The 56,558-nt window shown below is 72.6% G+C and carries 51 protein-coding genes and 1 pseudogene (2 of these 52 cut by a window edge); 30 read left to right on the top strand and 22 right to left on the bottom strand.

Translation table 11 applies throughout. From position 1 onward, the window contains the following. Positions 1-1,138, top strand: partial view of a ribonuclease Y gene (gene rny / locus ACQP2H_RS07860; protein ID WP_357537795.1) — the 3' portion only. The gene continues 629 nt to the left of window position 1, outside the view; only the last 1,138 of its 1,767 coding nucleotides appear in the window; the start codon falls outside the window, past its left edge; it ends in the stop codon at positions 1,136-1,138. A gap of 130 nt (positions 1,139-1,268) precedes the next feature. Here the strand turns inward: rny and ACQP2H_RS07865 are convergent, their stop codons facing one another. The 4 genes from ACQP2H_RS07865 to ACQP2H_RS07880 are packed head-to-tail and all read right to left on the bottom strand — an operon-like array spanning position 1,269 to position 4,672. Beyond that, positions 1,269-2,237, bottom strand: a complete 969-nt coding sequence (locus ACQP2H_RS07865) for an amino acid ABC transporter permease (RefSeq protein ID WP_357537793.1) — start codon at positions 2,235-2,237, stop codon at positions 1,269-1,271. Continuing rightward, positions 2,234-2,941: an amino acid ABC transporter permease gene (locus tag ACQP2H_RS07870; RefSeq protein ID WP_363823455.1), complete on the bottom strand. Its 708-nt coding sequence runs from the start codon at positions 2,939-2,941 to the stop codon at positions 2,234-2,236. The genes ACQP2H_RS07865 and ACQP2H_RS07870 overlap by 4 nt, the downstream gene beginning before the upstream one ends. Positions 2,942-2,980: 39 nt before the next feature. After that, on the bottom strand, positions 2,981-3,859 hold the full coding sequence (locus ACQP2H_RS07875) for a glutamate ABC transporter substrate-binding protein (protein WP_357537789.1): 879 nt from the start codon (positions 3,857-3,859) through the stop codon (positions 2,981-2,983). 57 nt (positions 3,860-3,916) lie between these two features. Then, a complete protein-coding gene (locus tag ACQP2H_RS07880) occupies positions 3,917-4,672 on the bottom strand; it encodes an amino acid ABC transporter ATP-binding protein (RefSeq protein ID WP_357537787.1) in 756 nt (251 codons plus the stop codon). A 197-nt stretch (positions 4,673-4,869) separates the two neighbouring features. Between ACQP2H_RS07880 and selD the strand changes: the two genes are divergently transcribed. Next, positions 4,870-5,859 carry a selenide, water dikinase SelD gene (selD, locus tag ACQP2H_RS07885; protein WP_219468607.1) on the top strand — a complete coding sequence of 330 codons (990 nt, stop codon included), beginning with the start codon at positions 4,870-4,872 and terminating at the stop codon, positions 5,857-5,859. Between the two features lie 324 nt (positions 5,860-6,183). Next, positions 6,184-6,663 carry a hypothetical protein gene (locus ACQP2H_RS07890; protein WP_219468610.1) on the top strand — a complete coding sequence of 160 codons (480 nt, stop codon included), beginning with the start codon at positions 6,184-6,186 and terminating at the stop codon, positions 6,661-6,663. A 164-nt stretch (positions 6,664-6,827) separates the two neighbouring features. Here ACQP2H_RS07890 and ACQP2H_RS07895 read toward each other — a convergent pair whose 3' ends face one another. Then, entirely contained in the window at positions 6,828-7,055 is a 228-nt protein-coding gene (locus tag ACQP2H_RS07895) for a DUF2277 family protein (RefSeq protein WP_433231858.1), read from the bottom strand. A 66-nt stretch (positions 7,056-7,121) separates the two neighbouring features. Between ACQP2H_RS07895 and miaB the strand changes: the two genes are divergently transcribed. After that, positions 7,122-8,636 (top strand): tRNA (N6-isopentenyl adenosine(37)-C2)-methylthiotransferase MiaB, encoded by a 1,515-nt coding sequence (gene miaB, locus ACQP2H_RS07900; protein WP_208569571.1) that lies wholly within the window; start codon positions 7,122-7,124, stop codon positions 8,634-8,636. A gap of 46 nt (positions 8,637-8,682) precedes the next feature. On the opposite strand, the gene ACQP2H_RS07905 is transcribed toward miaB, so the two are convergent. The 3 genes from ACQP2H_RS07905 to ACQP2H_RS07915 all read right to left on the bottom strand — a co-directional run bounded on the left by ACQP2H_RS07905 (position 8,683) and on the right by ACQP2H_RS07915 (position 13,601). Next, positions 8,683-10,044, bottom strand: coding sequence for a cellulose binding domain-containing protein (locus ACQP2H_RS07905; protein ID WP_357537782.1), 1,362 nt, complete (start codon positions 10,042-10,044; stop codon positions 8,683-8,685). A gap of 293 nt (positions 10,045-10,337) precedes the next feature. Then, positions 10,338-11,987, bottom strand: a complete 1,650-nt coding sequence (locus ACQP2H_RS07910) for a cellulase family glycosylhydrolase (protein WP_219468613.1) — start codon at positions 11,985-11,987, stop codon at positions 10,338-10,340. Positions 11,988-12,392: 405 nt separating this feature from the next. Continuing rightward, on the bottom strand, positions 12,393-13,601 hold the full coding sequence (locus ACQP2H_RS07915; RefSeq protein ID WP_219468615.1) for a DUF349 domain-containing protein: 1,209 nt from the start codon (positions 13,599-13,601) through the stop codon (positions 12,393-12,395). 253 nt (positions 13,602-13,854) lie between these two features. Here ACQP2H_RS07915 and ACQP2H_RS07920 point away from each other — a divergent pair, with 253 nt between their 5' ends. The 4 genes from ACQP2H_RS07920 to dapF all read left to right on the top strand — a co-directional run bounded on the left by ACQP2H_RS07920 (position 13,855) and on the right by dapF (position 17,005). After that, on the top strand, positions 13,855-14,304 hold the full coding sequence (locus tag ACQP2H_RS07920) for a hypothetical protein (RefSeq protein ID WP_219468618.1): 450 nt from the start codon (positions 13,855-13,857) through the stop codon (positions 14,302-14,304). Positions 14,305-14,482: 178 nt separating this feature from the next. After that, positions 14,483-15,256 carry a class III extradiol dioxygenase subunit B-like domain-containing protein gene (locus tag ACQP2H_RS07925; RefSeq protein WP_433231864.1) on the top strand — a complete coding sequence of 258 codons (774 nt, stop codon included), beginning with the start codon at positions 14,483-14,485 and terminating at the stop codon, positions 15,254-15,256. After that, a complete protein-coding gene (gene miaA / locus ACQP2H_RS07930) occupies positions 15,202-16,164 on the top strand; it encodes a tRNA (adenosine(37)-N6)-dimethylallyltransferase MiaA (protein WP_357537827.1) in 963 nt (320 codons plus the stop codon). The genes ACQP2H_RS07925 and miaA overlap by 55 nt, the downstream gene beginning before the upstream one ends. 7 nt (positions 16,165-16,171) lie before the next feature. After that, complete coding sequence (gene dapF / locus ACQP2H_RS07935; RefSeq protein ID WP_433231867.1) at positions 16,172-17,005, top strand: diaminopimelate epimerase; 834 nt, start codon at positions 16,172-16,174, stop codon at positions 17,003-17,005. A gap of 400 nt (positions 17,006-17,405) precedes the next feature. Here the strand turns inward: dapF and ACQP2H_RS07940 are convergent, their stop codons facing one another. Continuing rightward, entirely contained in the window at positions 17,406-18,878 is a 1,473-nt protein-coding gene (locus tag ACQP2H_RS07940) for an NAD-dependent malic enzyme (RefSeq protein ID WP_208569565.1), read from the bottom strand. A gap of 148 nt (positions 18,879-19,026) precedes the next feature. Between ACQP2H_RS07940 and hflX the strand changes: the two genes are divergently transcribed. Both hflX and ACQP2H_RS07950 read left to right on the top strand, forming a co-directional pair. Then, the gene (hflX, locus tag ACQP2H_RS07945; RefSeq protein ID WP_433231869.1) at positions 19,027-20,505 is read left to right on the top strand and encodes a GTPase HflX; all 1,479 of its coding nucleotides are present in this window, start codon (positions 19,027-19,029) and stop codon (positions 20,503-20,505) included. Positions 20,506-20,553: 48 nt separating this feature from the next. After that, positions 20,554-22,338, top strand: a pseudogene (locus ACQP2H_RS07950) (hypothetical protein); the annotation flags it as partial. A gap of 573 nt (positions 22,339-22,911) precedes the next feature. Here the strand turns inward: ACQP2H_RS07950 and lexA are convergent. Beyond that, positions 22,912-23,694 carry a transcriptional repressor LexA gene (lexA, locus tag ACQP2H_RS07955; RefSeq protein WP_208569562.1) on the bottom strand — a complete coding sequence of 261 codons (783 nt, stop codon included), beginning with the start codon at positions 23,692-23,694 and terminating at the stop codon, positions 22,912-22,914. Positions 23,695-24,319: 625 nt separating this feature from the next. Here lexA and nrdR point away from each other — a divergent pair. The 5 genes from nrdR to ACQP2H_RS07980 all read left to right on the top strand — a co-directional run bounded on the left by nrdR (position 24,320) and on the right by ACQP2H_RS07980 (position 30,057). After that, positions 24,320-24,808 carry a transcriptional regulator NrdR gene (gene nrdR, locus ACQP2H_RS07960; protein ID WP_208569561.1) on the top strand — a complete coding sequence of 163 codons (489 nt, stop codon included), beginning with the start codon at positions 24,320-24,322 and terminating at the stop codon, positions 24,806-24,808. A gap of 79 nt (positions 24,809-24,887) precedes the next feature. After that, the gene (locus ACQP2H_RS07965; protein ID WP_357537773.1) at positions 24,888-27,773 is read left to right on the top strand and encodes a vitamin B12-dependent ribonucleotide reductase; all 2,886 of its coding nucleotides are present in this window, start codon (positions 24,888-24,890) and stop codon (positions 27,771-27,773) included. Positions 27,774-27,960: 187 nt separating this feature from the next. Then, positions 27,961-28,908, top strand: coding sequence for a DUF2332 domain-containing protein (locus ACQP2H_RS07970; RefSeq protein ID WP_357537771.1), 948 nt, complete (start codon positions 27,961-27,963; stop codon positions 28,906-28,908). Between the two features lie 126 nt (positions 28,909-29,034). After that, positions 29,035-29,277, top strand: coding sequence for a DUF5522 domain-containing protein (locus tag ACQP2H_RS07975; protein ID WP_208569556.1), 243 nt, complete (start codon positions 29,035-29,037; stop codon positions 29,275-29,277). A gap of 228 nt (positions 29,278-29,505) precedes the next feature. Then, positions 29,506-30,057 carry a hypothetical protein gene (locus tag ACQP2H_RS07980; RefSeq protein ID WP_219468640.1) on the top strand — a complete coding sequence of 184 codons (552 nt, stop codon included), beginning with the start codon at positions 29,506-29,508 and terminating at the stop codon, positions 30,055-30,057. Positions 30,058-30,160: 103 nt separating this feature from the next. Here ACQP2H_RS07980 and ACQP2H_RS07985 read toward each other — a convergent pair whose 3' ends face one another. Further along, positions 30,161-30,817 (bottom strand): metal-dependent transcriptional regulator, encoded by a 657-nt coding sequence (locus ACQP2H_RS07985; protein ID WP_244253149.1) that lies wholly within the window; start codon positions 30,815-30,817, stop codon positions 30,161-30,163. A 201-nt stretch (positions 30,818-31,018) separates the two neighbouring features. Between ACQP2H_RS07985 and ACQP2H_RS07990 the strand changes: the two genes are divergently transcribed. Genes ACQP2H_RS07990 through ACQP2H_RS08000 form a run of 3 tightly spaced genes read left to right on the top strand, consistent with a single transcriptional unit; the run spans position 31,019 to position 35,691 of the window. Further along, positions 31,019-31,876, top strand: coding sequence for a sulfurtransferase (locus tag ACQP2H_RS07990; protein WP_433231875.1), 858 nt, complete (start codon positions 31,019-31,021; stop codon positions 31,874-31,876). 48 nt (positions 31,877-31,924) lie between these two features. Beyond that, positions 31,925-33,106 carry an acetoin utilization protein AcuC gene (locus ACQP2H_RS07995; RefSeq protein WP_208569552.1) on the top strand — a complete coding sequence of 394 codons (1,182 nt, stop codon included), beginning with the start codon at positions 31,925-31,927 and terminating at the stop codon, positions 33,104-33,106. After that, positions 33,103-35,691, top strand: a complete 2,589-nt coding sequence (locus tag ACQP2H_RS08000) for a GNAT family N-acetyltransferase (protein ID WP_433233484.1) — start codon at positions 33,103-33,105, stop codon at positions 35,689-35,691. The genes ACQP2H_RS07995 and ACQP2H_RS08000 overlap by 4 nt, the downstream gene beginning before the upstream one ends. 171 nt (positions 35,692-35,862) lie before the next feature. Here the strand turns inward: ACQP2H_RS08000 and sigB are convergent, their stop codons facing one another. Next, positions 35,863-36,879: an RNA polymerase sigma factor SigB gene (sigB, locus tag ACQP2H_RS08005; protein ID WP_374197553.1), complete on the bottom strand. Its 1,017-nt coding sequence runs from the start codon at positions 36,877-36,879 to the stop codon at positions 35,863-35,865. Between the two features lie 222 nt (positions 36,880-37,101). Here sigB and ACQP2H_RS08010 point away from each other — a divergent pair, with 222 nt between their 5' ends. Continuing rightward, positions 37,102-37,890 carry a sporulation protein gene (locus ACQP2H_RS08010; RefSeq protein WP_219470793.1) on the top strand — a complete coding sequence of 263 codons (789 nt, stop codon included), beginning with the start codon at positions 37,102-37,104 and terminating at the stop codon, positions 37,888-37,890. Between the two features lie 247 nt (positions 37,891-38,137). On the opposite strand, the gene dtd is transcribed toward ACQP2H_RS08010, so the two are convergent. Continuing rightward, a complete protein-coding gene (gene dtd / locus ACQP2H_RS08015; protein WP_357537766.1) occupies positions 38,138-38,560 on the bottom strand; it encodes a D-aminoacyl-tRNA deacylase in 423 nt (140 codons plus the stop codon). A 141-nt stretch (positions 38,561-38,701) separates the two neighbouring features. Next, positions 38,702-40,186 (bottom strand): DUF7059 domain-containing protein, encoded by a 1,485-nt coding sequence (locus tag ACQP2H_RS08020; protein ID WP_219468649.1) that lies wholly within the window; start codon positions 40,184-40,186, stop codon positions 38,702-38,704. A 190-nt stretch (positions 40,187-40,376) separates the two neighbouring features. Between ACQP2H_RS08020 and ACQP2H_RS08025 the strand changes: the two genes are divergently transcribed. The 3 genes from ACQP2H_RS08025 to ACQP2H_RS08035 all read left to right on the top strand — a co-directional run bounded on the left by ACQP2H_RS08025 (position 40,377) and on the right by ACQP2H_RS08035 (position 43,562). Beyond that, the gene (locus ACQP2H_RS08025) at positions 40,377-41,600 is read left to right on the top strand and encodes a S8 family peptidase (RefSeq protein WP_208569548.1); all 1,224 of its coding nucleotides are present in this window, start codon (positions 40,377-40,379) and stop codon (positions 41,598-41,600) included. Positions 41,601-41,730: 130 nt separating this feature from the next. Next, the gene (locus ACQP2H_RS08030; protein WP_219468652.1) at positions 41,731-42,306 is read left to right on the top strand and encodes an HhH-GPD-type base excision DNA repair protein; all 576 of its coding nucleotides are present in this window, start codon (positions 41,731-41,733) and stop codon (positions 42,304-42,306) included. A gap of 56 nt (positions 42,307-42,362) precedes the next feature. Next, complete coding sequence (locus ACQP2H_RS08035) at positions 42,363-43,562, top strand: low temperature requirement protein A (protein WP_219468655.1); 1,200 nt, start codon at positions 42,363-42,365, stop codon at positions 43,560-43,562. A 60-nt stretch (positions 43,563-43,622) separates the two neighbouring features. Here the strand turns inward: ACQP2H_RS08035 and ACQP2H_RS08040 are convergent, their stop codons facing one another. After that, on the bottom strand, positions 43,623-43,931 hold the full coding sequence (locus ACQP2H_RS08040; protein ID WP_208569545.1) for a hypothetical protein: 309 nt from the start codon (positions 43,929-43,931) through the stop codon (positions 43,623-43,625). 13 nt (positions 43,932-43,944) lie between these two features. Then, positions 43,945-44,232: a hypothetical protein gene (locus tag ACQP2H_RS08045; protein WP_308291061.1), complete on the bottom strand. Its 288-nt coding sequence runs from the start codon at positions 44,230-44,232 to the stop codon at positions 43,945-43,947. Between the two features lie 102 nt (positions 44,233-44,334). Between ACQP2H_RS08045 and ACQP2H_RS08050 the strand changes: the two genes are divergently transcribed. Next, positions 44,335-44,694 carry a DUF3099 domain-containing protein gene (locus ACQP2H_RS08050; RefSeq protein WP_204923972.1) on the top strand — a complete coding sequence of 120 codons (360 nt, stop codon included), beginning with the start codon at positions 44,335-44,337 and terminating at the stop codon, positions 44,692-44,694. A gap of 61 nt (positions 44,695-44,755) precedes the next feature. On the opposite strand, the gene ACQP2H_RS08055 is transcribed toward ACQP2H_RS08050, so the two are convergent. Further along, positions 44,756-45,664 (bottom strand): carbohydrate kinase family protein, encoded by a 909-nt coding sequence (locus ACQP2H_RS08055; RefSeq protein WP_208569543.1) that lies wholly within the window; start codon positions 45,662-45,664, stop codon positions 44,756-44,758. Next, positions 45,661-46,587, bottom strand: a complete 927-nt coding sequence (locus tag ACQP2H_RS08060) for a pseudouridine-5'-phosphate glycosidase (protein ID WP_219468661.1) — start codon at positions 46,585-46,587, stop codon at positions 45,661-45,663. The genes ACQP2H_RS08055 and ACQP2H_RS08060 overlap by 4 nt, the downstream gene beginning before the upstream one ends. Positions 46,588-46,671: 84 nt before the next feature. On the opposite strand from ACQP2H_RS08060, the gene ACQP2H_RS08065 reads away from it, so the two are divergent. The 3 genes from ACQP2H_RS08065 (at position 46,672) to ACQP2H_RS08075 (ending at position 49,520) form a co-directional block, all read left to right on the top strand. After that, a complete protein-coding gene (locus tag ACQP2H_RS08065; protein ID WP_176739083.1) occupies positions 46,672-46,896 on the top strand; it encodes a DUF3039 domain-containing protein in 225 nt (74 codons plus the stop codon). Between the two features lie 42 nt (positions 46,897-46,938). Continuing rightward, complete coding sequence (locus ACQP2H_RS08070) at positions 46,939-47,589, top strand: trimeric intracellular cation channel family protein (RefSeq protein ID WP_208569541.1); 651 nt, start codon at positions 46,939-46,941, stop codon at positions 47,587-47,589. Positions 47,590-47,786: 197 nt separating this feature from the next. Beyond that, on the top strand, positions 47,787-49,520 hold the full coding sequence (locus ACQP2H_RS08075; RefSeq protein ID WP_433231885.1) for a DEAD/DEAH box helicase: 1,734 nt from the start codon (positions 47,787-47,789) through the stop codon (positions 49,518-49,520). Positions 49,521-49,819: 299 nt separating this feature from the next. On the opposite strand, the gene ACQP2H_RS08080 is transcribed toward ACQP2H_RS08075, so the two are convergent. After that, complete coding sequence (locus ACQP2H_RS08080; protein ID WP_088646450.1) at positions 49,820-50,053, bottom strand: DUF7455 domain-containing protein; 234 nt, start codon at positions 50,051-50,053, stop codon at positions 49,820-49,822. 248 nt (positions 50,054-50,301) lie between these two features. Beyond that, the gene (locus tag ACQP2H_RS08085; protein ID WP_219468671.1) at positions 50,302-51,903 is read right to left on the bottom strand and encodes an RNA polymerase sigma factor; all 1,602 of its coding nucleotides are present in this window, start codon (positions 51,901-51,903) and stop codon (positions 50,302-50,304) included. Positions 51,904-52,367: 464 nt separating this feature from the next. Between ACQP2H_RS08085 and ACQP2H_RS08090 the strand changes: the two genes are divergently transcribed. Continuing rightward, positions 52,368-53,189, top strand: coding sequence for an inositol monophosphatase family protein (locus ACQP2H_RS08090; protein WP_357537760.1), 822 nt, complete (start codon positions 52,368-52,370; stop codon positions 53,187-53,189). A gap of 142 nt (positions 53,190-53,331) precedes the next feature. On the opposite strand, the gene ACQP2H_RS08095 is transcribed toward ACQP2H_RS08090, so the two are convergent. Beyond that, a complete protein-coding gene (locus ACQP2H_RS08095) occupies positions 53,332-53,847 on the bottom strand; it encodes a LytR C-terminal domain-containing protein (RefSeq protein WP_208569585.1) in 516 nt (171 codons plus the stop codon). A gap of 436 nt (positions 53,848-54,283) precedes the next feature. On the opposite strand from ACQP2H_RS08095, the gene ACQP2H_RS08100 reads away from it, so the two are divergent. Both ACQP2H_RS08100 and ACQP2H_RS08105 read left to right on the top strand, forming a co-directional pair. After that, the gene (locus tag ACQP2H_RS08100; RefSeq protein WP_067315205.1) at positions 54,284-54,580 is read left to right on the top strand and encodes a DUF4193 domain-containing protein; all 297 of its coding nucleotides are present in this window, start codon (positions 54,284-54,286) and stop codon (positions 54,578-54,580) included. Between the two features lie 131 nt (positions 54,581-54,711). Then, positions 54,712-55,581 (top strand): hypothetical protein, encoded by an 870-nt coding sequence (locus tag ACQP2H_RS08105; RefSeq protein WP_357537758.1) that lies wholly within the window; start codon positions 54,712-54,714, stop codon positions 55,579-55,581. 151 nt (positions 55,582-55,732) lie between these two features. Here the strand turns inward: ACQP2H_RS08105 and ACQP2H_RS08110 are convergent, their stop codons facing one another. Next, the gene (locus ACQP2H_RS08110) at positions 55,733-56,227 is read right to left on the bottom strand and encodes a DUF3093 domain-containing protein (protein ID WP_357537824.1); all 495 of its coding nucleotides are present in this window, start codon (positions 56,225-56,227) and stop codon (positions 55,733-55,735) included. A gap of 48 nt (positions 56,228-56,275) precedes the next feature. Here ACQP2H_RS08110 and dut point away from each other — a divergent pair, with 48 nt between their 5' ends. Next, positions 56,276-56,558, top strand: the 5' end (the start) of a protein-coding gene (gene dut, locus ACQP2H_RS08115) for a dUTP diphosphatase (protein ID WP_255599141.1). 290 nt of this gene lie beyond the right edge of the window; only the first 283 of its 573 coding nucleotides appear in the window; the start codon lies at positions 56,276-56,278; the stop codon falls past the right edge of the window.

A 56,558-nucleotide genomic window follows, 5' to 3' on the forward strand; every position in this document is an offset into this window, starting at 1 on the left:
GGAACTGGAACGCGTCGCCGGGCTGACCGCCGAGTCGGCCCGCACGGAGCTGATCGAGGTGATCGAGACCCAGGCGAAGCGGGAGGCGGCGCTGCTGGTGCGGGACATCGAGTCCGACGCCCGCAACACCGCCGAGCAACGCGCCCGGCACATCGTGGTGGACGCCATCCAGCGGGTGGCCAGCGAGCAGACCGCCGAGAGCGTGGTCAGCGTCCTGCACCTGCCGGGGGACGAGATGAAGGGGCGGATCATCGGCCGGGAGGGGCGCAACATCCGTGCCTTCGAGTCGGTGACCGGAGTCAACCTGATCATCGACGACACCCCCGAGGCGGTGCTGCTGTCCTGCTTCGACCCGGTACGCCGGGAGGTCGGTCGGCTCACCCTGGAGAAGCTGATCCTCGACGGGCGGATCCACCCGCACCGGATCGAGGAGGTGCACGACCTCGCCCGGCAGGAGGTGGAGGAGCTGTGCCACCGGGCCGCCGAGGACGCCCTGGTGGAGGTGGGCATCACCGAGATCCACCCCGAGCTGGTCACCCTGCTCGGCCGGCTGCGCTACCGCACGTCGTACGGGCAGAACGTGCTCAAGCACCTGGTGGAGACCGCGCACATCGCCGGGATCATGGCCGCCGAACTACGGCTGGACGTGCCGACGATCAAACGGTCGGCGTTCCTGCACGACATCGGCAAGGCGCTCACCCACGAGGTGGAGGGCAGCCACGCCATCATCGGCGCCGACCTGGCCCGCAAGTACGGCGAGAGCGAGGACGTGGTGCACGCCATCGAGGCGCACCACAACGAGGTGCCGCCGCAGACCATCGAGGCGGTCCTCACCCAGGCTTCCGACGCCTGCTCGGGCGGGCGGCCCGGGGCCCGGCGGGAGAGCCTGGAGGCGTACGTCAAGCGGCTGGAACGGATCGAGGAGATCGCCGCCGGCAAGATCGGCGTGGAGAAGGTCTTCGCGATGCAGGCGGGCCGGGAGATCCGGGTGATGGTCAAGCCGGACGACGTCGACGACATCGGCGCGGCGGTCCTCGCCCGGGACGTGGCCAAGCAGATCGAGGAGGAGCTGACCTACCCGGGGCAGATCCGGGTGACCGTGGTCCGGGAGTCCCGGGTCACCGAGATCGCCCGCTGACCGGCCACCGGACGGCGGCACCGGCCGCACCGGGCGACGAGGGGAACCCGCGACCACGGTGACCACCGAACGACACGGCACGAGGGCCGGCCCGGAGATCCGGGCCGGCCCTCGTGCCGTGCGGGGTGGTTCAGTTGCCGCCCGCGCCCTCCGCCTGGGAGGTGAGCGCGGCGGCCGGGGGCGGCGGGGCCGCCTTCCCGACGGACTTGCGGCCCCGGGACAGCCGCCGCTGGACGAACTGGGCCAGCTTGGACAGCGAGTAGTTGGCCAGGATGAACAGCGCGGCGATCACCACGTAGACCTGGATCGGGTTGTCCAGCACGCCGATGAGCTGCTTGCCGATGTTGAGGGTCTCCTCGTAGCTGATGATGAAGCCCAGCGAGGTGTCCTTGAGCACCACGACGAGCTGGCTGATCAGCGCCGGCAGCATGATCCGGAACGCCTGGGGCAGCAGGATCATCCGGGTGGTCTGGGCGGGGGAGAGGCCGATCGCGGCGGCGGCCTCGGCCTGCCCGCCGGGCAGTCCCTCCATGCCGGAGCGGAGGATCTCGGCGATGACCACGGAGTTGTAGACGGTCAGGCCGATGACCAGGTACCACAGCGAGTCGAAGGAGACGCCGAACTCGGGGAAGCCCCGGGCCACGAAGAAGATGGTGAGCACCACCGGCAGGCCCCGGAACACCTCGACGCAGACCCGGGTGACCGCCGAGAGGGTGACGCTGAGCCCGCGCAGCAGGTAGGCCACCGGGGTGGCCATCCCGGTGAAGCGTCGCCGGGTGAGGCTCTTGAGCTGGATGCGCAGCACCGCGAGCAGGGTGCCGACCACCAGCGACGCGACGATGGCCAGCACGGCGGCGGTCAGGGTGTTCTTCAGCCCGAAGCCGATCCGGTCCCACACCTGGGAGAAGTTCTCGTGGGAGGGGTCGACCAGCGGACCCCACAGCTCCATCGAGAACTGGCCCTTGTCGTCCAGCGGGCGGTAGATCAGGAAGTACGCTCCGACGGCCAGCAGCACGGTGGCGACGATGCTGCCGATCAGGGTGATCCGGCGTTGGCGCGGGCCGGGGACGTCGTACAGGACGCTGGTCTGCTGACTCATCGGGCCACCGCCTGTCGCTTCTCCAGCCGGTCGAGCAGTGCGCCGAGCGGCACGGTCATGATCAGATAGCCGATCGAGATGCCGATGGCGACCGGGATGAAGGCGTAGCCCTCGGCGGAGGTGAGCTGGTCGGCGCTCTGGGAGAGGTCGCCGACCACGCCGAAGAAGCCGATCAGCGCCGAGTTCTTGATCATCGCGATGATCACCGAGCCGAGCGGCACCACCGACGCCTTCCAGGACTGCGGCAGCACCACGTGCCGCAGGTTCTGGCCGAAGGTCAGGCCGAGCGACCGGGCCGCCTCGGCCTGACCGGGGGGCACCGCGTTCACCCCGGAGCGCAGCGCCTCACAGACGAACGCGGCGGTGTAGAGCACCAGGGCGATCAGCGCGAACCGGAAGTACGGCAGGTCGGTGCCGAGCCGGGTGAAGAGCGAATCCAGCACGGGGATCCGCAGGAAGTCGGCGTTGGAGCCGAGCGCCGGCAGGCCGAATGCGGCGAAGAACATCACCACGGTCAGCGGCATGTTCCGGAAGATGTTCACGTAGGCGGTGCCGACGGCGCGCAGCGGCGGCACCGGCGAGATGCGCAGCACCGCCAGGACGGCACCCAGGATCAGGGCGCCGAGCGCGGCGAGGACGCAGATCTGGAGGGTGAGCCAGAAACCACCCGCGAAGACGTCGAACTTGTCGATGAGCACACTCACGGGCCGGTGTTCCTCCCCACCCTCCAGATCGAGGTCAGATCAGTAACGGTTGACGGTGGGCGCGGTGCCCAGCTCCGCGCCGAACTTGCCGGCGGTGTCGTCCCACGCCTTCTTCCAGCTGCCGTCGTTGAACGCCTTCTCCAGCGTGTCGTTGACGAAGTTGCGGAAGTCGTTGTCTTCCTTCTTCACCCCGATGCCGTACGGCTCCTTGGTGAAGTTCTCGCCGGCCAGCTTGAACGACGACTCGTCCTTGGCGATGTAGCCGAGCAGGATCACGTTGTCGGTGGTGACGGCGTCGACCTGGCCGCCCTTGAGGGCGTCGCGGCACTTGTCGTACGTGTCGAAGAGCACGAGCTGGGTGCCGACGTCCTTGACGTACTTCTTGATCTCCTCGGCCGGGGTGGACCCGGTCACCGAGCAGACCTTCTTGGTGCCGTCCTTGAAGGAGTCCGGCCCGGTGATGGTGGCGTCGTCCTTCTTGACCAGGATGTTCTGGCCGGCCTCGTAGTACGGGCCCGCGAAGGCGATCCGCTCCTTGCGCTTGTCGTTGATGGTGTACGTCGCCGCGACCAGGTCGACGGTGCCGTTGACGATGACGTCCTCACGGACCTTCGACGGCGTCTCGACGTACTCGATCTTGTCCTCGGGGATGCCCAGCTCCTTGACGATGAGCTTGGCGACCTCGACGTCGAAGCCCTCCGGCTTGCCCGACAGGCCCTTCTGGCCGAAGCCGGGCTGGTCGAACTTGGTGCCGATCTTGATCTTCTGCGCCTTGTTGAGCTTCTCCATGGTGCTGCCGGCGGCGAAGGACTTGCTGCCGGAACCGGTGCCCTCGTCGGCGTCGTCGCCGCCGCAGGCGGCCAGGCCGAGCGCCAGAGTAGCCGCCGCGGCGACTGCCGCCACGCGCTTCATACGCATACTGATCTCCTTCTTCGTCGGAATGCACCGGTGACCGGCACGCTCCACTACGGACGCCTAGTGCGTGAGGATCTTGGAGAGGAAGTCCCGGGCCCGCTCGCTGCGCGGGTTGGCGAAGAACTCCGTCGGCGGGGCGTCCTCGACGAGCTGCCCGTCGGCCATGAAGATCACCCGGTTGGCGGCGTGCCGGGCGAAGCCCATCTCGTGGGTCACCACCACCATCGTCATGCCCTCGCCGGCCAGTGAGGTCATCACGTCGAGCACCTCGCCGACCATCTCCGGGTCGAGGGCGCTGGTCGGCTCGTCGAAGAGCATCGCCTTGGGCTGCATGGCCAGCGCGCGGGCGATCGCCGCCCGCTGCTGCTGGCCGCCGGAGAGCTGGGCCGGGTACTTGTCGGCCTGGTTGGCGATGCCGACCCGGTCGAGCAGGGCCAGGCCGCGCTCGCGGGCGGCGGCCGGCTTCTCCTTGCGGACCTTGACCGGCCCGAGGGTGACGTTCTCCAGGATGGTCTTGTGGGCGAAGAGGTTGAACGACTGGAAGACCATGCCGACCTCGCTGCGCAGCTTCGCCAGCGCCCGCCCCTCGGCCGGCAGCGGCTGGCCGTCGAAGGTGATCGTCCCGTCGTTGATCGGCTCCAGCCGGTTGATCGTCCGGCAGAGTGTCGACTTGCCGGAGCCGGACGGCCCGATCACCACCACGACCTCGCCCTTGCCCACCGAGAGTGACACGTCGTCGAGCACGTGCAGTGGGCCGAACCACTTGTTGACCTTGTCCAGCACGATCAGCGGTTCGCCGGTCGCCACGTCGTCCACCGTCCCTGTCGTCGTACCGGAAAGCGGGGTCGGTCGACCCCCGGTTGGGCCACTGTAGGCGGGGCGACGTGGCGGATCGCAACCCAACGGGTCACGGAGAGGTAACACCGGTGTCGGGTGTGCTCCGGCGTCCGAATTTCGGCACCCGACGGGCCGGTCGGGTGGCGGGTGGACCGGGTGACGGAGATCATGGGGCGATGACCGAGCGGATCCGGCTGACCGAGTACGCGCGTGGCGGCGGCTGCGCCTGCAAGATCCCACCGGGGGAACTGGAGGCGATGGTCGCCGGCCTCGGGCCGGCCACCGGCACCGCCGAACTGCTGGTCGGTCTCGACCACGGCGACGACGCCGCGGTGGTCCGGCTGGACGAGCGGACCGGCCTGGTCACCACCGCCGACTTCTTCACCCCGGTCGTCGACGACGCCTACGACTGGGGGCGGATCGCCGCCGCCAACGCCCTCTCCGACGTGTACGCCATGGGCGGCACCCCGCTGGTCGCCATCAACCTGCTCTGCTGGCCCCGGGACACCCTCCCGCTGGAGCTGGCCCGGGAGGTGCTGCGCGGCGGGCAGGACGTGGCCCGGGAGGCCGGCTGCCACCTGGCCGGCGGGCACAGCGTCGACGACGACGGCCCCAAGTACGGGCTGGCCGTGACCGGGCTGGTCCGCCCCGAGGAGCTGATCACCCTGGACGCCGGGCGGGCCGGGCTGCCGCTGTCGCTGACCAAGCCGCTCGGCGTCGGTGTGCTGAACACCCGGCACAAGGCCACCGGTGAGGTGTCCGCCGAGGCGGTGGCGTCGATGACCACGCTCAACCGGGACGCGGCCCGCGCCGCCGTCGCGGCGGGCATCCGCTGCGGCACCGACGTGACCGGTTTCGGGCTGCTCGGGCACGCCTCGAAGCTGGCCCGGGCGAGCGGCCTGACGGTGGCCATCGACGCCGCCCGGGTGCCCTACCTGCCCGGTGCCCGGGAGGCGGTGCGCGACGGGCACGTCAGCGGCGGCACCCGACGCAACCTGGACTGGGTGGGCCCGTGGACCGGGTTCGGGTCGACCGGGGAGGCGGACCGGCTGCTGCTGGCCGATGCGCAGACCTCCGGAGGGCTGTTGCTGGCCGGCGAGGTGCCCGGCGGCACGGTGATCGGCGAGCTGCTGCCCCGGGGCGAGTCGATGGTCGTCATCCGCTGACGCGTGCCGCCGCCCCTGACCGCCGACGCCTGACCGCCGACCGCCGCCCCCTGACCCCTGACCGCCGTCTCCTGACCCCGGGTGGCGGGCCCGGACTTCCGACGCCGCGCCGGGTGGGCTGGGCTGTCGGTCGGCCGGTTCGGCGGGGCACCGTACCCGATAAACTGTCATCTTCCCGCTACTCCGGGCAATGCGGCGCTAGGAAATTTTGCCCGGAATGGTCACAGACCGGTAACTTGCCCCCGGCCGGGGGCAAATGCCCCCCACCATCGTGAGTAAGGCCCGATCCGGAGGCCGGTGGGACTAACGCAGCGAGGAGGCGGCATGACCGAGCTGTGGAACTGGAGAATCGACCGGGCCGCACCCGTGGAGGTGTACCCGGCCCTGGCCGAGGCGCTCGGACGGGTGGTGATGCCCCTGGCCGTGGCCGACCCGGCCCGGCTGCCCACGTACGCGGTGATCTGCGACGTGTGGGAGGCCCCGGGGGAGTTCGGGACGATCGTCGACTGCTACGGCGTACCCGAGTCGCTGCACCAGCTGAGCGCGGTCGCCGCGCTGGCCCGGCTGCTCGACCGGGACTGCCTGCTGGCCGACGACACCCTCGACGCCGGCCGGCACCTGCTGGTCGCCCCGGGCGGCACGATCCGCCCGGTGCACTTCGAGGTCACCGAGACCGACGACGGTGAGGTGCTCTCCGCGCGCCGGCTCTGCACCCTGGCGCACCCGGGCTGTCGGGGCTGGTCGCGGTGCTGCCGTTCGCGCTGGGCACCCGACTCGGTCAACCCGGCCCTGGCCGCCGCCTGACCGACCCCCCGCCCGACGGCCCGTGCACCCAGGGCCACCGCCCGGTCCGTGGCGGTGCGGCCGACGCCCGGCGGGTCAGGGGGGCGACGGCCCGGGGCCCGGCGGGTCAGGGGGGCGACGGCCCGGGGCCGGTGGGTCAGAGGGCGACGGCCCGGGGCCGGTGGTCAGGGGGCGACGGTGGGGCGGGTGCCCCGGACCTGCAACTGGTCCAGCAGGGTCGCGGTAGCGGCGGTCACCGCGCTCACCGCCGCCTCGAACGCCGCGGCGTTGTGCGCGGCCGGGGCCCGGAAACCGGACACCTTGCGGACGTACTGCAACGCCGCCGCCTCGATGTCGGCCGACGTGACCGTCGGGACGTACGGCTCACGCAGGGTCTTGATGCTCCGGCACATGGTTCCTCCTCGTCGGGGTCTTCCCGGTCGGCCCCGGTCGGGCGGCCCGGATACGCTGTGCGTGTCATGACTACCGCAGCCGTGGGCAGCCCGCGCACCTACCAGGTGCGCACGTACGGCTGCCAGATGAACGTGCACGACTCCGAGCGCATCTCCGGCCTGCTCGAACAGGCCGGTTACGTGCGGGTCGCCGACGCCGACGACAACCCGGACGTGGTGGTGTTCAACACCTGCGCCGTCCGGGAGAACGCCGACAACCGGCTCTACGGCAACCTCGGTCACCTGCGCCCCGTCAAGGCCCGGCACCCGGGGATGCAGATCGCCGTCGGCGGCTGCCTGGCCCAGAAGGACCGGGGCGACATCGTCCGCAAGGCACCCTGGGTGGACGTGGTGTTCGGCACCCACAACATCGGCTCGCTGCCGGTGCTGCTGGAACGGGCCCGGCACAACACCGCCGCCGAGGTGGAGATCCTCGAATCCCTCGACGTCTTCCCGTCCACCCTGCCGACCCGGCGCGAGTCGACGTACGCCGGCTGGGTGTCGATCTCGGTGGGCTGCAACAACACCTGCACGTTCTGCATCGTGCCCGCCCTGCGCGGCAAGGAGAAGGACCGCCGCCCCGGCGACGTCCTCGCCGAGGTGCGCGCCCTGGTCGCCGAGGGCGTGCTGGAGGTGACCCTGCTCGGGCAGAACGTCAACTCCTACGGCGTCGAGTTCGGTGACCGGTACGCCTTCGGCAAGCTGCTGCGCGCGACCGGTGAGATCGACGGGTTGGAACGGGTCCGGTTCACCAGCCCGCACCCGAAGGACTTCACCGACGACGTGATCGCCGCGATGGCCGAGACCCCCAACGTCTGCCACTCGCTGCACATGCCGTTGCAGTCCGGCTCGGACGACGTGCTGAAGGCGATGCGCCGGTCGTACCGGTCGGAGCGCTACCTCGGCATCATCGAGAAGGTCCGGGCGGCGATGCCCGACGCGGCGATCACCACCGACATCATCGTCGGCTTCCCCGGCGAGACCGAAGCCGACTTCGAGCAGACCCTCGACGTGGTCCGCGCGGCCCGCTTCTCGTCGGCGTTCACCTTCCAGTACTCCAAGCGCCCCGGCACCCCGGCCGCGACCATGCCCGACCAGCTGCCCAAGCAGGTCGTGCAGGAACGCTACGAACGGCTGGTCGCCTGCGTCGAGGAGATCACCTGGGCGGAGAACAAGCGTCTGGTCGGCGAGACCGTCGAGGTGCTGGTCGCCGTCGGTGAGGGCCGCAAGGACGACCGCACCGGCCGGCTCTCCGGCCGGGCCCGCGACGGCCGACTGGTGCACTTCGCCACCGGTGCGGCCGGTGAGCCGGGCGCGGCCGGCACGATCCGACCGGGCGACATCGTGCACACCACCATCACCTACGCCGCCCCGCACCACCTCAACGCCGACGGTGCCCCGCTGGCACACCGCCGCACCCGGGCCGGTGACGCCGCCGAGGCCGGCCGCGCCCCGCGTACCCCCGGGGTGCTGCTCGGGTTGCCCACGGTCGGTGCGCCGGCCGCGACGCCCGCGCCGACGACCGGCTGCGCCGCGCACTGACCTCCCGGTCGGGGCCCGCCACCGGCGGACCCCGACCGGTGCGCGGTCAGACCGAGATCCGGCCCGCGCCGGCACCCGCCGTCACGATGGACTTCACGCTGCTCGCGCTGTCCAGGGTGTACTGGTACGGGATGCCGGCGACGCTGCCGCCGGTCTGCCCGGCGGGCGAGTTGACGAAGTGGTTGTTGCGGGCCACCAGGCTGCCCGGCCCGGAGTCGGCCTCGCCGAGGTGGTAGGTGTCCTTGACGTTCTCGAAGTAGTTGCCCTCGACGAGCACCCCGGCGCTCATCGTGGACGCCACGCCGTAGCCGGCGTTGTTGTAGTAGTAGTTGTTGTAGACGTGCACCGGGTTGCCGAAGCGGACCCGGGGGTTGCGCTGCTTGCTGCCGTCGTACCAGTTGTGGTGGTAGGTCACCCGCAGGTGCCCGATGTCCTGGCTGCCGTTGTCGTCGCTGTGCCCGAGCAGCATCGTCTTGTCGTGGCTGTAGACCCGGTTCCAGGAGACGGTGACGAAGTCCGAGCCGCGCTTGATGTCGACGGTGCCGTCGTAGCCGTTGCTGAAGGTGTTGTGGTCGATCCAGATGTTGGTGGCGGAACTCTCCACGTTGATCGCGTCGTCGCTCCAGTTGCGGAACGTCAGGTTCCGGATGATCACGTTGCGGTCGCCGTTGACGGTGAACCCGCAGCCGACGATCGTCGCCCCGGCGTTGCCGAGCACGGTCTTGTTGGAGCGGACCCGCAGCATGCCCGAGCAGTTGATGGTGCCGGAGACCCGGATCACCGCCGCGCCGGTGGCGTTCAACGCGCTGGTCAGCGCCGAGGCGGTGGAGACGGTCGTCGCGCCCGCGCTGCCGCCGCCGGTGGTGCCGCCGTTCTGGGTGGCCCAGCCGACCAGGCCGGTCTGCGGCACGCTGGGCGGCGGGGTGGTCGCCGGGGGCGTCGTCGGCGGGGGTGTGGCCGACGGCGGGGTGGTCGGCGCATTGGTCGGGGCGGTGCTCCCGGTGCAGGTCACCCCGTTGACGGTGAAGCTGGTCGGGACCGGGTTGCTGGAGTTGTTCCAGGTGCCGTTGAAGCCGAACGAGACGCTGCCGCCGGTCGGCACGCTCCCGTTGTAGCCCACGTTGGTGGCGGTCACCGTGCTGCCGCTCTGGGCCACGGTGGCGTTCCAGGCGTCACTGACCGTCTGGCCGGCCGAGTACGACCAGCGCAGGCTCCAGCCCGACAGCGGGTCGCCGAGGTTGCTGATGGTGATGTTGCCGGTGAATCCGCCCTGCCACTGCCCACCGACGGTGTAGCTGACCGCGCAGCCGGGGGCGGCGTGGGCGGCGACGGCGGTGAGCGTACCGGTGGCGAGCAGGGCGACGGTGGTGGCGGCGATCAGCGTCGTACGACGCCGGGGTGTGCGCATGCTGCGTCCCTTTCGGGTGGGACAGGCTGCCGTCGACGGGAGAGCCACCGGTGGATGCCGGTGACCCGGGACGTCGCCGATCGGCCCCTGCCGAGGGGGTCAGGTCGGTACGAGGTGGATCCCGTGTGGTGCGCCCGCAGCCCGGACAAGCGCTTTCCCGAGCAAAGCATAGACAGTGGCAGATGTAAATCGGCGTGCCGGACGCGCGGCGGCGGTGATCCGGCAGGCGGGTCGCCGGTCGACGGGCAACGTCGACCGGCGACCCGCCGGTGGCCACTACGGACGGTCCCGGCTCAGCAGGCGGTGCCCTTGAGCTTCACCGTGGCCGGGGCGGCGGCCGTACCGTTGGCGGTGAAGCCCACGGTGACCGACGCGCCCGCCGCCAGCGACGGCGCGTAGGCCGGCCCGGCGGCGGTCACCGTCGTGCCGGCCTGGGTGACGGTGGCGTTCCAACCGCTGACCAGGGTGACCCCGGCCGGCCAGGCCCAGGTCACCGACCACGGGTTGACCGCCGACGAACTGGTGTTCTTCACCGTCAGCTCACCCTGGAAACCACCCTGCCACGCGCTGACCTGCTTGTAGGTGGCGGTGCAGCCACCGGTCGGCGGCGGGGTGGTGGTCGGCGGGGGCGTGGTGGTCGGCGGCGGCGTCGTCGGGCCGGTGGTGGTCGGCGTCGGCGTCGGGGTGCCGGTCGGGTCGGTCCCGCCACCCACCGGCGGGATCAGGTACGGCTGGAGGATCGCCTGCTTGGCGGTGTTGACGTTGGTCCAGTCGTCCAGCGCGATGCCTCCCGTGTCACCCGAGTTCGGGTTCCACGACCAGTAGGTGAAGGACATCCCGTTGACCCCGGTGCCGGTGTAGGCCATCAACTTCTCCAGCCACACCTTGTCCCGGGGGTCGGCCAGGGTGCTGCCGAACTCGCCCATCATGATCGGGGCGATGTTCTGCTTGTAGAGGTAACCCCAGTACCTGTCCCAGATCGCCGGCAGGTTCGCCGGGAAGTCGGCGGCCTTGAACCAGTTCTGCTCGTAGACGCTGGTGGCGTACTCGTGTGGCGAGTAGACCAGCCGGTTCGCCACGTTCAGCCGGACCGGGAACTGCCCGGCCTTGGACAGGTTGCCACCCCACCAGCCGCAGTCCTCGTCGTTGCTGGTGTCGTTGTCCCAGACGTTCGACAGGCCACCGCTGGGGCAGCTCACCCCCTCCACGAAGATCAGCCAGTTCGGCTGCACCGCGAGGATGGCGTTACCGGCCCGCTCGGCGGCCAGCCGCCAGTCCCGGGTGGTGTCGCCGCAGCCCCAGCAGGCGCCGGTCGCGGCCGGGTTGGTGCCTTCGGCGTGCGGCTCGTTGTGCAGGTCCGCGCCGATCACCGTGGTGTTGCCGGCGTACCGCTGGGCCAGCATCTTCCAGTCGGCGAGCCAGGTCGCCTCGGAGACCGTCGGGGTGTACCAGAGCGGCGACTGCCCGGCCGCCGTCGGCCGGTGCCGGTCCAGGATGACCCGCATGCCCTTGCTGCCGGCGTAGGCGATCACCTTGTCCAGGATCTGCAACGGCGAGAGCCCGACCAGGTCCGGGTTGACGAAGTCGTTGATCCCGCTGGCCGTCGCGCCCGGCTTCACCGAGTCGTTCGAGTACGGGACGCGCAGCGTGTTGTAGCCCAGGCTGGCCATCTTGTCGAGCTGCCCGCGCCACGGGTTGTTCGACCACAGGCCGTGGAACGTCCGGTTGTCGGTCTCCATGCCGAACCAGTTGATGCCGGTCAGCCGGACCGTCGCGCCGGTGGCGTCGACGATCTTGTTGCCGTTCGTGTGCAGGTAACCGGTGCCGGTGCCGCCGACTGCGGCGGCGGCCGGCGTGGTGCTGACGGCCGTGGCGACGAGCACGCCGGCCGCGGCGGTGGCGAGCGCGGTGAGCGCGGCGCCGATGATGCGGGGTCGGTACATACGGGCTCCACTTCGAATGCCCGGCGTCGCGACGGCGACGCGGGCGGAAAACCAGGGATTCGCCGGCCGCCGCCCGTCCGTCCCGCTCCTGCGGGGGTACGCGGACAGTGCGCGGCACGCCGGGTCACGTGGACGCGGCCACTCGCTGCGGTGCACCGGCGACTCCCGACGACGGTGTCCGTCGTCGGTGCCCTCGCGCCGGCGGGGTCGACCTGGCTCTGCCGCCCATTCTGATCAGCAGGCCTCGATGCGTCAACCGCAGCCCCTGCGCCCACCGCCGGGCGGGCGTGCCGGTACCGGCGGGGGTGCCCGGCTGGGTGGGCTCGGGTGGGGTGGGTTTTCGGGGTGGGACATGGGGAAGCCCCCGGTCCCGAGGGGGAGCGGGGGCTTCCGGGGCGTTCGGGGTCAGCCGGCCTGCTCGGCGAGCTGGAGGAACTGCCGCTTGGAGGCGAGCGCCTGCTCGGCCTCCTTGACCCGACGGGCGTCCCCGGCGGCTTGGGCGCGGGCGAGCCGCTCCTCGGCCTCGGCGACCTGCGCCCGCATCTGCGCGAGCAGCGGGTTGTCCTCCTTGGTGGTCCGCCGCCAGGCCGAATCCATCACCTCGCGGACCTTGTCGTCGATGGCCCGCAGCCGCCGCTCCAGGCCGGCAGCGGCCTCCCGGGGCACCCGGCCGGCCTCGTGCCACTGGGCCTGGATCTCCCGCAGCTTGGCCTGGGCACCCTTCGGGTCGCCGTCGACGTCCAGCGCCTCGGCCTCGACCAGCAGCGCCTGCTTGCGCTCCAGGTTGGCCCGCTGCTCGTTGTCCCGGGCCGAGAAGACCTCACTGCGCCGGCTGAAGAAGGCGTCCTGGGCGGCGCGGAACCGTTCCCAGAGCTTCTGCTCCGACTCCTTGGAGGCGCGCGGGGCGGCCTTCCACTGGTTCATCAGCTCCTTGAGCTGGTTGGCGGTGGCCGCCCAGTCGGTGGAGTCGGAGAGCTTCTCAGCCTCGGCGACCAGCTCCTCCTTGGCCGTGTGCGCCTGCTTGCGCTGCTGGTCGAGGGAGGCGAAGTGGGCGCCCCGACGCCGGGTGAAGCCGTCCCGGGCGGCGGCGAACCGCTTCCACAGCTCACCGTCGGCCTTCTTGTCGACCCCCCGGATGGTCTTCCACTCGTCGAGGATCTCCTTGAGCCGGTCACCCGCGGTCTTCCAGCCGGTCGACTCGGCGGCCAGCTGTTCGGCCTCCTCGACCAGGGCGGTCTTGCGGGCGAGCGCCTCACCCCGGGCGGCCTCCCGGGCGGCACGCGCCTCAGCGGCCTTCTCCTCGGCCACGACGGCGAGCTTGTCCAGGCGCGCGGCGAGGGCGTCGATGTCCCCGACGACGTGCGCCTCGGCCAGCGAGCCACGGATCCGCCGGACCGTGCTCAGCGAACCACCCGCGTCGGCGGCACCCGAGTTGAGCCGGGCCTCGGTCAGGTCCACCTCGGTGACCAGGTCGGCGAAGCGACGGGCGAAGTGTGCCAACCCCTCCTCGGGGGCGCCCGCCTGCCAGGATCCGACCACCCGCTCGCCCTCGCTGGTCTTCACGTACACGGTGCCGTCCGCGTCCACCCGTCCGAAGGCAGTCCAGTCGCTCATGTGCACATCCTCGTTCTCCCGGCGTCGACGGGAAACCCCGCACGATCGCCGCCACGGCGCAGCCAACTTGCTCCCGGCATTGTCACAGGTCCGCCCCCGTCCGCGTCGAGCGCCTGTCTCTGACCGTGACCATACGGTGTCCTAGCACCCACACACAGACTCCGTGGGGGGAGTGTCGCATTCCGGCGTACGCTGTACGGTAGGGCGTACGAGACACTGCCGCCCTATCGACGGGCGGACGAGGAGGAGCAGGATGACCCAGTCCCACACCCGGATGACGCCCCCGGCCGACCCCGGTTTCGTGCCCGACGAGGCCGATCTCGCCGAGCTGGACGCGTGGTTCCGCCACTACGACGCCCTGGCCGAGGCGGGTGACGTCGCCGGCACCGCCGAGCTGGCGATGTTCCCGCTGAACACCGTCACCGACGACGCCTCGGGGGAGGGCTCCGCCCGCCAGCTCGACCGGGCGGCCTACCTGGAGATGATGGGCGGCGTACTCGGCGGCGGTGGCGACCTGCGGATGGAGAGCCGCCGCACGCCCTACTTCCTCACCCGGAGCCTGGCCGTGGTGCTCACCGAGGCCGAGTTCACCCTCGACGGCGAACGCCAACGGGTGCGCTACGCCGACCTGATGGTCCGCACCGGCGGGCGGTGGCGGTTCCAGACCATGGTCCAGGGCGGCTGGGGCGGCCAACCGGCCTGATCCCGCCGCGGCCTGCCGAACCGGCTGGTTCCGGCGTCGGGCCGTCGGCCGGGTCGCTCCTGGTGTCGGGCCGTCGGCCGGGTCGTCCCCGGGCTGCCGACCGACTCGGTTCGGTGGTCGGGCTGCCGCAGCGGTGGGGCAGGCGGGGCGGGCGGTGCCGGGCCGCTAACGTTGCCTGGTGCCTCTGGTCGCCGCCGCCGTCTGCCCGCACCCGCCGCTGATCGTGCCCGAGCTGGCCGGGGCCGCCGCGCCCGAGCTGGCGGAGCTGCGCGCCGCCTGTACCGCCGCCGTCACCGCCCTCCACACCGCCGGGGCGGGCACCGTCGTGCTGGTCGGCGCCGCAGAGCGCACGGTCGAACTGGACCTGCCCCGCCAGGGCAGCTTCGCCCCCTGGGGCCTGCCCCTGGCGGTACGCCTCGGCGGGGGACCGGCCCCCACCGACCCCGGCAGCGGCGACGATCGGCTGCCGCTGAGTCTGCTGGTCGGGGCCTGGCTGGTCGACCGGGTCGCCCCCCCGGTATCGGTGGCCTGGCGGATGGTGAGCATCGGGTCCGACGAACCGGTCGACCGGTGTGCCGCCCTCGGGGCCGGCCTACGGGTGGACGGGCCGTGGGCCCTGCTGGTGCTGGGCGACGGCTCGTCCTGCCACGGGCCGAAGGCACCCGGCTACGACGACCCGCGCGCCGGGGCGTACGACGAAGGGGTTGCCCGGGCCCTGGCCGACGCGGACACCGACGCGCTGCTCGACCTGGACCCGGTGGTCTCGGCGCAGCTGGGGGCCGCCGGCCGGCCCGCCTGGCAGGTGCTGGCCGGCGCGGTGAGGGCGGCCGGCGGCGACTGGCGCGGCGAGCTGCGCCACCACTCGCGTCCCTACGGGGTGGGCTACCTGGTGGCCTCCTGGTCCCCGCCGGCCGGGACGGACGGGGCGGGCACGGGCGGGGCGGCGCGGTGAGCGGCACGGTCGTCGCCGTGGTCGGGCCGACCGCGGCGGGCAAGTCGGCGCTGAGCATCGCCCTCGCGCACGCCCTCGGCGGGGAGGTGGTCAACGCCGACTCGATGCAGCTCTACCAGGGGATGGACATCGGCACCGCCAAGCTCACCACGGCGGAGCGGGACGGGGTGCCGCACCACCTGCTGGACATCTGGCCGGTCACCGAACCGGCCAGCGTCGCCGAGTACCAGCGGCTGGCCCGCGCGGCGGTCGACGACATCCTGGCCCGGGGGCGGGTGCCGCTGCTCGTCGGCGGCTCCGGCCTGTACGTGCGGGCGGTGCTCGAACAGTTCGAGTTCCCCGGCACCGACCCGGCGGTACGCGGACGGCTGGAGGCGGAACTGGCGCAGCTCGGCCCCGCCCCGCTGCACGCCCGGCTGGCCGGGGCGGACCCGGTCGCGGCGGCCGGCATCCTGCCCGGCAACGGTCGACGCATCGTCCGGGCCCTGGAGGTGATCGAGCTGACCGGGGCGCCGTTCACCGCCTCGCTGCCCGACCCGACCCCGTACTACCCGGCGGTGCAGCTCGGCGTCGACCTCGACACCGCGCTGCTCGACGAGCGGATCGCGGCGCGGGTCGACCGGATGTGGGCCGACGGGCTGGTCGCCGAGGTCCGTACGCTGTGCGGGCACGGCCTGGCCGACGGCCGGACGGCCAGCCGGGCCCTCGGCTACCAGCAGGTGCTGCGGTTCCTGGCCGGGGAGACCGACGAGGCGCAGGCCCGCGACGAGACGGTCCGGGCCACCCGGCGGTTCGTCCGACGGCAACGCTCCTGGTTCCGCCGTGACCAGCGCATCCACTGGCTGGACCCGACCGCGCCGACGTTTGTCGACACTGCGCTGCGGGTCGTCTCCGGGCATCGGCCATGATGGGGGCGTGGAGTTCACCAAGGGGCACGGCACCGGCAACGACTTCGTCATCTTGCCCGACCCGGACGGCACCCTCGACCTGACCCCCGACCTGGTCGCCGGGCTCTGCGACCGACGGCGCGGCCTCGGCGGCGACGGCGTGTTACGGGTGGTGCGCGCCGCGAAACACCCCGACGGGGTGGCCCTCGCCGATGAGGCCGAGTGGTTCATGGACTACTGGAACGCCGACGGCTCGTTCGCCGAAATGTGTGGCAACGGGGCCCGGGTCTTCGTCCGCTACCTGCTCGCGACCGGCCTGGCCACCGCGACCGACGGAACCCTGCCGGTGGCCACCCGCGCCGGCCTCGTGCGGGCCCGGTTCGACGGCGACACCATCGCCGTCGAGATGCGCCGCCCCCGGTTGTACGACGCGTCGCATGCCGCCCTGAGCGGGCTCACCCTGCCCGGCACGGCGGTGGACGTCGGCAACCCGCACCTGGTCTGTGCCCTGCCGGCCGGCATCGACCTGACCGACCTGGACCTGACCCGCGCGCCCGAATTCGACCCCCGGGTCTTCCCACACGGGGTGAACGTCGAGTTCACCACCCCCGGTGCCCCGCTGGACGGCACCGACGGCCACGTGCTGATGCGGGTCTACGAACGTGGCTCGGCGGAAACCCTCTCCTGCGGCACCGGCGCCTGCGCGGTCGCCGCCGTGGCGCTACGCGACGCCGCCCGGGACACCGGCGTCGTGGCGGTCGACGTCCCCGGTGGCCGCCTCACGGTCACGGTGACCACCGACTCGTGCTGGCTCGCCGGCCCCGCCATCCTCGTGGCCACCGGCACCCTCACCCTCCCCTGACCCCCCGCCGCCCACCCCACCCCGCTCTGCCCCGCCTCACCCCGTCTCGTCTCGTCTCGTTGATCAAGAGGTTTGCGTCAGAATCGGCGTGACGGATGACGTAAACCTCTTGATCACCCGGTCCCGACGAGGTGACGCGCGGTGATCAAGAGGTTCGGGTCAAAGATGGCGGGCGGAATGACGCAAACTTCTTGATCACCGGGGCCGGGCGGGGAGGGTGCGTGGTGATCAAGAGGTTTACGTCATGGGTGCCGGGCGAAGTGACGCAAACCTCTTGATCACCGGGGCCAGCCGAGCCTGGGGCCAGCCGAGCCTGGGGCGAGCCGAGCCTGGGGCGAGCCGGGGCCAGTCGAGTCGGGCTGGCCGGTGGGGAGTGGGGCTCGCGGGGGAGGGGAGGGGGTCAGGGGGTGGCGCTGGCGGTGGCGGCGACTTCGGGGAGGTCGGCGGGGCCGGGGTCGGCGGCCGGGGGTGGCGTCGCAGCCGGGTTCTGGGCGGCGGCGCGGACTGCGGCGGCGACCGCCGGGGCGACCCGGGAGTCGAAGACGCTCGGCACGATCACCGTCGGGTTGATCTTGTCTTCGCCGACCACGTCGGCGATGGCCCGGGCCGCCGCGATCGCCATCTCCTCGGTGAACTCCTCGGCGTGCGCGTCGAGCATGCCCCGGAACACGCCCGGGAAGGCGAGCACGTTGTTGATCTGGTTCGGCTGGTCGGAGCGGCCGGTCGCGACGATCGCGGCGTGCTTGCGGGCCTCCCGGGGGTCGACCTCCGGATCGGGGTTGGCCAGCGCGAAGACGATCGCGTCCTTGGCCATGGTGGCGACGTCGTCGCCGGTGAGCAGGTTGGGGGCGCTCACCCCGATGAAGACGTCTGCGCCCCGGACCGCACCGGCCAGGTCGCCGGCGTAGTTGTCCCGGTTGGTGTTCTCGGCCAGCCACTGCCAGGCCGGGTTGAGGCCGGTCAGCCCACGGTGCAGGGCGCCCTGCCGGTCGTACGCGATGATGTCGCCGACGCCCTGGCGCAGCAGCAGTTTCATGATCGCGGTGCCGGCCGCGCCGGCCCCGGAGACGACCACCCGGACGTCCGCGAGCTGCTTGCCCACGACGCGCAGTGCGTTGGTCAGCGCGGCCAGCACGCAGATCGCGGTGCCGTGCTGGTCGTCGTGGAAGACCGGGATGTCCAGCAGCTCCCGCAGCCGTGCCTCGATCTCGAAGCAGCGCGGCGCGGCGATGTCCTCCAGGTTGATCCCGCCGTACGCGGGGGCGATGGCCTTGACGATCGCCACGATCTCGTCGGTGTCCTGGGTGTCCAGCACCACCGGCCAGGCGTCCACCCCGCCGAAGCGCTTGAACAGCGCCGCCTTGCCCTCCATCACCGGCAGCGACGCCGCCGGGCCGAGGTTGCCCAGGCCGAGCACGGCCGAGCCGTCGCTGACCACGGCGACCGTGTTGCGCTTGATGGTCAACCGCCGGGCGTCCGCCGGGTTCTCCGCGATCGCCATGCAGACCCGGGCCACCCCCGGGGTGTACGCCCGGGACAGCTCGTCGCGGGTCCGCAGCCCGACCTTCGAGTGCACCTCGATCTTGCCGCCGAGGTGCAGCAGGAACGTCCGGTCGGACACCTTGCGCACGTCCACCCCGTCGAGCGCGGTGAGCGCCTCGACGACCTGGTCGGCGTGGCCGGCGTCGGCGGTGTCGCAGGTGAGGTCGACGATCACGTGGGTCGGGTCGGAGTCGACCACGTCGAGTGCGGTGACGATCGCGCCGGCCTCGCCGACCGACGTGGTCAGCCGGCCGATCGAGGAGGCGTCCGCGGGGACCGCGATCCGGATCGTGATCGAGAATCCGGCACTCGGCAGTCTGGTGATGGCCACGGAAATACCTCCGTCGTCGCTGGCGGCTCGTCGCCATTTCTACTCGCCCACCGGGCCACGGCGGCAGCCGCCCCCGCGTTCGGCGACCTCCACCACGGGCATATAGCAGTCGCGTTCCGCGTTGACCCGTGTCAGGATTACTCGGTACATGCACAGAACGGACAGGAGACGCAGCTTGCGCGACCAGGAGACCCACACCCCCTTCTCGGACGACGACCTCGACGCCACGACCGGTGAGTACGAGCTGTCGGAGCGGCAGGCGTTGCGGCGGGTCCCCGGCCTCTCCACCGAGCTGACCGACGTCACCGAGGTCGAATACCGCCAGCTCCGGCTGGAGCGGGTCGTCCTCGTCGGCGTCTGGACCGAGGGCACCCAGCGCGACGCCGACAATTCGCTGACCGAGCTGGCCGCCCTGGCCGAGACCGCCGGTTCGCAGGTGCTCGAAGGGCTGATCCAGCGCCGCAGCCGCCCCGACCCGGCCACCTACGTCGGCCGGGGCAAGGTCGACGACCTCAGCGCGGCGGTGCTCTCCACCGGGGCCGACACGGTGATCTGCGACGGTGAGCTGTCCCCGTCCCAGCTGCGCAACCTGGAGCAGCGCACCAAGGTCAAGGTGGTCGACCGCACCGCGCTGATCCTCGACATCTTCGCCCAGCACGCCAAGAGCAAGGAGGGCAAGGCGCAGGTCGAGCTGGCCCAGCTCGAATACCTGCTGCCCCGGTTGCGTGGTTGGGGTGAGTCGCTGTCCCGGCAGAGCGGTGGCTCCGGGCGCGGCGGTGGTGCCGGTGGCGGCGTGGGTCTGCGTGGCCCCGGTGAGACCAAGCTGGAGACCGACCGGCGGCGCATCCGCCACCGCATCGCCCGGTTGCGCCGGGAGATCAAGGCAATGAAGACGGTACGCCAGACCAAGCGCGCCCGTCGGTCCCGTAACGCCGTTCCCGCGGTCGCCATCGCCGGTTACACCAACGCCGGCAAGTCGAGCCTGCTCAACCGGCTCACCGGCGCGGGCGTGCTGGTGGAGAACGCGCTCTTCGCCACCCTGGACCCGACCACCCGCCGGTCCACCACCTCGGACGGGCGGCTCTACACGCTGTCCGACACGGTGGGTTTCGTCCGGCACCTGCCCCACCAGATCGTCGAGGCGTTCCGTTCGACGCTGGAGGAGGTCGCCGAGGCCGACCTGGTGGTGCACGTGGTCGACGGCACCCACCCCGACCCGGAGGAACAGGTCCGCGCGGTGCGGGAGGTGCTCTCCGAGGTCGGTGCCGACCGGCTGCCCGAGCTGCTGGTGGTCAACAAGACCGACGCCGCCGACGAGGAGACCCTGCTGCGGCTCAAGCGGCTCTGGCCGGACGCGGTCTTCGTCTCCGCGCACAGTGGGCGTGGCCTTGAGGGGCTGCGTGAGGTGATCGAACAGCGGCTGCCGCGTCCGGCCGTGGAGGTCCGCGCGGTCCTGCCGTACGACCGGGGTGACCTGGTTGCCCGGCTGCACCGGCAGGGTGAGGTGCTGAGCACCTCCCACCTCCCGGAGGGCACCCTGCTGCACGTGCGGGTGGGGGAGGCGCTCGCCGCCGAGTTGACTCCGTTCGTGGCGGCGGGTGACCCTGCGGTGGCCGGCAGTCGGTGAGCGCTGCGGTGTGACCTGAGGTTCATGGCGGCATGCGACACTGACGCCATGCGCCGCGCTGTCTCCTCGGTCACGGTTGCCCTCGCCCTGTTCGGCGTGGCCGTGGCACCCGCTGCTGCCGCAGCGGCACCGGTCTCCGCTGCCACCTCCGGGGCGGCGTCGGTCCTGGCCACCCCCGTCGGGACGGTGCCGCTGGCCGGTGCGGTGCCGTTGACCGGTGCGGTGCCGTTGACCGGTGCGGTGCCGTTGGTCGGGGTGGCGCCGTTGGCCGTCGCCGGCAAGAAGAAGTGCACCATCACGGACGAGCGGCTGCGGGAGCTGTCCGGCCTGGTCGCCACGAAGACCGGCTATGTCGTGATCAACGACGGCACCCTCCAGGAGAGCCGCAAGCGGGTCTTCTTCCTCGACACCAAGTGCAAGATCGCCAGGGAGCCGGTCAAGTTCTCCGGCGACGGCCCGTTCGACACGGAGGACCTGGCCCTCTCCCCGGACGGCAAGACGCTCTGGATCGCCGACACCGGTGACAACGTGACCAGCAGGGAACGGCGTACCCGGGTCGCGGTCTGGACGATGCCGGTGACCGGGTCGAAGCAGCCGGTGCTGCACCGGCTGTCGTACCCGGAGCGCAAGCCGCACGACGCCGAGGCGCTGCTGATCGGCGCGGACGGGTCGCCCCTGGTGATCACCAAGGTGCCCAGTGGCAAGGCGGAGATCTTCACCCCGGAGACGAAGCTCGACAGCGGCGGCAACGCCGATCCGGTGCCGATGAAGAAGGTCGGCGAGATCACCCTGCCCAAGACCACCACCGACAACCCGCTCAACATCATCGGTCGGGTGGCCATCACCGGGGCGGCCCGCTCGCCCGACGGCAGCCGGGTGGTGCTGCGCACCTACGCCGACGCCTTCGAGTACGACGTCAAGGGCGATGACATCGTGGCCGCGTTGACCACCGGCAAGCCCCGGGTCACCCCGTTGGCGGACCCGTTCGGCGAGGCCATCTCGTACACCCCGGACGGCACCGGGTTCGTGACCGTCTCCGACGGCGGGGAACTCTCCCCGGAGGACCCGATCGACATCCTCGGCTACACCCCGTCCACCAAGGGCGCGGAACCAGTCGAGGGCGCGGCGGGAGCCAAGCCGGCAGCCGACAGGTCCTGGTACGACAACCTGAGCCTGGACCAGATCACCTACCTGATCGGTGCGGTCGGGGTGGTCGGCGCGGTGCTGGTCGGGGCCGGCATCGTCGGGATCGTGCGGTCGCGCAGGCGGGCCACGGCGGCCGGCGAGATGCCTGACGATCCCGACGACGAGGTCTTCACCTCCGGCGCGGTGTCCCGGGCCGAGGGCTTCCCGGCCGGTGAGTCCCCCCCTGCCGCCGAACCGGCCCCGGACCGGCCGCGTACCGGCGGTGTCTACGGTGCTGCGGCAGGTGGTGGCCCCGCCCGGCCGGCCGGCGGCGCGGTCTACGGCGGAGGTCGGCCCCCAGCGGCAGCCGCAGCGGTTCCCTCCGGCGGTCCGGGAGGTAGCAGCCCTGCGGGCGGCGGACGTCCGGCGGGTGGTGGTGTCTACGGCGGAGGTCGCCCTGCCGGCGGTGCTGTCTACGGTGCCACCCCGGCCGGCGGTGCCGGTCCGCGCGGTGCCACCCCGGCCGGCGGTGCCGGTCCGCGCGGCGGTGCCGACGGTGCTGGTCCGCGCGGTGGCGCCCCGGGCATCGGCCCGCGCGGTGGTGCTTCGGGCGGTGGTGCCCGGGGTGGTGCGCCGGCCGCCGCCGACCCGCGCGGTGGTGCGCCGGCTGGTGGACGCGGCGGTGTGCCGGCGGGTGGGCGTGGCGGTGCGCCGGCCGGTGGACGCGGCGGTGTGCCGGACGATGGGCGTGGTGGGCCGCCGGGGATCCGTGGTGGTGCCCCGGTGGCCGGGCGTGGCACCCCGCCGGGTGGCCGTGGCGGTCCGCCACCGGAGGGGCGCGGTGGTGCGCCGGTCGGTGCCCGTGGCGGTCCTCCGCCGGGTGGGCGTGGTGGCCCTCCGCCGGGTGGTCGTGCTGCGCCGCCGGCCGGTGGGCGTGGCGGTGCTCCCGCTGGTGGGCGTGGTGCCGGCCCGGCGGGCGGGCGGGGTGGCGCTGCGGGTGGTGGGGACGGTGTCTACGGTGCCGGGCGGGCCGAACCGCCACGGCGTGAGGGTGGGCCCCGGGAGCCGCGTTCCGGTCCACGCCGGGACGACGACCACGACGACCGGCGGGGCGGCCAGTACGGCCCACCGCCCGGCCGCAGCGGCGAGCGTTACTGACCTCTCCCCAGGTCGCGGGCGTGCGCGGTCGACCAGGCACGTGCCGCGGCCGTTGCGGGGCGGGGCACGGTCACCGGGGACGGCACCGGCAGCCTCCGCCGGAGGCTGCCGGGCGGGACGAGGTCAGATCCGGCGGAGCACGGCCACGACCCGGCCCATGATGGTGGCGTCGTCACCGGGGATCGGGTCGAAGGCCGGGTTCTGCGGCATCAGCCATACGTGACCGTCGCGTCGCCGGTAGGTCTTGACGGTCGCCTCACCGTCGAGCATCGCGGCCACGATGTCACCGGCCTCGGCGATCGGCTGCTGCCGCACCACCACCCAGTCGCCGTCGCAGATCGCCGCGTCGAGCATCGAGTCGCCCTTGACCTGGAGCATGAAGACCTCGCCCTCGCCGACCAGTTCGCGGGGGAGCGGGAACACGTCCTCGACCGCCTGCTCGGCCAGGATCGGCCCACCGGCCGCGATCCGGCCCAGCATCGGCACGTACGCCGGGGTGGGGCGCTGGGCTCGGCTCAGCTCGTCGTCGGCGTCGACGGGGGCGCGGACGTCAACCGCGCGGGGGCGGTTGGGGTCGCGGCGCAGGAAGCCCTTCTTTTCCAGCTCCTTGAGCTGGTAGGCGACGCTGGACGGGGAGACCAGGCCGACCGCCTCGCCGATCTCGCGGACGCTCGGCGGGTAGCCGTGCCGCTCCACCCAGCTGCGGATGAATTCGAGGATGCGGCGCTGGCGGGCGGTGAGGTCGACGGCGGCCGGGTCGGGGAAGCCGCTGACCACCGGCGTGACCTGGCGGACGGCCGGTTGGCCGGTCCGGCTGCGGGCGGCGCGGGGACGCCGAGTGGCCGGGGGACCCGCCTCGGCGATCGGCTGCGGGTTCTTCTGCCGGTTGGCCCGGTCCTCGGTCACGTCCGTCCTCCCTGGTCGGCGCTGGGTGCCTTGGCGGCTCGTGGTGCGCGCGGGGTGTCGCGGTGCCGGACCGACGTGGTGCGCCGTGCCCGGTCGTTCATGACCGTATAGGTGAGATCGGTCATTTTCAAACATCTGTACGACGCGTCTCGGCGTGTCGGGTGGAAAACCTGGTAACTCGTACGCCTGTTCTGGTAGATGGTACGTCCTCCTCGAACCCGTGTTCGAGGGGTTCGGTGGTCTGCCGGGTCGGTCAACCGTCCGGGTCGGGCTGGCCGGACGGCCGGTAACCTCCCCGGCGTCCGGTCGGTTGGAGCTGTCGACCCCCGGGGGCGGCGACGGGCCCGGGGTGGTGGGCCCGGGGGTGGTGGGCCCGGGGTGGTGGGGCGGTTCGGGCGTGACGCGCCGGACAGTCGGGCAACTTGACCCGACCCGGCCGGCGGCCTACGGTCGACCCCTAGATGTAGTAGTCACACGGGCGTAAGTTGCCCACAGGTTGGGTTCGACTACCCACCGCACTCCCGTATCGTCGACCACGGCGAGACCGGCGACACCGGTTGCGCCGGGTCGACGCGTGCCCGGAGGCGGGCGGGCGGGCCCCACAGTCGATCAAGGAGGTCGGGCGATGCGGTGTCCGTACTGCCGGCACGCCGACTCCCGGGTGGTCGACTCGCGCGAGGCCGACGACGGCCAGCTGATCCGGCGGCGGCGCTCCTGCCCGGAATGCGGCAAGCGGTTCACCACGGTCGAGGAGGCCGTCCTCGCGGTGGTCAAGCGCAGCGGGGTGACCGAGCCGTTCAGCCGGACGAAGATCATCGGCGGGGTACGCAAGGCGTGCCAGGGCCGGCCGGTCGACGAGGACTCCATCGCGCTGCTGGCGCAGAAGGTCGAGGAGACCGTCCGGGCCAAGGGAGCTGCCGAGCTGCCGAGCCACGACGTGGGACTGGCGATCCTGGGCCCACTGCGCGACCTGGACGAGGTGGCCTACCTGCGCTTCGCCAGCGTCTACCGCTCGTTCGACTCGCTGGCCGACTTCGAACGGGAGATCGAGACCCTCCGGGCCGCCGCACAGGCCCGTGTCGACGCGGCCGGGGCCGCCGACCGTACCGACTGAGTCTTTCACCAAGTGACGACCTGGATTTCGACAGTGACGACGCGTGGCGGGTGGCCGCGCAGACGAGGGGGCCGATGAGATGGCGGGGGACGGCGTGACAACAAGCCGGACGCGGGCGGCGAAGAACGGCGCGGCGACGGGGCTGAAGGTGCAGCGGGTCTGGACGACCGAGGGCGTGCACCCGTACGACGAGGTGGCGTGGGAGCGCCGCGACGTCGTCATGACCAACTGGCGGGACGGCTCGATCAACTTCGAGCAGCGCGGGGTGGAGTTCCCCGAGTCGTGGAGTGTCAACGCGGCGAACATCGTCACCACCAAGTACTTCCGGGGCGCGGTGGGGACCCCGGAACGGGAGTGGTCGCTCAAGCAGCTCATCGACCGGGTGGTCAGCACCTACCGGGCCGCCGGTGAGCAGCACGGCTACTTCGCCAACCCGGCCGACGCGGAGATCTTCGCGCACGAGCTGACCTGGATGCTGCTGCACCAGGTGTTCAGCTTCAACTCGCCGGTCTGGTTCAACGTCGGCACCCCGTCGCCGCAGCAGGTCAGCGCCTGTTTCATCCTTGCCGTGGACGACTCGATGGACTCCATCCTGGACTGGTACAAGGAGGAGGGGCTGATCTTCAAGGGCGGCTCCGGCTCCGGGGTCAACCTGTCGCGCATCCGGTCGTCGCGTGAGCTGCTCTCCTCCGGTGGCACCGCCTCCGGCCCGGTCAGCTTCATGCGTGGCGCGGACGCCAGCGCCGGGACGATCAAGTCCGGCGGTGCCACCCGGCGCGCGGCCAAGATGGTCATCCTCGACGTGGACCACCCGGACATCGAGGAGTTCGTCACCACCAAGGCGCGCGAGGAGGACAAGATCCGCGCGCTGCGGGACGCCGGCTTCGACATGGACCTCGGCGGCAACGACATCGTCAGCGTCCAGTACCAGAACGCCAACAACTCGGTGCGGGTCTCCGACGAGTTCATGGCGGCGGTGGAGAACGGCGGCGGCTTCGACCTGCGGGGCCGCCTCGACGGGCAGACCATCGAGACCATCGACGCGCAGAAGCTGTTCCGTACCATCGCCCAGGCCGCCTGGGAGTGCGCCGACCCGGGCCTGCAGTACGACGACACGATCAACGACTGGCACACCTGCCCGGAGACCGGCCGGATCACCGCGTCGAACCCGTGCTCGGAGTACCTGCACCTGGACAACTCCTCGTGCAACCTGGCCTCGCTCAACCTGATGAAGTTCCTCCGCGCCGACGGCGGCTTCGAGGTGGAGAAGTTCGTCCGGTCGGTCGAGTTCGTCATCACCGCGATGGACATCTCGATCTGCTTCGCCGACTTCCCCACCGACAAGATCGGCGAGACCACCCGCGCCTACCGGCAGCTCGGCATCGGCTACGCCAACCTCGGCGCGCTGCTGATGGCCTCGGGCCTGCCGTACGACTCGGAGCAGGGCCGGTCGGTGGCCGCGGCGATCACCTCGCTGATGACCGGCACCGCGTACCGCCGTTCGGCCGAGCTGGCCGCGATCGTCGGCGCGTACGACGGCTACGCCCGCAACGCCGAGCCGCACAAGCGGGTGATGCGCAAGCACGCCGCCGCCAACGACGCCATCAAGCCGGCCGGCACCGTCGCCACCGCCATCGCGCGGGAGGCCACCAAGCAGTGGACCGAGGGCAACAAGGTCGGCGACCGGTACGGCTGGCGCAACTCCCAGGCCGCCGTGCTGGCGCCGACGGGCACCATCGGCCTGATGATGGACTGCGACACCACCGGGGTCGAGCCCGACCTGGCGCTGGTGAAGTTCAAGAAGCTGGTCGGCGGCGGCTCGATGCAGATCGTCAACCAGACCGTGCCACGCGCCCTGCGCAGCCTCGGCTACCCCGAGGAGCAGGTCGAGGCGATCGTCGAGCACATCGCCGACCACGGTCACGTGGTGGACGCCCCCGGCCTCAAGCCGGAGCACTACCCGGTCTTCGACTGCGCGATGGGCGAGCGGTCCATCGCCCCGATGGGTCACGTGCGGATGATGGCGGCCGTCCAGCCGTTCATCTCGGGTGCCATCTCCAAGACGGTCAACATGCCGGAGCAGGCCACCGTCGCCGACGTCGAGAAGATCTACTTCGAGGGCTGGAAGCTGGGCCTGAAGGCGCTGGCGATCTACCGGGACAACTGCAAGGTCGGCCAGCCCCTCTCGGTGGCCAAGCCGAACAAGACCGCCGCCCCGGCCGCCGTCGAGACGCCGGCCCCGGCCGCCGTGGAGAAGGTCGTCGAGTACCGGCCGGTGCGTAAGCGGCTGCCGAAGAAGCGTCCGTCGGAGACGGTCTCCTTCTCCGTCGGCGGCGCGGAGGGCTACCTCACCGCCTCGTCCTACCCGGACGACGGGCTGGGTGAGGTCTTCCTCAAGATGTCCAAGCAGGGCTCGACCCTGGCCGGGGTGATGGACGCCTTCTCGGTGGCCATCTCCATCGGCCTGCAGTACGGCGTCCCGCTGGAGACGTACGTCAGCAAGTTCACCAACATGCGCTTCGAGCCGGCCGGCATGACCGACGACCCGGACGTGCGGATGGCAGCCTCGGTGATGGACTACATCTTCCGGCGGCTGGCGTTGGACTTCCTGCCCTACGAGCGTCGTGCCGAGCTGGGCATCTTCACCGCCAAGGAGCGGGCCGCGCAGCTGCGGGCCGAGGCCGATGCGGAGATGAGCGGCACGGACCTGACCGCGATGGCGTCCTCGGCCCCGGTCGAGGTGACCGAACCGAAGACCGGCCCGCTGGCCCAGCCGGCCCAGGAGTTGGCCGAGGTGGCCGCCGCCAAGCCGGCGCCCGCCGTGGGCTCCTCCACCGAGCTGCTGGAGGCCGTGATCGGCAAGGCCGCCGACGCGCCGCTCTGCTTCACCTGCGGCACGAAGATGCGCCCCGCCGGCAGCTGCTACGTCTGTGAGGGCTGCGGTTCCACCAGCGGTTGCAGCTGACGTACGCGTCGCACGAAGGGCCGGCGCCCGTCGGGTGCCGGCCCTTCCGCGTCCCGTCTTCATGATCGACCCCAGTGGGGCGAGGTAGCGGCACCGGTCCTACCCGGACGCCGCTACCTCGCTCCCGTCGCGCAGATCACGCCGACGGCGGCGCACCGGGGGCCGCGCCGGACGGGATGATCGGGGCATGACCACAGCCGACCGGTACGTCGAGTTCGCCACCAGGGAGGCGCACGGCGTCTCACCGTCGTACGAGCGACTGGCCCACGCGGTCGCCCGGGACAGCAGCCTGCTGGCGCTTCTCGACACCCTGCCGCCGGCCAAACGCCAGCCGAATCTGCTGTTCGCCGTGGTCCGACTGTGCGGCGGTACGGTCGAGGACCCGGCCGCGTTCGGCGAATTCGTCAGGGCCAACTGGCCGGTTGTCGCGGCGGAGATCCGGGCCCGGGCGACGCAGACGAACGAGGCCGGGCGTTGTGCCGTCCTCCTGCCGGTGCTGGCCTCGTTGCCGCAGCCACTCGCCCTGCTGGAGGTGGGCGCGTCGGCAGGCATGTGCCTCTACCCCGACCGGTACGCGTACCGTTACGGCGACCGTCTTCTCGGCACAGGTACGCCGACGCTCGACTGTGCGATCACCGGCACGACGCCACCGACTCGCCTGCCCGAGGTGGTGTGGCGGGCCGGCCTCGACCTCAACCCGCTCGACGTCACCGATCCGGACGACATCGCTTGGCTGGACGCCCTCATCTGGCCGGAGAACGGGCACCGCCGCGAGCGGCTGCGGGCTGCTGCGGCTGTCGTCGCGGCCGACCCGCCGCTGCTCGTCCGCGGTGACCTGGTCGACGACCTGCCGGAGGTGGCGGCACTGGCCCCGTCCGACGCGACCCTCGTGGTGTTCCACAGCTCGGTGCTGTACCTGGTGCCACCGCCGCGCCGCGCCGCGTTCGTCGAGGTGGTGAGCGGTCTTTCCGGCCACTGGATCGCCAACGAGGACCCGGCGGTGCTGCCCTACCCGGGTCTGCCGGGGCAGCGGGACGACACGCTGCACAACGTGCTCGCGCTCGACGGCACGCCGCTTGCCTGGACCCGCGGCCACGGCCAGGCGCTCACCTGGTTCGGGGAGCCGGTGGGCTGAGCAAACCGCACCGCTGCGACGATCCCTGACTCTGCGCGACTCGACCAGCGGGGCCTGCCGGCCGGGCGCGGGGATCCGCAGACCCGCACCAGGGGTGGGGGAGCGAGCCCTCCTTACACTCACCGGGTGAGTGGGCAACGACGTCCGTTGGCGGGCCGGCCGCTGACCGAGCCGCACCCGTCCCGGCTGCCGCCGGAGCACCCCGACCGGGCGCGGATCCTGGCCGCGCACGCCGCCGCGCTCGCCGCCGGGGACGCCGGGTATCCCGACCCGGCCACCGGGCTGTTCGTCCTCAGCGCCGGGTTCCTGGCCCGGCGGGGCACCTGCTGCGGGCGTGGCTGCCGGCACTGCCCGTACGTCGACGACTAATTAGGCCGTCCCGGCGGCCCGCCCCACCGCCGACTGATGATCGGCACGGCCCGGGTGTTCTGGGTGGCGATGGTGGTGCCGGGGCCGCTCTACTGCGGACCATGCGTGACCTCCCGCCCACCTGACGCCGCCGGGCGACTGCCCGGGTCTTCCGTCCGACAGTGCCAACCCGTACGGTTTCCGACGGACATCGGCGGATCTCCCGCCGACGATCACGGAGGTGTGCCCGTGCACGGGCGGATCTGGCTCGCCGGGGCGGGCGTGCTGCTGACCACGGGCTGCGGGGCGTCGGAGCCCGACCCGGTACGGCTGCCGGCGGGGGAACCTGTCGTCGTCGAGGTGGGTGCCGCCTCGTCCGGTGGGGCGTGCCGGCTGCTCGACTTCGCGGTGATCGAGGAGCACACCGGCGTCCGCTTCGACGTGGCGGCGGCCAGCGAGCGGGGTGATACCCGTACCTGCGTGGTGCGGGCCACGGACACCACCTGGCCGGAGCTGACCCTGACCGTGACCGACACCTCGATCGACGTGCCGACCTTCACCGCTGACGTGCTGCCCGAGGGGGCGACGAAGGTGTCGAAGCTGGGCCAGGCCGGCTACCGGCGGACCGGCGCGAAGACCGCGAAGCACGGGCCGACGGCCGAGGTGGGCTGGTTGGCCGCGGAGGACCGGCTGGCCATGCTCCGCTGGACCTGCCCACCGGCCGAGGACCGGGCGACCGCCGGTGCGGTGGCCGGCCACCTGGTCGACCTGGCCAGGAAGCTCGACACCCGGTCCCTGTAACCCCCGTCCGGGCCGACGGCGACCCGAGCCGAGTCCGATCCCAGCCCGGACCGGCGGCGACGGGGTCCACCCCGGCCCGGCGCACGCCGGTGGCGGCCCGGGGTCAGTGGGCGGCGACGAACACCCGGGAGGCGACCTCGCGGGGCAGCCGGACCCGTTCGCCGGAGCGGTCGATGAACACCCCGTCGCGTTCCTGGGCGACGGTGACCGTGGCACCCGGGTCGACCCCGGCGGCGTGCAGTTGCCGCAGCACGTCGGCGTCGGTCTGCACGCTTTCGCAGATCCGCCGGACCACCACCGGGCCGGTCAGCCCGGGGAAGGCGAGGTTGCGTTCACCCTCGGCGTGGTCGGTGGCCTCGGTCTCCGGCGAGCCCAGCTCCTCCAGGCCGGGGATCGGGTTGCCGTACGGCGAGCGGGTGGGTCGGTTGAGCAGGTCGTAGACCCGCTTCTCCACCGCGTCGCTCATCACGTGCTCCCACCGGCAGGCCTCCTCGTGGGCCTCCTCGTAGGGCATCCCGATCACGTTGACCAGCAGCAGCTCGGCGAGCCGGTGCTTGCGCATCACCGACACGGCGGTGCCCCGGCCCAGGTCGGTGAGCGCCAGGTGCCGGTCGCCCTCGACGGTGAGCAGCCCGTCGCGTTCCATCCGGGCCACGGTCTGGCTGACGGTGGGCCCGCTCTGCCGCAACCGCTCGGCGATCCGGGCACGCAGCGGCGGCACCCCTTCCTCTTCGAGTTCGAGGATGGTGCGCAGGTACATCTCGGTCGTGTCCACTAAGTCATGGCTTTTCACATTCGCCCCTTTTGTCCGAAGGCGGCGAAGGTAGCTTCGCGCTCAGTGGTGTCGACCCGGTCATGCTTCACGTCAGCGGCCTCCCGGTGGTCGATGCTACCCCGGCCCACGAAGATCGACCTGCGCCGAATCGCGAGGTCGGTGCCCCGATGGTGTTGACTGGACGTCATGTCCGGTACCGCTACCCCCCTGATCGAGCCGGACCGGCTCGCCACCGAGCTGGCCCGCCCCGACCCGCCGACCCTGCTGGACGTCCGCTGGCGGCTGGTCGGCCCTCCGGGCCGCGACGACTACACCGCCGGCCACCTGCCCGGGGCGGTCTTCGTGGACCTGGACACCGTCCTGTGCGGTCCGCCCGGCCCGGCGGGCCGGCACCCGCTGCCCGAACCGGCCGCGCTCCAGGCCGCGCTGCGGGCCGTCGGTGTCCGCGCCGGTCATCCCGTGGTGGTGTACGACGACGGCGACGGCCTGGCCGCCGCCCGCGCCTGGTGGACGCTGCGCTGGGCCGGCCACCGGTCGGTACGGGTGCTGTCCGGCGGCTGGCCCGGCTGGCTCGCCGCCGGCCTGCCCGGCACCGTCGAGGTGCCCACCCCGCAACCCGGCGACGTCACCGTCACACCGGGTGGGCTGCCGGTGCTGGACGCCGACGACGCGGCCCGGCTCGGCGCGGCCGACGACGGTGTGCTGCTGGACGTCCGGGCCGCCCCCCGCTACCGGGGCGAGACCGAGCCGATCGACCCGGTCGCCGGACACGTGCCGGGCGCGGTCAACCTGCCCGCCCCCGAGTACGTCACCGAGGGCCGCTACCTGACCGCCGAGGCGCTGCGGGACCGGTTCGCCGCCGCCGGGGTGCGCGCCGACCAGCCGGTGGGGGCGTACTGCGGATCAGGGGTGACCGCCGCGCAGACGGTGCTGGCGTTGCACCTGGCCGGTCGGCCGGACGCCGCGCTCTACGTCGGATCGTGGAGCGGCTGGGTCGCCGACCCGTCCCGCCCGGTGGCCACCGGCCCGACACCAGCCGGTTGACCAGCACGCCTGGTGGGCGACCGGTGACCCGCGTGCGACGATGACCCCATGTCGGACGACACGCTGGTGGTGTGGGACGAGTCCCTGCTCGACTACGACATGGGGGAGCACCCGCTCGACCCGGTCCGGGTCGAGCTGACCGTCGCGCTGGCCCGGGAGCTGGGCGTCCTGGACCGGCCGGGCGTACGGCTGATCCGGCCCGAGCCGGCCGACGACGCGACGCTGACCCGGGTGCACCTGCCCGACTACCTGGCGGCGGTCCGGACCGCCCCCCGCGATCCGCTCTTCGCCGGCTACGGACTGGGCACCTCGGACAATCCGGTCTTCGACGGGATGCACGAGTCCAGCGCGCTGATCGCCGGGGCGACGGTGGCCGCCGCCGAGGCGGTCTGGCGGGGCGAGGCCCGCCGTGCGGTCAACGTGGCCGGTGGGCTGCACCACGCCATGCCCGACCGGGCCGCCGGGTTCTGCGTCTACAACGACCCGGCGGTGGCCATCGCCCGCCTGCTCGACCTGGGCGCCGAGCGGGTCGCCTACGTCGACGTGGACGTGCACCACGGCGACGGTGTGCAGGAGGTCTTCTACCACGACCCCCGGGTGCTCACGGTGAGCCTGCACGAGACCCCGCTCGCGCTCTTCCCCGGCACCGGGTTCCCCGACGAGACCGGTGGCCCGGGGGCGCAGGGCAGCGCGGTCAACGTGCCGCTGCCACCGGGCACCGACGACGCCGGCTGGCAACGCGCCTTCCACGCGATCGTGCCGTCGGTGCTGCGGGCGTTCCGACCGCAGATCCTGCTCACCCAGTGCGGTGCCGACGGGCACCGGCTCGACCCCCTGGCCGACCTGCACCTGTCGGTGGACGGGCAACGGGCCACCTACCTGACGTTGCGGGCGCTCGCCGACGAGTTGTGCGACGGCCGCTGGGTGGCCACCGGCGGCGGCGGTTACGCCCTGGTGGAGGTGGTGCCCCGGGCCTGGACGCACCTGCTCGCGGTGGCCACCGGCGACCCGCTCGACCCGGCCACCCTCACCCCGCCCGACTGGCGTGCGCTGGCCGCCCACCGGCTGCCCGGCCGGGACGTCCCGCTGCGGATGACCGACGACGTCGACCCGTCACACCAGCCGTGGCAGCCGACCGGTGAGCCGAACTCGGTGGACCGGGCGGTGGCGGCCACCCGCAAGGCGGTGTTCCCGCTGCTCGGGCTGGACCCGTACGACCCGCGCGACTGAGCCGGGGACCTGGGGAGGGACCGGACGTGGTGACCACTGTCGACCAACCGGTGGACGTGCTGCTCAGCGACGGCAGCACCGTCGGCCTGCGACCGATCCGGCCGCAGGACGCCCCGGAGATCGTCGCCATGCACGGGCGGTTCTCGGAACGCACCCGCTACCTGCGCTACTTCTCGCCGTACCCGCGTATCCCGGAACGGGACCTGCGCCGCTTCGTCACCGTCGACCACCGGGACCGGGAGGCGTTCGTGGTGCTGGTCGGCGACCGGATCGTCGCCGTCGGCCGGTACGAGCGGCTGGGTCCGGCGGCCCCCGAAGCCGAGGTGGCGTTCGTGGTGGAGGACGCCCACCAGGGCCGGGGGATCGGTTCGGTGCTGCTGGAGCACCTGGCCGACGCGGCCGGCCGGGCCGGCATCGGGCACTTCGTCGCCGAGGTGCTCCCCACCAACGGGGCGATGCTGCGGGTCTTCGCCGACTTCGGCTACCAGGTGCAACGGCAGTTCGCCGACGGGGTGGTGCACCTGACGTTCCCGATCGCCCCGACCGAGGCGACCCTGGCTGTGCAGCGGGGTCGGGAGCACCGCACCGAGGCGCGGTCCATCGCCCGGCTGCTCACCCCGCGCGGCGTGGCCGTCTACGGGGCCAGCGCCACCGGTCAGGGGGTCGGCGCGGCCGTCCTCGGGCACCTGCGCGACGGCGGCTACCCGGGGGCGATCGTGCCGGTGCATCCGAGCGCGCGCACGGTGGCGGGGCTGCCCGCGTACCCGTCGGCAGCCGACGCCGGAGTGGACGTCGACCTGGCGGTCGTCGCGGTGCCCCCGGACGCGGCGGCGGGGGTGGTGGCCGACGCCGCCGCTGCCGGCGCGCACGGCCTGGTGGTCATCTCCGCCGGTTTCGCCGAGGCCGGACCGGCCGGCGCGGCGGCCCAACGGGCCCTGGTCCGGGCGGCGCACGCCGCCGGCATGCGGGTCGTCGGCCCGAACTGCCTGGGCGTGGCCAACACCGACGGGCGGGTACGCCTCAACGCCACCCTGGCCCCGGTGCTGCCCGCCCCCGGACGGGTGGGTTTCTTCAGCCAGTCCGGCGTGTTCGGGGTGGCGCTGCTGGCCGAGGCGCAGCGCCGGGGGCTGGGCCTCTCGAGTTTCGTGTCGGCCGGCAACCGGGCCGACGTGTCCGGCAACGACCTGCTCCAGTTCTGGCAGGACGACCCGGGCACCGACGTGATCCTGCTGTACCTGGAGACCTTCGGCAATCCGCGCAAGTTCGCCCGGTTGGTGCGCCGGATCGGCCGGGACAAGCCGGTGGTGGCGTTGGCCTCGCTGGCCCGCCCGGTCGGGTCCGGCGTCGCACCCACGCTCGACGAGGCCGCCGTCGGTGCCCTCTTCGCGCAGTCCGGGGTGATCCGGGTGGACACCGTCGCCGAACTGCTCGACGTCGGGACGCTGCTGGCCAACCAGCCGCTGCCCGCCGGTGGCCGGGTCGGCGTGGTCGGCAACTCGTCGGCGCTGACCGGCTTGGCGGCCACCGCCTGCGCGGGGCAGGGTCTCACGGTCGCCGCCGGCTACCCCCACGACGTCGGCCCGCACGCCGGTGCCGCCGCGTTCACCGCTGCGCTGGCCGGTGCCGCCGCCGACGACGGCGTGGATGCGCTGGTGGCGGTCTTCGCCCCACCCCTGCCGGGGCAGCTCACCGTCGAGGAGGCGGACTTCACCGCCGCCGTGGCGGCGGCGGTGACCGGCGGCAAGCCGACCGTGGTGACGTTCCTCGCCGGCCGGGTGCCGGTCGGGCTGCCCGCGTACCCGAGCGTGGAGGAGGCGGTGCGGGCGCTGGGCCGGGTCGGCCGGTACGCCGACTGGCTGCGCCGGGACCCGGGCACGCCACCGGAACTGACCGGGGTGGACCGGGCCGCCGGGCAGGCCGCGCTGCGCGGTGACGCCGCCGACGCGGCGGCGCTGCTCGCCGCGTACGGCATCGAGGTGGTCGGCTCGGCCCCGGCCGGCACCGTCGACGAGGCGCTCGCCGCCGCCGGGCGGCTGGGCTGGCCGGTGGCGTTGAAAGCCGCCGCGCCCGGCCTGCGGCACCGCCTCGACCTGGGCGCCGTCCGCCTCGACCTGGCCGACCCGGTCGCGCTACGCCGGGCGTACGCGGACCTGGCGGCGGCCTTCGGCGCGGACGTCCTGGTCCAACCGATGGTGCCGCCGGGGGTGGCCTGCGTGGTGGAGCTGCGCGAGGACCCGGCGTTCGGGCCGGTCGTCGGCTTCGGGCTCGGTGGGGTCGCCACCGAACTGCTCGGGGACCGGGCCTGGCGGGCGGTGCCGTTGACCGACCGGGACGCCGCCGAACTCGTCGACGAGCCCCGGGCGTCGCCGCTGCTGCACGGGCACCGGGGTGCTGACGCGGTGGACCGGGCGGCCCTGGCCGACCTGCTGTTGCGGGTGGGCCGGCTCGCCGACGAGCAGCCCCGGGTGCGGTCGCTCACCCTCAACCCGGTGCTGGCCCGCCCGGACGGCGTGTCGGTGCTGCACGCGGCGGTGGGGGTCGGCACGGCCGGGGCCCGCCCCGACACCGGCCCGCGCCGGCTCTGACCGTGCCCGCTGCCGGCTCCGGCTCTGACCGTGCCCGCTGCCGGCGGGCGCTGACCGTGCCCGCTGCCGGCGGCGCTGACCGTGCCCGCCGGCGGCTCCGGCGGTGACGAGACCCCGGACAGCGGGCAGGCCCCCGGCGAACCGCCGGGGGCCTGCGCCGAACCGTCCCGCTCAGCAGGCGTACGCCTCCAGCCGCTGCGCCCGCTCCGGGTCGCGCAACTTGAGCAGGGTGACCTTCTCGATCTGCCGGATCCGCTCCCGAGACAGGCCGAACTCCTTGCCGACCTCGTCGAGGGTGCGCTGCCGGCCGTCGTCCAGGCCGAACCGGAGCCGGATCACCGCCTGCTCCCGCTGGGAGAGGGTGGCGAGCACGATGCGTACCTCGTTGCGCAGTTCGCCGTTGGCGGCCGCGTCACCCGGCTCGGTGCGCTGGTCCACCGAGGCGACGAAGTCACCCAGGGCGCTCTCGCCGTCCTCGCCGACGGCCTGGTCGAGGCTGACCGGCTCCCGGTCGTACGAGATCAGCTCGATGACCTGGAACTCGGGGATCTCCATCGCCCGCGCCACCTCGGAGACGATGGGCTCGCGACCCAGCGTGACCGACAGCTCCCGGCGGACCCGGACCATCCGGTTGACCTGCTCGACCATGTGCACCGGGATGCGGATGGTGCGGGCCTGGTCGGCCATCGCCCGGGTGATCGCCTGCCGGATCCACCAGGTGGCGTACGTGGAGAACTTGTAACCCTTGGCGTAGTCGAACTTCTCGACCGCGCGGATCAGGCCGAGGTTGCCCTCCTGGATCAGGTCGAGGAAGGCCATCCCCCGCCCGGTGTAGCGCTTGGCGATGCTGACCACCAGCCGCAGGTTGGCCTCCAGCAGGTGGTCCTTGGCGGCGCGGCCCTCCCGGGCGATCAGGGCGAGGTCGGCGCGCAGGTCACCGGAGACAGGGGTGCAGGTGGACAGCTTCTCCTCGGCGAACAGCCCGGCCTCGATCCGTCTGGCCAGCTCCACCTCCTGGGCCGCGGTGAGCAGTTTGGTCCGGCCGATGCCGTTGAGGTAGGCCCGGACCAGGTCGGTGGAGACCCCGCGCTCGTCGGTGGCGTCGAGGTCGGTGAGGGCTTCGGTGCCGTGCTCGGCGTCGATGGTGGTGGCCGGGCGCGTCTTGTTATCGATCATCTGCAGGGCCATCTCTGTGTCTCCCCGTGTCTGCTTTCGGTGTCGCCTACCGGCGCCATCGGCTCCGGTGATGGACAGCTTTCCAACCGGGACGTGAAACGGGGGTGAGGCGATCGGGGACCCGACAGCAATCTGGTCGGATGCGGGGTGGGTCGTCGGCGGTCTTGCCAGGTCCGGCTACCGTGCCAGCGTCGGCCATCGGGGTCGGCGATGCGACAGGCAATGGAGGACGTGGTGGTCTTCAAACGGCTCATGCAGTCGATGGGGGTGGGCGGTCCGTCGGTGGAGACCGTGCTCGCTAATCCGAACTGCCGTCCCGGCGGGGTGCTGGAGGGGCGGGTCCACGTGGCCGGCGGCGACCACGCCGCCGACATCGAGTACGTGGCGCTCGGCCTGGTCACCCGGGTCGAGGTGGAGAGTGCCGACTCCGACTACGAGACCACCCAGGAGTTCGCCCGCCAGCAGGTCACCGGCCCGTTCCGGCTGGAGGCGGGGCAGCGCTACGACATCCCGTTCCGGTTCGCCGTGCCGTGGGAGACCCCGCTGACCGACCTGTACGGCCACCGGCTGCACGGGATGACGATGGGGCTGCGTACCGAGCTGGAGGTGGCCCGCGCAGTCGACAAGGGTGACCTGGACGCGGTGTCGGTGCACCCACTGCCGGCTCAGGAGCGGCTGCTGGAGGCGCTGCTGCGGCTGGGCTTCCGGTTCGCCCGCGCCGACGTCGAGCGCGGCCACATCTATGGCGTACGGCAGAGCCTGCCGTTCTACCAGGAGATCGAGTTCTACCCCGCCCCGCAGTACGCCGGAGCGATCAACCAGCTGGAGGTCACCTTCGTCACCGACCCGCACCAGGTGCAGGTGGTGCTGGAGATGGACAAGCGGGGTGGCCTGTTCACCGAGGGTCGGGACGCCTTCGGCCGGTTCACCGTCGACCACGCCACCGCCGATCGCACCGACTGGGCCGCCCAACTCGACGGCTGGCTCCGCCAGTCCCTCCAACGCCGAGGCCTCTTCTCCTAACCCACCCCACACCACCCCGCTCACCCCAACCCCCACCCACCCCCCACCCAACCCGCCCCACCCCGCCCTGCTCGCCCCGCTCCGCCCCGCCCTGCTCGCCCAGCCCCGGCTCGCCCAGCCCCGGTGATCAAGAAGTTTGCGTCACTTTGAAGATCGAACTTGACGCAAACTTCTTGATCACCGGGGCTGGGGGCTGGGGGCTGGGGTGGGGTGGGGGAGGGGGATGGGAGGGAGGGAGGGGGCAGGGTCAGAGGTCCAGGAGGAGGGTGCGGGGGCCGGTGTTGGTGCTCTCGACGAGCATGTGGGTGCGGAAGCGGCCCGTCTCGACCGTCGCGCCCCGGGCGCGGAGCGCCTCGACCACGGCGGTGACCAGCGGTTCGGCCACCTCGGCGGGGGCGGCGGCGAGCCAGCTCGGGCGGCGGCCCTTGCGGGTGTCGCCGTAGAGGGTGAACTGGCTGACCAGCAGGATCGGGGCACCGGTGTCGGCGGCGCTGCGTTCGTCGTCGAGGATGCGCAGCTCGTGCACCTTGCGGGCCATCGTCCGGGCCAACTCGGGGGTGTCGGTGTGGGTGATGCCCAGCAGCACCAGCAGGCCGTCGGTGATCGCGCCGACCACCTCGCCGTCGACGGTGACGCTGGCCCGTTCGACCGTCTGCACCACCGCCCGCATCAGCCGGTCACCGCTTTGACGATGCCCCGTTCGACCGGGCGCATCAGTTGGTCACCGCTTTGACGATGCCCCGTTCGACCGCCCGCATCGGGATGCCCCGTTCGACCGCCCGCATCGGGATGCCTCGCTCGACCGGGCGCATCAGTTGGTCACCGGTTCGACGAGGCCCCGCTCGATCAGCCGCGCCACGATCGGGCCGGCCGCCTCGGCCAGCTCGTCGGGGGTGACGTCGTGCGCGGCGGCGAGCAGGGCGAGCTGGTCGCGCAGCGGCAGCCGTCCGTCGCAGCCGCCGACCAGGGCCAGCACCAGCGGGTCGATCTCCTCGCTCCAGCGCAGCCCGTGCGGCATCGTCAGGACCTGCCGGTCCACCGCCCAGCCCTCGTCGCCGATCGTCGCCTCCTGGCGCAGTTGCAGCCCCGGGGCCGCCCGGTAGCGAAGGTCGAGCAGGCCGTCGGCACCGTGGGCACGTAGGAGGTCCTGCCGGTCGAACCAGCCGGCGACCTGGTCGCCCAGGGGTGGCTCGACCCGCTGCCGCAGGTCCTCCACCCGGACGACCGGGTCCTCGTGACCGTTGCGGCGCAGCGAGACGATGCCGAATCCGATCGACTCGACCTTGTGCGCGTCGAACCAGTCCAGCCAGGCTGCCGCCCGGTGCGGGTCGGTCGCCTCGCCGACGTCGGTCAGCCACAGGTGGACGTACGCCATCGGGTCGGCCACCTCGCGCTGGATCACCCAGGCGTCCAGGCCGGTGCCGGCGAACCAGCCGGTCACCCGTTCCGCCCAGTCCTCCCCGGCGACGTGCACCCAGTTGGCGAGGTACTGCATGGTGCCGCCCTCGGTGAGCAGGCCCGGCGCGGCGGCGGCCAGTTCAGCGCCGATCGCGTCGCCGACCCGGCCGGAGTCCCGGTAGACGTGGGTGGTGGTGCCCGGCCCGACCACGAACGGCGGGTTGCTGACCACCAGGTCGAACCGCCGGCCGGCCACCGGGGCGACCAGGTCACCGCGCAGCAGTTCCCAGTCCTGCCCGTTGAGGGCGGCGGTGGTGGCGGCGAAGCGCAGCGCCCGTTGCGACACGTCGGTGGCGGTGACCCGCCGGGCGTGGGTGGCCAGGTGCAGGGCCTGCACCCCGGACCCGGTGCCCAGGTCCAGTGCGGTGTCCACCGGGTGGCGGACGGTCGCGCCGATCAGGGTCTGGGTGGCCCCGCCGATGCCGAGCACGTGTTCGCTGTGCAGCGGTCGACCCGGGCGGGCGCTGGCCGGTACGTCGGCGAGCACCCACCAGGCGTCCCCGTAGGGTTCCAGGTCGACCCCGGCGCGCAGCCCGTCACCGTACGGCTCGACGAGGCCGGCGGCGACGGCGTCGGCGAGGTCGAGCGGGGCGAGCGCGGCGGCGACCGCCGGTTCCGGTTCGGTCTGGTCGCAGATGAACACCCGGATCAGGGTGCCCAGCGGGTCGCGGTCCTCGGTGGCGCGCAGCGCGGCCCGGAAGTCGTTGCGGGCCACCCCGCCGGTGGCCTGCGGGCCGAGTCGGCCGGCGATGCCGTTGGCGGTGAAGTCGGCGCTGGTGAGCGCGGCGCGTAGCGCCTCGACGCCGGCGGGGGAGAGCAGCATGTCGTCACGGTCCACCACGTCATCCTGCCTGGCGTGGGGGCACCGGTGGCGGGCACCCGCTGACTTCCATAACGCCACCTCAATCCCCCGGCCGTTATCTCTGTTACGTACGTCGATGTCTCGTTAGCATTCCCTCCAACATCCGTCGATGGGACGTTCGGGCGGCCCCTGCCTGCCCGGTCGTACCCGGTAGGGAGTTCAGACGATGTCCGACGTGTCCGTCCCCCGGCGTCACGCGCTCCGCGCGGTCGCCGTCGCGGCCACCGCCGCGGCCCTCTCCGTCGCCGCTGGCGCCCCCGCCCTCGCCGCCCCCACCGGACAGATCCGCTACGCCTCCTCCCCGGACGCGATCAGCGGCAGCTACCTGGTCGTGTTGAAGGGCGACGCCGTCGGCACCGCCAACAGCCGGGCCGCCCGGACCGCCGTGCCGGACCGCGCCGCCAGCCTCACCAAGCGGTACGGCGGGAACGTCGCCGACGTCTACAGCGCCGCCCTCACCGGGTTCAGCGCGAAGATGAGCGCCAGCCAGGCCCGCCGGCTCGCCGCCGACCCGTCGGTGGCCTACGTCGAGCAGGACCGGGTGGTGACCGTCCAGGCGACCCAGACCAACCCGCCGTCCTGGGGTCTGGACCGCATCGACCAGCGCAACCTGCCGCTGAACTCCAGCTACACCTACCCGAACACGGCCACCAACGTGCGGGCGTACATCATCGACACCGGCATCCGGACCACCCACACCGACTTCGGCGGCCGGGCCACCTGGGGCACCAACGCGGTCGACTCCAACAACACCGACTGCAACGGCCACGGCACCCACGTCGCGGGCACCGTCGGCGGCACCAAGTACGGTGTGGCCAAGGGCGTGCAGCTGGTCGCGGTGAAGGTGCTCAACTGCCGGGGTCGCGGCAGCACCACCGCTGTGGTCAACGGCATCAACTGGGTGACCGCCAACGCGGTCAAGCCGGCGGTGGCCAACATGAGCCTCGGCGGCGGGGCCAGCACCGCCATCGACAACGCGGTGGCCAGCTCGATCAGCTCGGGCATCACGTACGCGCTGGCGGCCGGCAACTCCAGCGCCGACGCCTGCACCTCCTCCCCGGCACGGGTCGCCTCGGCGATCACCGTCGGCGCCACCACCAACACCGACGCGCGGGCCTCCTACTCCAACTTCGGCACCTGCGTCGACCTGTTCGCGCCGGGCTCGAACATCACCTCGTCCTGGAACACCAACGACACCGCCACCAACTCGATCAGTGGCACCTCGATGGCGTCCCCGCACGTCGCCGGTGCCGCCGCCCTGGTCCTGTCGGCCAACCCCTCGTACACCCCGGCGCAGGTCGCCAGCTCGCTGACCGGCAGCGCCACCCCGAACGTGGTGACCAGCCCCGGCTCGGGCTCGCCGAACCGGCTGCTCTTCGTCGTGAACTGACGCCCCACGGCACCGACGGCCCGGTGGACACCCGTGTCCACCGGGCCGCGCCGCGTCCGGACGCCTCCCGGCGCGGCGGACCGCACCGGATGTCGGCCGGGCGGGCGGCCGGGGCGGGCAGGATGGGGGCATGACGCTCTCGCTGCCCATCGACGGCGAGGCCAACCGGCTGCTGGAGCGCAGCCCACTGGCCCTGCTGACCGGGATGCTGCTCGACCAACAGGTGCCGATGGAGAAGGCGTTCTCCTCGCCGTACGTGCTCGCCCAACGGCTGGGGCACGACCCGGACGCCCGGGAGCTGGCCGGCTACGACCCGCAGGAACTGGTCGAGGTCTTCGCCCGGCCGCCTGCGCTGCACCGGTTCCCGAAGGCGATGGCCGGCCGGGTGCAGCAGCTGTGCCGGATCCTGGTCGACCGGTACGCCGGCGACGCCGGCCGGCTCTGGGCGGACGTCGACGACGGACGGGAACTGCTGCGCCGCATCGCCGACCTGCCCGGCTTTGGCACCCAGAAGGCGCAGATCTTCGTCGCCCTGCTCGGCAAGCGGTACGACGTGCGCCCCGACGGCTGGCGGGAGGCCGCCGGCGGCTACGGCGACCCGGACACCTACCGGTCGGTCGCTGACGTCACCGATGCGGAGTCGCTGCGTCGGGTCCGCGAGTACAAGCAGCAGGTGAAGGCGGCGGCGAAGGCGGACAAGGGCTGACGCAACCGGAGCCGGGTCGGCTCGTTGAGATCCGCGACAGCGGCGACGGGTGGACGATGGCGGACGAGCGGGGGGCGGCGCTGCTGCGCGGCGGGCTGAGCTCACCCCGGACCACCTTCCTGGAGCTCTTCTTCGACCTGGTGTTCGTCTTCGCGTTGACCCGGGTCTCCCAGCGGATCATCGACGACCTGAGCGTCGTCCGTCAGGATCTGCTGGCCGAGATCACCCAGACCCTGGTGATCTTTCTGGCCTTCTGGGCGGTCTGGACGTTCACCGCCTGGGTCACCAGCCGGTACGAACCGGAGCGCCCGGAGATCCAGTTCGTGGTGGTCTACTCGATGCTGGGCAGCATGGTGATGGCGGTCGCCACCCCACGGGCCTTCGACAGCCGGGGGCTGGCCTTCGCCCTCGCGTTCGTGGCGGTGCAGGTGGGGCGACCGCTCTTCCTCACGCTGGCGTTGCGGGGGCATCCACGACGCCTGGTCACCATGCGGGTGGTGGCCTGGGCGGTGATGAGCGCGGTGCCCTGGGTGCTCGGCGCGGTGTTCACCGGGTCGTGGCGGCTGGCCTGCTGGTCGTTGGCCGTCCTCGTCGACTACGCGGGGTTGATGTTCGGTTGGCCGGTGCCCAGGCTCGGCGCGACCCGCACCTCCACCTGGGGGGTGCTGGGGGAACACCTGGCCGAGCGTTACCAGCAGTTCTTCCTGATCGCCCTCGGCGAGAACATCCTCATCATCGGGTTGTCCTTCAGCGGGTACAGCTTTTCCGGGGCCAGCTCGGGGGCCTTCTTGCTGTCCTTCGTGACCACCGTGCTGCTCTGGCGGATCTACTTCCACCGGGCGGGTCACCTGCTCTCCGAGGCGATCCGGGTGGCCGACCGGCCCGGCCGGCTGGGGGAGTCGGTGAGCTGGACCCACCTGGTGATCGTCGCCGGAGTGCTGGCCACGGCCGTCGGCTACGAGCTGGCGATCGTGCACCCTTACCAGCCCACCGAACCGTCCTGGGCGGTCTTCATGATGGGCGGCCCGGCGATCTTCCTGGTCGCCCGCGCCCGCTTCGAGTACGAGATTTTCGGGCGGGTCTCCCGGTCCCGGGTCGTCGGGGTGCTCGCCCTGGCCGCGCTGGTGCCCGTCGTGACCCGGACGGTCACCGTGCTGGCACTGGCTGCGGCGGCCGCCGTGCTGGCGGCGATCACCGTCGCCGACTACCGCCGGGCGCTCGGGCACGCCCCGGAGCGGCCCCGGCCGGCCCTGTGAACCAGCTGCGTCAGTCGGCGCGGGGTCGACCGGCGGTGGGGCGGGGGCGTCCGCCGCAGGTCAGGCGGCGGTGGGGCGGGACAGCGAGGCGAGCGCCCGGCGTACGTCGGCCAGCGAGACGGTGGCCGAGTCGTCCAGGTCGGCCAGGCCGGCCTCGATCCACTGCCGCATCAGCGTGGTGACCCCGATGCCCCGGGCCTCGGCCGCCGCCCGGACCCGCTCGTAGGTGTCCGTCGGCAGGCGTACCGAGCGGCTGACCATCGGCACGTCCGTGTCGGGGGTGGGCAGCTCGACCGGCGGGCTGTCGTCGATCAGGTCGGCGAACGCGTCGTCGCCGTGGAATCGCTTGATGGCCTCGTTACGGTTCATCGCCGTCGCCTCCTCATCGGCGCGTTCTCCGCACGGCCTCGTCGTAGCGCTTGGCCTCGACGTCGCTCAGGTCACGGGCGGAGAGGACGTCCCAGTCGTGGTCGGTGCCGTCGGCCTCGGCGAGCAGGATGGCCAGCCGTCGGCCGCGAGCGCCCGCCGCGTAGACGACCGTCAGGTCCTCACCGAGATGCCGGATCACCCGGCGGGTGCTGTGCAGCGCCTCCCAGACTTCCCCGGGGGTGACGTCGTAGACCCGCAGGTTGGCCAACGCCTCGTCGGTGAAGCTGAACCGGCTGCCCACCGCCGGAGCGTACCACGCACGTAACACGATCCCGGTATGCGTCGATTTTCGCTGATCAAGGTGGTGCGGTGACAGGATGGGGGCAATCCCCTCAGGAGGTCCATGGTGAAGCGTCAGGCGTACCAGCCGATTCTGATCACCGACGCCTCGCGCAGCCAGGACGACCAACTCACCAGCCGGCAGAAGCGGTACGTGCTGATGATGGGCATCCGGGTGGCCTGCGTGATCGCCGGAGCGGTCCTGGTCGGCACCAAGGCCCCGCTGCTCTGGCTCTGGCTGCCCCTGGTGGCGCTGGGCATGATCCTCATCCCCTGGCTGGCGGTGCTGCTCGCCAACGACCGGCCGCCCAAGGAGCAACACCGCCTCGCCACCAGGTTCCAGCCCCGCCACCGCGACGAGACCCCGCCGATGAGCCTCACCGCCGAGGAACGGCCGCACCGGATCATCGACGCCGAACCCTGACGGGGCCAGCCGGTGCGGGCGTAGCCGGCACTGTCACCCGCCGGTCGCCTCCGGCCCGGTGTCACCCGCCGGTCGCCTCCGGCCGGGCACCCACCATCGAGACCGCCAGGGCACCCAGGTCGGCGGCCCGGGTCAACGCGGCCCTCGGGGTCGCGCCGGTGATCCAGGCGGTGAGCAGGCCGGCCGCGAAGGCGTCCCCGGCCCCGGTGACGTCCACCACGGCGACCCGCAGCGACGGGGTCACCCCGACGGTGGCCCGCCGGTCCACCCAGATCGCCCCCGCGCCGCCGCGTTTGACCACCACCCGACGGGCCGCCGCCGACAACGCGCGCGCCTGGGCCGCCGGATCCAGCCCGCCGGCCAGCACCCCCGCCTCGTCCGCGTTGACCAACAGCAGGTCGACGTCGCGTACCCAGGACAGGAAAGCCGCCGCGCCGATCCGCCGCAGCGGCGCGGCGGAGGCGGCGTCGACGCTGGTGGTCAGCCCACGCTCGCGGGCGGCGGCCAACGCGCGCAGCCCGGCCGGTCGCGACCCGGCATCCAGCAGGCAGTACGCGGACAGGTGCAGGTGGGTCGCGTCGGGCACCGCCGCCAGGGCCCGGTCGACGTGCTCGGGGCTCAGCCGCAGGTTCGCCCCCCGCTCGGTGACCATGGTCCGCTCGTCGGCGGTGGCCAGCACGATCACCGTCCCGGTGGTGGCCTGCGGATGCACCTCGACCGCGCAGTCCACCCCGGCCCGTTCCAGCTCGGCCACCCGGTCCCGACCGGCGCCGTCGTCGCCGACCGCGCCGACAAGCGTCACCGGTGCGTGCTGGGCGGCGATCCAGGCGGCGGTGTTGGCCGCCTGACCACCCCCGGTGACCTTGATGGTCGCCGGGGTGTCCGAGCCGGTGGCCAGTGCTCCGGCCAGCACGGCGACCACGTCGGTGATCAGGTCGCCGACCACCACGATCCGACCGGGAGCGGTCATGCGGCGGGGTGTCCGGCCGCCGCGACCGCGATCCGCGCCGCCAGGTCGGCGTTGCGCAGGATGATCCGGACGTTGACCGCCAGGCTGGCGCCCTCGGTGGCCGAGTGGAAGTGGGCCAGCAGGAACGGGGTGACCGCCTTGCCGGTGACGCCGTCGCGGCCCAGCCGTGCCAGCCCCTCGGTGAGGGTGCGGTCGTGCAGCGCCGGGTCGAGCTGCTCGTCGACCGGGAGCGGGTTGGCCACGATCAGGCCGCCACCGTGCACCCCGTGCTGCTCCCGGGCGGCGAGCACCGCGGCGACCTGCTCGGGGGAGTCCACCGACCAGTCCAGGTCGAACCCGGAGTCGGTCAGGTAGAAGCCGGGGAAACGCCGGGTGCGGTAGCCGACCACCCCGACGCCGAGGGTCTCCAACCGCTCCAGGGTGGCCCCGACGTCGAGGATCGACTTGACCCCGGCGCAGACCACCGCGATCGGGGTACGGGCCAGGGTGACCAGGTCGGCCGACTCGTCGAAGGTCTGCGCGGCCTCCCGGTGCACCCCGCCCAGGCCGCCGGTGGCGAAGACCCCGATCCCCGCGGCGGCGGCCACCGCGCTGGTGGCGGCCACGGTGGTGGCGCCGTCCGCGCCGGTGGCCGCGGCCACGGCGAGGTCGCGGACGGAGAGCTTGGCCACACCGTCGACGGTGGCGAGGCGGGTCAGTTGGGCGTCGTCGAGGCCGACGACGAGTTCGCCGCCGACCATTCCGATGGTGGCGGGCACGGCGCCGGCGGCGCGGACGGTCTGCTCGATCTCCCGGGCGACCCGCAGGTTGTCCGGTCGGGGCAGACCGTGCGAGACGATGGTGCTCTCCAGGGCGACGACGGGACGGCCGTCACGCAGGGCTTCGGCGACCTCGGTTCCGGGTCGGAGGTGAAAGGTGGTCACGTCAGCTACCGTAACTGGCCGCCGACGGGGTGGGCTGCGGTGGACCGGACCCGGTCGACCTGCCAAACTTGTGCAGTTGGAGGTGTGACTGTGAGTACAGAGGTTCTTGAGCGTCCCGAGTTGAAGGACGCCGACACCGGTCCCGAGATGTTCCATTACGTGCGCAAGGAGAAGATCGCCGAGAGTGCCGTGATGGGCACCTACGTGGTGGCGCTCTGCGGCGAGACGTTCCCGGTGACCAAGGCCGCCAAGCCCGGCTCGCCGGTCTGCCCCAAGTGCAAGGAGATCTACGACTCGTACCGTGAGTGATCCGGGGCGGTCCGGCGGGCCGCACCCGTACCCTTCGGCGGTGTGACCACCTCCACCGCGCTGCTCCTGGCCGACCTGACCGGGGTGGCCGTCTTCGCCGCCTCCGGCGCCTCCGCGGCGGTGGCCAAGCGGCTCGACCTGTTCGGCGTCGTCTTCGTCGGGTTCGTCGCCGCGCTGGGCGGTGGGATCTTCCGTGACCTGGTCATCGACGAGGTCCCGCCGCTGGCCTTCGCCGACTGGCGCTACGCCGCCACCGCCGCGGTCAGCGCCACCGCCGTGTTCTGGCTGCACCCGCAGTTCGCCCGGCTGCGCACCAGCGTGCTGGTGCTCGACGCCGCCGGTCTGGGCCTGTTCACCGTCACCGGCACACTCAAGGCGCTCGACGCCCGGGTCCCGGCGGTCGGCGCGGTGGTGATCGGCATGCTCACCGCGATCGGCGGAGGGCTGGGCCGGGACCTGCTCACCGCCGAGATCCCGGTGGTGCTGCGCCGGGAGATCTACGCCGTCGCCGCGCTCGCCGGATCGATCATGGTGGTGCTGCTGGCGGCGCTCGGGTACGCCGGGGTGGGCGGGCTGACCGCGGCGGCACTGCTGGTCTTCGTCCTGCGCCTGGTGGCGCTGCGGCGGCGGTGGTCGGCCCCGGTTGCCACGATGCGCCCCCCGCAGACCGGGCCCGGCCACCCCGGCTTCTGATCCACCTCGCCCCGTGCCCCACATCTCGCGACGGCGCTGGTCGGGGCGGCGGGCGTGGTGTCGGCTGGGGTTGCCGGGCGCGGCTGGTTATGCTGGGCCGGCCTTCGCGGCAGGCCCTGCGCGGAGGCGTTTTCATGGGCGGCGGAACCGTGGCCCTCGGCCCGGATCCGCTTCGTGCGGTCGGAGAGGAGCCTCGGGTGGCACCCCGGTTGCCGGCGTTGGAGACGTTCCCACCCCTGCGTGCCTGGCAGCGCAAGGCGATGGTGGAATACCTGCGCCGTCGTACCGACGACTTCACCGCGGTCGCCACCCCCGGCGCCGGCAAGACCACCTTCGCCCTGCGGATCGCCGCCGAGCTGCTGGTCGACGGCACCGTCGAGGCGGTCACCGTGGTCGCCCCGACCGAGCACCTCAAGACCCAGTGGGCGCAGGCCGCCGCCCGGGTCGGCATCCAGCTCGACTCCGCGTTCCGCAACGCCGACCTGCACTCCGCCGCCGACTTCCACGGCGCGGTCGTCACCTACGCCCAGGTCGGGATGGCCCCGCAGGTGCACCGGCGGCGCACCATGACCCGCCGCACCCTGGTCATCCTCGACGAGATCCACCACGCCGGGGACTCCCGCTCCTGGGGCGACGGGGTCAAGAACGCCTTCGAACCCGCCGTACGCCGGCTGATGCTCACCGGCACGCCGTTCCGCTCCGACGACAACCCGATCCCGTTCGTCAGCTACGAGCGCGGCGGTGACGGGCTGCTGCGGTCCCGCGCCGACTCGGTCTACGGCTACGCCGACGCGCTGCGCGACGGCGTCGTACGCCCGGTGCTGTTCCTGGCGTACTCGGGGGAGACCCGGTGGCGTACCAACGCCGGGGACGAGTTGGCGGCGCGGCTCGGTGAGCCGATGACCCAGGACCTGATCGCCCAGGCCTGGCGGACCGCCCTCGACCCGGCCGGGGACTGGATGCCGCAGGTGCTGCGGGCGGCCGACGCCCGGCTGACCGTGCTGCGTAACGCCGGGATGGCCGACGCCGGTGGCCTGATCATCGCCAGCGACCAGCAGACCGCCCGTTCGTACGCCAAGCTGATCGAGCAGGTGACCGGGGAGAAGGCCACCGTGGTCCTCTCCGACGACCAGGGGGCGTCCGCGCGGATCGCGTCGTTCGCGGCGTCCACCCAACGGTGGCTGGTGGCGGTCCGGATGGTCTCCGAGGGCGTCGACATCCCCCGGCTGGCCGTCGGGGTGTACGCCACCAGCGCCAGCACCCCGCTCTACTTCGCCCAGGCCATCGGCCGGTTCGTCCGGGCCCGTCGCTCCGGTGAGACGGCCTCGGTGTTCGTGCCGAGCGTGCCGCACCTGCTGGGCCTGGCCAGCGAGATGGAGGCCGAGCGGGACCACGTGCTCGGCAATCCCAAGGACCGGGAGGGCTTCGACGACGAGCTGCTGGAGCGCGCCCAGCGCGACGACCAGGCCAGCGGCGAGCTGGAAAAGCGGTTCACCGCGCTGTCCGCGACCGCCGAACTGGACCAGGTGATCTTCGACGGGGCGTCCTTCGGTACCGCCGCCCAGGCCGGCACCCCCGAGGAGGAGGAATATCTGGGGCTGCCCGGCCTGCTCACCGCCGCCCAGGTGTCGCAGCTGCTGACCAAACGCCAGGCCGACCAGCTCGCCGCGCAGCGCCGCCGGGCAGCCACCCGGGCCGCTGAGCCGGCCGCTGCGCCCCCCGCCGCCCCCGTGGTACCCCTGAGTGCCGCCCAGCGCCGCGTGGCGTTACGGCGTCAACTGAACGCCCTGGTGGCCGCCCGGCACCACCGCACCGGCCTGCCCCACGGCAAGATCCACGCGGAACTCCGCCGACTCTGCGGCGGCCCCCCCAGCGCCCAGGCCACCATCGAACAACTCGAAGAACGCATAGCCACCCTCCAAACCCTCTGACCGCCCCGCTGCCGCCGTCCCCGGGTCTCCCCGGGTCCTCCCCGGCGGTCCCGTCCCGCTCCCTCGTCCCGTGGTCTCCCCGGCGGTCCCGTCCCGTGGTCTCCCCGGTGATCAAGAGGTTTGGGTCAGAAACGGGCGCTTCGGTGACCGAAACCTCTTGATCACCGGGGGCGGCGGCCGGGACGGGGAGCGGGCGGGGGTGGGAGGGGGTGGGGTGGGGTGGGGTGGGTAGCGAAAAGCTGGGCGGGGGCACCCTCAGGGTGCCCCCGCCCAGCTATGTCGTCGTAGGGGTTGCCGGGTCAGTTCGCCATCAGATCGGCGCCTCGCCAGCTGAACTCCGGGTCCGTCGCGAACTTCACCGTGATCTTCACGAGATCCTCGGCGTACTTGTTCGCGTGGTGCCCACAGAACACCAACTCGCTCCCACCCGCCAGAGTGATACGGAGCTTGCCGGCAGCATTGCAGCGGTCGCACCGTTCATCGGCGGCTGGGGGAGCCACCGTTTCGGGCGGCGGCGTGAGGGTCGGGGTCATCGCCTTCCTCCTCTGGTCGTCACCGATGAACACTCTCTTCGGTCGTTGCTCACTCATCGTGCAACACCCTTACCGGGCCCCGCCTTCCCAGTGTGCCCGCGGGGGACCGAGGTCACACCTGACGGGAAGGACAGTGTGCCGTGCTACCAGGGTGCCACGTCAACGATCACAAACGCGTGTTGGACCGGTCACCTTCGCATGTTCTACGCCTGGTGATCAATCCGACACGACGGGTTGACGTGAACGGCTCAGTCCAGGTAGTCCCGGAGCACCTGGGAGCGCGACGGGTGCCGGAGCTTGGACATCGTCTTGGACTCGATCTGCCGGATCCGTTCCCGGGTCACCCCGTAGACCTGGCCGATCTCGTCGAGGGTACGCGGCTGGCCGTCGGTCAGGCCGAAGCGCAGCCGTACCACCCCCGCCTCGCGCTCGGAAAGCGTCTGCAGGACCTGCTGGAGCTGGTCCTGCAACAGCGAGAACGAGACGGCGTCGACGGCGACCACGGCCTCCGAGTCCTCGATGAAGTCACCGAGCTGGCTGTCGCCCTCGTCACCGATGGTCTGGTCGAGCGAGATGGGCTCCCGAGCGTACTGCTGGATCTCGAGGACCTTCTCGGGTGTGATGTCCATCTCCTTGGCGAGCTCCTCCGGGGTGGGCTCGCGACCCAGGTCCTGGAGCAGCTCGCGTTGGATCCGGCCGAGCTTGTTGATCACCTCGACCATGTGCACCGGGATGCGGATGGTGCGGGCCTGGTCGGCCATCGCCCGGGTGATCGCCTGCCGGATCCACCAGGTGGCGTACGTGGAGAACTTGTAGCCCTTGGTGTAGTCGAACTTCTCGACCGCGCGGATCAGGCCGAGGTTGCCCTCCTGGATCAGGTCGAGGAAGGCCATCCCCCGCCCGGTGTAGCGCTTGGCCAGCGAGACGACCAGCCGGAGGTTCGCCTCCAGCAGGTGGTTCTTGGCGCGCTCGCCGTCCCGGGAGATCCACAGCAGGTCGCGCTGCATGTCGCGGGTGAGCTTCTCCTCGCCGTCGTCGGCGGCGCGCAGCCGCTCGGCGGCGTAGAGCCCGGCCTCGATCCGCTTGGCCAGCTCGACCTCCTGCTCGGCGTTGAGCAGCGGAACCTTGCCGATCTGCTTGAGGTACGCCCGGACGGAGTCGGCGGAGGCGGTGAGTTCCGCGTCCCGCCGCGCCTGCTTGAGCGCCTCGGACTCCTCGTCGTCCCACTCGAAGTCGTTGTCGGTGGCGGAGGCGGCGGCATCGGTCTCGGCGGCCCGGGTCAGCTCGGCCGGCTCCTCGACCACCACGTCCTCGATCTCGGCGGCCAACTGCTCGGGATCGATCTCGCCCTCGGCGCCCTCGCCCTTGGTGGCGACCTTGCCGGCACCGGCGGCGGCCACCGTGGCCTTGGTGGCCCGGGTGGACTTGGTCGCCTTGGCGGCCGGCGCGGCGGCCTTGGCGGCCACCCCCGCCGTGGTGGCCGCCTTGCGGGGGGCCACCTTGCGCGGGGTGGGCGCGGTGGCCTCGTCGGCGGCGGGCGCCTGCTTCGGAGCCGGTGCGACGGCCTTCTTGGTGGTCTTGGCGGTGGTGGCGCGCGAGGCCGGGGTGGCCGACCGGGCGGCGGCCACCCGACGGGGGCGGGTGCTGGCGGAGCCGTCGACCACCACGGTCACGCCCGCCTCGGAGAGCGCCCGCAGGATCTTCTTGGCCTGGGCCGGGGTCACCTCGGCGGACTCGACGGTGCGCGCGAGCTGGGCCGACGTCAGCTGACCACCGGCGCTCTGGGCGTGGGCGATCAGGGTGTCGGTGAGCGAGCGAACGTCGGCGCCGGGCTGGCGGGGTTCTGTCACGAATGACCTTCCGGAGGCGAAGAGCGAGCACGGCCGGGGTCGTCCGGCGCAGCGTGGCGTGCCGTGCCGTGCGATGTCGTTGAGTGACCCCCGTGTCCCGGGCCGGCTGTGCGGCTGCGGTCCGTGGCGCGTGGGCAGGGTGAATTGTAACCCCGGTTGCCGCGATCATCCTGCGGCGCACGGCAACCGGCCGTCTGTACCGCCGGTTCGGCCCGGATGTCGACTTTGTGGCCACCCGCTCGGACCAGGTCGGACGGGCCGTCGATCGGGGCCCGGACCTGCTGCCACACCGGCGGGGTCCGGGCGTGACGCGGGCTGCCTATGCTGTCCGGAGGAGATCGACGATGCGCGGTGGGGCGCGCGTGTCGCACCGGACGGCAGGCGCGGCGGCCGGTGGGTCCCCGGCCGTGGGGGCCCGGTTGGTACGTCCGGTGCCGCAGGGCGGCGCGAGAGGGGCAGTTTCGATGACCGGTTCGACACCGACACCGCAGGATCTGCTCGAGATCGCGATCCCGGTGGCCCGGGACGCCGCCACGACCGCCGCCCGGATGCGGGTCGAGGGGGTCTCGGTCGCGGCCACCAAGAGCACCGTCACCGACGTGGTCACCGCCGCCGACCGGGCGGTGGAGCGGCAGGTCCGCGACGCCCTGCGCGCGGCCCGGCCGGACGACGCGGTGCTCGGCGAGGAGTACGGCGGGGTGCAGGCCGGTGCGGTCGGGGCGGGTGGGGTGCGCTGGATCGTCGACCCGATCGACGGCACGGTGAACTACCTCTACGGGTTGCCGTACTGCGCGGTGTCGCTCGCCGCCGAGGTGGACGGCGAGGTCGTCGCCGGGGTGGTCCGCAACGTGTCGACCGGCGAGGAGTGGACCGCCACCGCGGGGGGCGGCGCCTGGCGGGACGGCACCCGGCTGCGTTGCTCCACCGAAACCGACCTGGGACAGGCACTGGTCGCCACCGGGTTCGGCTACGACGCCGGTCGCCGCCGGCACCAGGCCCGGGTGGTCGCCGCGCTGATCGGGGAGGTCCGGGACATCCGGCGGATGGGGGCGGCGGCACTGGATCTCTGCCTGGCCGCCGAGGGGCGGGTGGACGCCTACTTCGAGAAGGGGCTGGCCGCCTGGGACCTGGCCGCCGGGGGACTGGTCGCCGCAGAGGCCGGGCTGCGGGTGACCGGGCTGAACGGCCGGCCCGCCGGCCCCGACCTCGTCATCGCGGCCCCACCGGCGCTGTTCGCGCCCCTGCACACCCGGTTGGCCGCCCTGGACGCCTCCGGCGGCCCCTGACCCCCGCCGGCCCGGCGGTCGGTCGTCCCCGACCCCGGTCGGTTACTCGTTCTCGACCGGTGGTCGGTTACTTGTCCCCGACCGCCGGTCGGCCGGTCGGCCCCGACCGCCGGGTGGTCACCTGTCGCTGACCGGTGGTCGGTTACTTGTTCTCGACCGGCATCGGGCAGGAGCCCTCCGGCGCGGTCGGCGCGCCCAGGTCGCCGAGGGACTGGTTGACCTCGGTGGTGGTGGCCAGCTGCTGGAAGCCGTCGCCCAGCACCACGTCGACCGTGTCGTCCTGGCGCTTCGCGTCGTAGTCGCGTTCGGCGTTGTCGAGGAAGAAGGCGCGCAGCAGGTGCGCGGAGCCGACGCCCTTGGGGCCGAAGCGCAGCAGCGCGACGCCGTCGAAGTGCGCGGCGTTGCCCTCCTTCTTGACCTGGAACTTCCGGTTCCGGAAGTCGTCGCCCACGCTGCTGGCCAGGCCCGGCTCCCCGGTGCCGTTCAGGATATTGATCTTGACATCCTGGTAGGTGCGCAGGGACAGGTCGGCCAACGGCCAGCCCTCGGGGCATCCCCTGGCGTTGGCCCCGCTGCCCTGGGTGTCGCGGACCACGGCGACGACGACGAAGACCAGGGCGACGGCCGCCAGCAGTCCGACGACAACGAGTGCTCGCACTCGCGCAAAACTCATCTGGGCGCTCCCCGGACAGTGAGGTGGTGGTGGCGGCGGACGTCGTCGGCGGGCGGTGTCGTCGGCCGTCGAGTACGCCGCTGAGGTTAACGGTTGTCCGGCAGTCGCGTGGAAACAGTCCGACATGCCGGCGCGCCAACCGGGAACGGGGTACTACTACCCCTATCTTCGTGTCGCCTGAGTCACATTGGGAACATCTTGGGTCCGGGGGGCGTACATCTCTGCCGCGAGGGCGGTATACATGCCTCGCCTGGGAGGGGGTAAGGTACCGCGCTCGTCGGTGCTTGCCCCGGAGACCTCGATCCAGAGGCCGTCGGGTGGGGCGACCGACACACATTGGTGGCCGGCCAGTGGGAACCGAAACAGCGTCGCCCGGCGTTACAACCGGAAGCGACAACATCGATATGGGAGAGTGAAACCGATGGCCACCGACTACGACGCCCCGCGTCGCGACGAGGTCGACCTCGGCGAGGACAGCCTGGAAGAGCTCAAGGCCCGGCGGGTCGACTCACAGTCGGGTGCCGTGGACGTCGACGAGGCCGAGGTGGCCGAGAGCTTTGAGCTGCCCGGCGCCGACCTGGCCGACGAGGAGCTGACCGTGAAGGTCCTCCCGATGCAGCAGGACGAGTTCCGATGTGGGCGCTGCTTCCTGGTGCATCACCGCAGCCAGTTGGCAGTCGAGCGCAACGGCGACCTGATCTGCCGTGAGTGCGTCTGAGTACCCACCCCACCGGCGGCGGCCTCCTCGCGGGGCCGCCGCTGCCCGAGCCGCCGTGCGCACACGGCGGGTTGCTGCTTGACTCGTACCGGCGTCCACCGGAACCGGTGGGACCTCGGGAGGGCAGGCAGATGAACGAGCACGGCGAGCGGCATGGCGAGTCCGACCCGGACGGGTCGCTGTCCGACGCCGGGCCGCCCGCCGCCGTACCCGAGGACCGGACCGCCGGGGCTGACCCGGCTGCCCGGCCCGGCGACGAGTTGGGCGCGACGGTGGCGGCGCTGACCGCCGACGACATCGCGCCCGCCCGCCGCCGGCAACTGCTCACCCGACTGGTCGGGCAGGCCCGTGGTCGAGGGCTGGGCGATCTGTTCAAGCCGCGGTCGGCGCTGCGTTGGATGGCCGACACGGTCGCCGACGTCGCGCCGCACGTCCCGGTCCGGGACCTGGCCACCCTGCGGCTGCACTTCCCCGGTCTGGACGACGAGGCGCTCGCCGACCGGCTCGTCCGCAACGCCGCCCGGGCCACCGCCGGGGTGGGTGCGGCCGGCGGCGGCGTCGCCGCGGTGGAGTGGGCCGTCGCGCCGACCCTGCTCTCCGCGCCGGTGCTGCTCGCCGCCGAGACGGTGGCCGTGGTGTCGATCGAGCTGAAGCTGATCGGCGAGCTGCACGAGATCTACGGGGCGCCGCTGCCCACCGGCACGACCCCCAGGACCGTCGCCCTGCTCCAGTCCTGGGCCAGCCAGCGCGGAATCAACCCGATGGTGCCGGGCGCCGGGGTGGGTGCCGTGCTCGGTACCGCCGCCCGCAAGGAACTACGGGACACCCTGCTCAAGCGTTTCGGCCGCAACCTGACCACGCTGGGCCCGTTCCTCACCGGGGCCGCCGTCGCCAGCTACCTCAACCGTCGGGCCACCCGCTCGCTGGCCGACCAGCTCCGGCGGGACCTGCGCAAGCAGCGCCGGGAGCTGCCCCCCGGCGGGCTCCCCGCCCTGCCTTGACCTGACCTGCCTTGACCTGCCCGCTGCACCCGCTCCGAACTGCCCTGCCCCGGGTGAGCCGGTCGGTCCTGCCCGCGAAGGAGCGGTCGACCCTGACCACGGGCGGGAAGGTCTGCCGGGAGCGGCGCAGTGGCGGGGCCGGCGGCGGCGTTCAGGCCGCGTCGCGGGCGGCCAGCAGGGCGGCGGCCAGCTCGGTCGGCCGGCGGGAACTCACCACCCAGAACGGGGTCGGGTCGGCCGGATCGTCGAGCACCACCTGCACCGCGCCGCCGATCCACGGTCGCTGCACCACGAAGGCCAGCGGGTCCGCGCCCACCCCGAGCACCTCGCGCCGGCCCTCGGCGTCGAGCGCGACGGCGTCGGCGACGTACCGCACGGGCAGGTGGGCGTCGTCGACCCACAGCTCACCGCCGTCGACCGCGACCCGGACCCGGCCCAGCCACCACAGCCCGGCCAGGACTGCCGGCAGCAGCAGCACGAACGGCAGCCAGGACCGCACCCCACCGGCACCCATCCACAGCTCGGCGGCGGCGAACCCGGCCAGGGCGAGCCCGGCCAGCCAGCACCACCACGGCAGGCGGAGCCGCTCGGAGTACGTCGGGGCGGCCGCGGCGCGCGGCGTCGACGACGACGGGGAAGGCGACAGGCTCACACTCGCAGGGTACGGAACACGACGGCCGGTCGACCCGGCAGGATGGCAGGGGCACCCCGTGAACGCCGACGGAAGAGGCAGAACGTGACCCACGTCGTACCCGTGCCCGTACGGCAGCTCGACCCGGAGCTGCCGCTGCCCGCGTACGCCCATCCCGGTGACGCCGGCGCCGACCTAGTGGCCGCCGCGGACGTCGAGCTGCCCCCGGGTGGCCGGGCCCTGGTCCCCACCGGTGTGGCGCTGGCCCTGCCGGAGGGCTACGTCGGCCTGGTCCACCCGCGCTCCGGGCTGGCCGCCAGGCTCGGCGTGACGGTGCTCAACGCGC

This window comes from Micromonospora sp. CA-248260 (assembly GCF_050942205.1).
Classification (GTDB): domain Bacteria; phylum Actinomycetota; class Actinomycetes; order Mycobacteriales; family Micromonosporaceae; genus Micromonospora; species Micromonospora antibiotica.

Bases quoted from the DNA above. Each gene is read 5' to 3' on its own strand.
- ACQP2H_RS08025 (WP_208569548.1), top strand. From the start codon at position 40,377: ATGTCCGACGTGTCCGTCCCCCGGCGTCACGCGCTCCGCGCGGTCGCC.
- ACQP2H_RS08030 (WP_219468652.1), top strand. From the start codon at position 41,731: ATGACGCTCTCGCTGCCCATCGACGGCGAGGCCAACCGGCTGCTGGAG.
- ACQP2H_RS07965 (WP_357537773.1), top strand. From the start codon at position 24,888: ATGGCGGGGGACGGCGTGACAACAAGCCGGACGCGGGCGGCGAAGAAC.
- ACQP2H_RS08040 (WP_208569545.1), bottom strand. From the start codon at position 43,931: ATGAACCGTAACGAGGCCATCAAGCGATTCCACGGCGACGACGCGTTC.
- ACQP2H_RS07905 (WP_357537782.1), bottom strand. From the start codon at position 10,044: ATGCGCACACCCCGGCGTCGTACGACGCTGATCGCCGCCACCACCGTC.
- ACQP2H_RS07915 (WP_219468615.1), bottom strand. From the start codon at position 13,601: ATGAGCGACTGGACTGCCTTCGGACGGGTGGACGCGGACGGCACCGTG.
- ACQP2H_RS08090 (WP_357537760.1), top strand. From the start codon at position 52,368: ATGACCGGTTCGACACCGACACCGCAGGATCTGCTCGAGATCGCGATC.
- ACQP2H_RS07875 (WP_357537789.1), bottom strand. From the start codon at position 3,859: ATGCGTATGAAGCGCGTGGCGGCAGTCGCCGCGGCGGCTACTCTGGCG.
- selD (WP_219468607.1), top strand. From the start codon at position 4,870: ATGACCGAGCGGATCCGGCTGACCGAGTACGCGCGTGGCGGCGGCTGC.
- ACQP2H_RS07970 (WP_357537771.1), top strand. From the start codon at position 27,961: ATGACCACAGCCGACCGGTACGTCGAGTTCGCCACCAGGGAGGCGCAC.
- ACQP2H_RS07995 (WP_208569552.1), top strand. From the start codon at position 31,925: ATGTCGGACGACACGCTGGTGGTGTGGGACGAGTCCCTGCTCGACTAC.
- dtd (WP_357537766.1), bottom strand. From the start codon at position 38,560: ATGCGGGCGGTGGTGCAGACGGTCGAACGGGCCAGCGTCACCGTCGAC.
- hflX (WP_433231869.1), top strand. From the start codon at position 19,027: ATGCACAGAACGGACAGGAGACGCAGCTTGCGCGACCAGGAGACCCAC.
- ACQP2H_RS07890 (WP_219468610.1), top strand. From the start codon at position 6,184: ATGACCGAGCTGTGGAACTGGAGAATCGACCGGGCCGCACCCGTGGAG.
- ACQP2H_RS08105 (WP_357537758.1), top strand. From the start codon at position 54,712: ATGAACGAGCACGGCGAGCGGCATGGCGAGTCCGACCCGGACGGGTCG.
- ACQP2H_RS08035 (WP_219468655.1), top strand. From the start codon at position 42,363: ATGGCGGACGAGCGGGGGGCGGCGCTGCTGCGCGGCGGGCTGAGCTCA.
- nrdR (WP_208569561.1), top strand. From the start codon at position 24,320: ATGCGGTGTCCGTACTGCCGGCACGCCGACTCCCGGGTGGTCGACTCG.
- ACQP2H_RS07985 (WP_244253149.1), bottom strand. From the start codon at position 30,817: ATGTACCTGCGCACCATCCTCGAACTCGAAGAGGAAGGGGTGCCGCCG.
- ACQP2H_RS08100 (WP_067315205.1), top strand. From the start codon at position 54,284: ATGGCCACCGACTACGACGCCCCGCGTCGCGACGAGGTCGACCTCGGC.
- miaB (WP_208569571.1), top strand. From the start codon at position 7,122: ATGACTACCGCAGCCGTGGGCAGCCCGCGCACCTACCAGGTGCGCACG.
- ACQP2H_RS08050 (WP_204923972.1), top strand. From the start codon at position 44,335: ATGGTGAAGCGTCAGGCGTACCAGCCGATTCTGATCACCGACGCCTCG.
- ACQP2H_RS07895 (WP_433231858.1), bottom strand. From the start codon at position 7,055: ATGTGCCGGAGCATCAAGACCCTGCGTGAGCCGTACGTCCCGACGGTC.
- ACQP2H_RS08080 (WP_088646450.1), bottom strand. From the start codon at position 50,053: ATGACCCCGACCCTCACGCCGCCGCCCGAAACGGTGGCTCCCCCAGCC.
- ACQP2H_RS07910 (WP_219468613.1), bottom strand. From the start codon at position 11,987: ATGTACCGACCCCGCATCATCGGCGCCGCGCTCACCGCGCTCGCCACC.
- ACQP2H_RS07865 (WP_357537793.1), bottom strand. From the start codon at position 2,237: ATGAGTCAGCAGACCAGCGTCCTGTACGACGTCCCCGGCCCGCGCCAA.
- ACQP2H_RS08055 (WP_208569543.1), bottom strand. From the start codon at position 45,664: ATGACCGCTCCCGGTCGGATCGTGGTGGTCGGCGACCTGATCACCGAC.
- ACQP2H_RS07920 (WP_219468618.1), top strand. From the start codon at position 13,855: ATGACCCAGTCCCACACCCGGATGACGCCCCCGGCCGACCCCGGTTTC.
- sigB (WP_374197553.1), bottom strand. From the start codon at position 36,879: ATGGCCCTGCAGATGATCGATAACAAGACGCGCCCGGCCACCACCATC.
- ACQP2H_RS07990 (WP_433231875.1), top strand. From the start codon at position 31,019: ATGTCCGGTACCGCTACCCCCCTGATCGAGCCGGACCGGCTCGCCACC.